The 56,216-nt window shown below is 67.9% G+C and carries 58 protein-coding genes, 1 pseudogene and 1 riboswitch (2 of these 60 only partly in view); of the genes and pseudogenes, 38 read left to right on the forward strand and 21 right to left on the reverse strand.

The annotated features are described in order from the left end of the window. From lpxB to rpsB, 14 genes are all read right to left on the reverse strand, one after another. Positions 1–197, reverse strand: partial view of a lipid-A-disaccharide synthase gene (lpxB, locus tag THSYN_RS21975; protein WP_100921007.1) — the 5' end (the start) only. 967 nt of this gene lie to the left of the window's left edge; only the first 197 of its 1,164 coding nucleotides appear in the window; the start codon lies at positions 195–197; its stop codon lies off the left edge, out of view. Further along, positions 197–967, reverse strand: coding sequence for an acyl-ACP--UDP-N-acetylglucosamine O-acyltransferase (gene lpxA, locus THSYN_RS21980; RefSeq protein WP_100921008.1), 771 nt, complete (start codon positions 965–967; stop codon positions 197–199). Before lpxA ends, lpxB begins: the two co-directional genes overlap by 1 nt. Then, a complete protein-coding gene (gene fabZ, locus THSYN_RS21985) occupies positions 964–1,491 on the reverse strand; it encodes a 3-hydroxyacyl-ACP dehydratase FabZ (protein ID WP_100921009.1) in 528 nt (175 codons plus the stop codon). The genes lpxA and fabZ overlap by 4 nt, the downstream gene beginning before the upstream one ends. Next, a complete protein-coding gene (gene lpxD / locus THSYN_RS21990) occupies positions 1,491–2,588 on the reverse strand; it encodes a UDP-3-O-(3-hydroxymyristoyl)glucosamine N-acyltransferase (RefSeq protein ID WP_100921010.1) in 1,098 nt (365 codons plus the stop codon). The genes fabZ and lpxD overlap by 1 nt, the downstream gene beginning before the upstream one ends. Beyond that, the gene (locus tag THSYN_RS21995) at positions 2,585–3,073 is read right to left on the reverse strand and encodes an OmpH/Skp family outer membrane protein (protein ID WP_172965385.1); all 489 of its coding nucleotides are present in this window, start codon (positions 3,071–3,073) and stop codon (positions 2,585–2,587) included. Before THSYN_RS21995 ends, lpxD begins: the two co-directional genes overlap by 4 nt. A 202-nt stretch (positions 3,074–3,275) precedes the next feature. Beyond that, positions 3,276–5,630 carry an outer membrane protein assembly factor BamA gene (bamA, locus tag THSYN_RS22000; RefSeq protein WP_418219892.1) on the reverse strand — a complete coding sequence of 785 codons (2,355 nt, stop codon included), beginning with the start codon at positions 5,628–5,630 and terminating at the stop codon, positions 3,276–3,278. 422 nt (positions 5,631–6,052) lie between these two features. After that, a complete protein-coding gene (rseP, locus tag THSYN_RS22005; RefSeq protein WP_100921011.1) occupies positions 6,053–7,399 on the reverse strand; it encodes an RIP metalloprotease RseP in 1,347 nt (448 codons plus the stop codon). 6 nt (positions 7,400–7,405) lie between these two features. Next, complete coding sequence (ispC, locus tag THSYN_RS22010) at positions 7,406–8,593, reverse strand: 1-deoxy-D-xylulose-5-phosphate reductoisomerase (RefSeq protein ID WP_100921012.1); 1,188 nt, start codon at positions 8,591–8,593, stop codon at positions 7,406–7,408. Next, positions 8,590–9,480, reverse strand: coding sequence for a phosphatidate cytidylyltransferase (locus THSYN_RS22015; RefSeq protein ID WP_100921013.1), 891 nt, complete (start codon positions 9,478–9,480; stop codon positions 8,590–8,592). Before THSYN_RS22015 ends, ispC begins: the two co-directional genes overlap by 4 nt. After that, on the reverse strand, positions 9,467–10,183 hold the full coding sequence (uppS, locus tag THSYN_RS22020) for a polyprenyl diphosphate synthase (RefSeq protein WP_100921014.1): 717 nt from the start codon (positions 10,181–10,183) through the stop codon (positions 9,467–9,469). The genes THSYN_RS22015 and uppS overlap by 14 nt, the downstream gene beginning before the upstream one ends. Before the next feature lie 101 nt (positions 10,184–10,284). Then, on the reverse strand, positions 10,285–10,842 hold the full coding sequence (gene frr / locus THSYN_RS22025; RefSeq protein WP_100921015.1) for a ribosome recycling factor: 558 nt from the start codon (positions 10,840–10,842) through the stop codon (positions 10,285–10,287). A gap of 2 nt (positions 10,843–10,844) precedes the next feature. Next, positions 10,845–11,567 (reverse strand): UMP kinase, encoded by a 723-nt coding sequence (gene pyrH / locus THSYN_RS22030; RefSeq protein ID WP_100921016.1) that lies wholly within the window; start codon positions 11,565–11,567, stop codon positions 10,845–10,847. 111 nt (positions 11,568–11,678) lie between these two features. Continuing rightward, positions 11,679–12,563: a translation elongation factor Ts gene (tsf, locus tag THSYN_RS22035; protein WP_100921017.1), complete on the reverse strand. Its 885-nt coding sequence runs from the start codon at positions 12,561–12,563 to the stop codon at positions 11,679–11,681. 175 nt (positions 12,564–12,738) lie between these two features. After that, positions 12,739–13,479 carry a 30S ribosomal protein S2 gene (gene rpsB / locus THSYN_RS22040; RefSeq protein ID WP_172965386.1) on the reverse strand — a complete coding sequence of 247 codons (741 nt, stop codon included), beginning with the start codon at positions 13,477–13,479 and terminating at the stop codon, positions 12,739–12,741. A 484-nt stretch (positions 13,480–13,963) separates the two neighbouring features. On the opposite strand from rpsB, the gene map reads away from it, so the two are divergent. The 4 genes and pseudogenes from map (at position 13,964) to THSYN_RS35475 (ending at position 19,020) form a co-directional block, all read left to right on the forward strand. After that, complete coding sequence (gene map / locus THSYN_RS22045) at positions 13,964–14,746, forward strand: type I methionyl aminopeptidase (RefSeq protein ID WP_100921019.1); 783 nt, start codon at positions 13,964–13,966, stop codon at positions 14,744–14,746. Continuing rightward, complete coding sequence (glnD, locus tag THSYN_RS22050; RefSeq protein WP_100921020.1) at positions 14,743–17,412, forward strand: [protein-PII] uridylyltransferase; 2,670 nt, start codon at positions 14,743–14,745, stop codon at positions 17,410–17,412. Before map ends, glnD begins: the two co-directional genes overlap by 4 nt. Positions 17,413–17,483: 71 nt before the next feature. Further along, on the forward strand, positions 17,484–17,987 hold the full coding sequence (locus THSYN_RS22055; RefSeq protein ID WP_157817852.1) for a hypothetical protein: 504 nt from the start codon (positions 17,484–17,486) through the stop codon (positions 17,985–17,987). Positions 17,988–18,013: 26 nt separating this feature from the next. Continuing rightward, positions 18,014–19,020, forward strand: a pseudogene (locus THSYN_RS35475) (AAA family ATPase). Positions 19,021–19,036: 16 nt separating this feature from the next. Here THSYN_RS35475 and THSYN_RS22070 read toward each other — a convergent pair. From THSYN_RS22070 to lapB, 4 genes are all read right to left on the reverse strand, one after another. Beyond that, positions 19,037–19,648: a Uma2 family endonuclease gene (locus THSYN_RS22070; RefSeq protein ID WP_100921023.1), complete on the reverse strand. Its 612-nt coding sequence runs from the start codon at positions 19,646–19,648 to the stop codon at positions 19,037–19,039. A gap of 205 nt (positions 19,649–19,853) precedes the next feature. Beyond that, positions 19,854–20,726 (reverse strand): UTP--glucose-1-phosphate uridylyltransferase GalU, encoded by an 873-nt coding sequence (gene galU, locus THSYN_RS22075; protein WP_100921024.1) that lies wholly within the window; start codon positions 20,724–20,726, stop codon positions 19,854–19,856. Positions 20,727–20,776: 50 nt separating this feature from the next. After that, a complete protein-coding gene (gene pyrF, locus THSYN_RS22080) occupies positions 20,777–21,496 on the reverse strand; it encodes an orotidine-5'-phosphate decarboxylase (protein WP_100921025.1) in 720 nt (239 codons plus the stop codon). Next, on the reverse strand, positions 21,493–22,704 hold the full coding sequence (lapB, locus tag THSYN_RS22085; RefSeq protein ID WP_236848647.1) for a lipopolysaccharide assembly protein LapB: 1,212 nt from the start codon (positions 22,702–22,704) through the stop codon (positions 21,493–21,495). The genes pyrF and lapB overlap by 4 nt, the downstream gene beginning before the upstream one ends. A gap of 458 nt (positions 22,705–23,162) precedes the next feature. Between lapB and THSYN_RS22090 the strand changes: the two genes are divergently transcribed. The 10 genes from THSYN_RS22090 (at position 23,163) to ureG (ending at position 31,834) form a co-directional block, all read left to right on the forward strand. Beyond that, on the forward strand, positions 23,163–23,609 hold the full coding sequence (locus THSYN_RS22090; RefSeq protein ID WP_100921027.1) for a hypothetical protein: 447 nt from the start codon (positions 23,163–23,165) through the stop codon (positions 23,607–23,609). 17 nt (positions 23,610–23,626) lie between these two features. Continuing rightward, positions 23,627–25,300 carry a tetratricopeptide repeat protein gene (locus THSYN_RS22095; protein ID WP_100921028.1) on the forward strand — a complete coding sequence of 558 codons (1,674 nt, stop codon included), beginning with the start codon at positions 23,627–23,629 and terminating at the stop codon, positions 25,298–25,300. Beyond that, positions 25,267–25,779 carry a tetratricopeptide repeat protein gene (locus THSYN_RS22100; protein ID WP_236848971.1) on the forward strand — a complete coding sequence of 171 codons (513 nt, stop codon included), beginning with the start codon at positions 25,267–25,269 and terminating at the stop codon, positions 25,777–25,779. Before THSYN_RS22095 ends, THSYN_RS22100 begins: the two co-directional genes overlap by 34 nt. Before the next feature lie 751 nt (positions 25,780–26,530). Beyond that, a complete protein-coding gene (gene hldE, locus THSYN_RS22105; protein WP_100921030.1) occupies positions 26,531–27,967 on the forward strand; it encodes a bifunctional D-glycero-beta-D-manno-heptose-7-phosphate kinase/D-glycero-beta-D-manno-heptose 1-phosphate adenylyltransferase HldE in 1,437 nt (478 codons plus the stop codon). Beyond that, the gene (gene mntA, locus THSYN_RS22110; protein ID WP_100921031.1) at positions 27,964–28,392 is read left to right on the forward strand and encodes a type VII toxin-antitoxin system MntA family adenylyltransferase antitoxin; all 429 of its coding nucleotides are present in this window, start codon (positions 27,964–27,966) and stop codon (positions 28,390–28,392) included. Before hldE ends, mntA begins: the two co-directional genes overlap by 4 nt. A gap of 123 nt (positions 28,393–28,515) precedes the next feature. After that, positions 28,516–28,929, forward strand: coding sequence for a type VII toxin-antitoxin system HepT family RNase toxin (hepT, locus tag THSYN_RS22115; RefSeq protein ID WP_100922543.1), 414 nt, complete (start codon positions 28,516–28,518; stop codon positions 28,927–28,929). Continuing rightward, positions 28,926–29,381 carry an urease accessory protein UreE gene (gene ureE / locus THSYN_RS22120; protein WP_100921032.1) on the forward strand — a complete coding sequence of 152 codons (456 nt, stop codon included), beginning with the start codon at positions 28,926–28,928 and terminating at the stop codon, positions 29,379–29,381. Before hepT ends, ureE begins: the two co-directional genes overlap by 4 nt. A 106-nt stretch (positions 29,382–29,487) precedes the next feature. Continuing rightward, positions 29,488–30,162, forward strand: coding sequence for an urease accessory protein UreF (locus THSYN_RS22125; RefSeq protein WP_100921033.1), 675 nt, complete (start codon positions 29,488–29,490; stop codon positions 30,160–30,162). Between the two features lie 141 nt (positions 30,163–30,303). Beyond that, entirely contained in the window at positions 30,304–30,972 is a 669-nt protein-coding gene (locus THSYN_RS22130; RefSeq protein ID WP_100921034.1) for an NAD(P)H-dependent oxidoreductase, read from the forward strand. Between the two features lie 244 nt (positions 30,973–31,216). Continuing rightward, positions 31,217–31,834: an urease accessory protein UreG gene (gene ureG / locus THSYN_RS22135; protein WP_100921035.1), complete on the forward strand. Its 618-nt coding sequence runs from the start codon at positions 31,217–31,219 to the stop codon at positions 31,832–31,834. 165 nt (positions 31,835–31,999) lie between these two features. Here ureG and THSYN_RS22140 read toward each other — a convergent pair whose 3' ends face one another. Next, complete coding sequence (locus THSYN_RS22140; RefSeq protein ID WP_100922544.1) at positions 32,000–32,482, reverse strand: DUF2939 domain-containing protein; 483 nt, start codon at positions 32,480–32,482, stop codon at positions 32,000–32,002. Between the two features lie 294 nt (positions 32,483–32,776). Here THSYN_RS22140 and THSYN_RS22145 point away from each other — a divergent pair, with 294 nt between their 5' ends. The 18 genes from THSYN_RS22145 to THSYN_RS22225 all read left to right on the forward strand — a co-directional run bounded on the left by THSYN_RS22145 (position 32,777) and on the right by THSYN_RS22225 (position 48,605). Continuing rightward, the gene (locus THSYN_RS22145; protein ID WP_100921036.1) at positions 32,777–33,496 is read left to right on the forward strand and encodes a DUF4126 domain-containing protein; all 720 of its coding nucleotides are present in this window, start codon (positions 32,777–32,779) and stop codon (positions 33,494–33,496) included. A gap of 5 nt (positions 33,497–33,501) precedes the next feature. Beyond that, positions 33,502–34,788, forward strand: coding sequence for a multifunctional CCA addition/repair protein (locus THSYN_RS22150; protein ID WP_100921037.1), 1,287 nt, complete (start codon positions 33,502–33,504; stop codon positions 34,786–34,788). Beyond that, on the forward strand, positions 34,785–35,585 hold the full coding sequence (gene blaOXA, locus THSYN_RS22155; protein ID WP_100921038.1) for a class D beta-lactamase: 801 nt from the start codon (positions 34,785–34,787) through the stop codon (positions 35,583–35,585). The genes THSYN_RS22150 and blaOXA overlap by 4 nt, the downstream gene beginning before the upstream one ends. Continuing rightward, entirely contained in the window at positions 35,578–35,898 is a 321-nt protein-coding gene (locus THSYN_RS22160) for a nucleotidyltransferase domain-containing protein (protein ID WP_236848648.1), read from the forward strand. The genes blaOXA and THSYN_RS22160 overlap by 8 nt, the downstream gene beginning before the upstream one ends. A gap of 332 nt (positions 35,899–36,230) precedes the next feature. Beyond that, complete coding sequence (locus THSYN_RS22165) at positions 36,231–37,409, forward strand: TIR domain-containing protein (RefSeq protein WP_100921040.1); 1,179 nt, start codon at positions 36,231–36,233, stop codon at positions 37,407–37,409. A 6-nt stretch (positions 37,410–37,415) separates the two neighbouring features. Next, on the forward strand, positions 37,416–39,206 hold the full coding sequence (locus tag THSYN_RS22170; RefSeq protein WP_100921041.1) for a tetratricopeptide repeat protein: 1,791 nt from the start codon (positions 37,416–37,418) through the stop codon (positions 39,204–39,206). A 22-nt stretch (positions 39,207–39,228) separates the two neighbouring features. After that, positions 39,229–39,471: a hypothetical protein gene (locus THSYN_RS34230; protein WP_157817853.1), complete on the forward strand. Its 243-nt coding sequence runs from the start codon at positions 39,229–39,231 to the stop codon at positions 39,469–39,471. Further along, positions 39,471–39,710 (forward strand): hypothetical protein, encoded by a 240-nt coding sequence (locus THSYN_RS22175; protein ID WP_236848649.1) that lies wholly within the window; start codon positions 39,471–39,473, stop codon positions 39,708–39,710. The genes THSYN_RS34230 and THSYN_RS22175 overlap by 1 nt, the downstream gene beginning before the upstream one ends. A 348-nt stretch (positions 39,711–40,058) precedes the next feature. Continuing rightward, on the forward strand, positions 40,059–40,496 hold the full coding sequence (locus THSYN_RS22180; protein WP_100921043.1) for an HIT family protein: 438 nt from the start codon (positions 40,059–40,061) through the stop codon (positions 40,494–40,496). Then, the gene (locus THSYN_RS22185) at positions 40,493–40,768 is read left to right on the forward strand and encodes a hypothetical protein (protein ID WP_100921044.1); all 276 of its coding nucleotides are present in this window, start codon (positions 40,493–40,495) and stop codon (positions 40,766–40,768) included. The genes THSYN_RS22180 and THSYN_RS22185 overlap by 4 nt, the downstream gene beginning before the upstream one ends. 299 nt (positions 40,769–41,067) lie before the next feature. Then, positions 41,068–41,625, forward strand: coding sequence for a zinc ribbon-containing protein (locus tag THSYN_RS22190; RefSeq protein WP_100921045.1), 558 nt, complete (start codon positions 41,068–41,070; stop codon positions 41,623–41,625). Further along, positions 41,616–42,119, forward strand: coding sequence for a hypothetical protein (locus THSYN_RS22195; RefSeq protein WP_100921046.1), 504 nt, complete (start codon positions 41,616–41,618; stop codon positions 42,117–42,119). The genes THSYN_RS22190 and THSYN_RS22195 overlap by 10 nt, the downstream gene beginning before the upstream one ends. A gap of 113 nt (positions 42,120–42,232) precedes the next feature. Then, positions 42,233–42,324, forward strand: a riboswitch (glycine riboswitch). A 212-nt stretch (positions 42,325–42,536) separates the two neighbouring features. Next, complete coding sequence (gcvT, locus tag THSYN_RS22200) at positions 42,537–43,628, forward strand: glycine cleavage system aminomethyltransferase GcvT (RefSeq protein WP_100921047.1); 1,092 nt, start codon at positions 42,537–42,539, stop codon at positions 43,626–43,628. A gap of 331 nt (positions 43,629–43,959) precedes the next feature. Continuing rightward, positions 43,960–44,352: a glycine cleavage system protein GcvH gene (gcvH, locus tag THSYN_RS22205; protein WP_100921048.1), complete on the forward strand. Its 393-nt coding sequence runs from the start codon at positions 43,960–43,962 to the stop codon at positions 44,350–44,352. A 6-nt stretch (positions 44,353–44,358) separates the two neighbouring features. After that, positions 44,359–45,738 (forward strand): aminomethyl-transferring glycine dehydrogenase subunit GcvPA, encoded by a 1,380-nt coding sequence (gene gcvPA, locus THSYN_RS22210; protein ID WP_100921049.1) that lies wholly within the window; start codon positions 44,359–44,361, stop codon positions 45,736–45,738. A gap of 141 nt (positions 45,739–45,879) precedes the next feature. After that, entirely contained in the window at positions 45,880–46,380 is a 501-nt protein-coding gene (gene tpx / locus THSYN_RS22215) for a thiol peroxidase (RefSeq protein WP_100921050.1), read from the forward strand. 389 nt (positions 46,381–46,769) lie between these two features. Further along, positions 46,770–48,230, forward strand: coding sequence for an aminomethyl-transferring glycine dehydrogenase subunit GcvPB (gene gcvPB, locus THSYN_RS22220; protein WP_100921051.1), 1,461 nt, complete (start codon positions 46,770–46,772; stop codon positions 48,228–48,230). Positions 48,231–48,233: 3 nt separating this feature from the next. Next, on the forward strand, positions 48,234–48,605 hold the full coding sequence (locus THSYN_RS22225) for a diacylglycerol kinase (RefSeq protein WP_100921052.1): 372 nt from the start codon (positions 48,234–48,236) through the stop codon (positions 48,603–48,605). 2 nt (positions 48,606–48,607) lie between these two features. On the opposite strand, the gene THSYN_RS34235 is transcribed toward THSYN_RS22225, so the two are convergent. Then, positions 48,608–48,805 (reverse strand): hypothetical protein, encoded by a 198-nt coding sequence (locus THSYN_RS34235; RefSeq protein ID WP_157817854.1) that lies wholly within the window; start codon positions 48,803–48,805, stop codon positions 48,608–48,610. A 40-nt stretch (positions 48,806–48,845) separates the two neighbouring features. Here THSYN_RS34235 and moaB point away from each other — a divergent pair, with 40 nt between their 5' ends. The 6 genes from moaB to THSYN_RS22255 all read left to right on the forward strand — a co-directional run bounded on the left by moaB (position 48,846) and on the right by THSYN_RS22255 (position 54,989). Beyond that, on the forward strand, positions 48,846–49,376 hold the full coding sequence (moaB, locus tag THSYN_RS22230) for a molybdenum cofactor biosynthesis protein B (protein ID WP_100921053.1): 531 nt from the start codon (positions 48,846–48,848) through the stop codon (positions 49,374–49,376). A gap of 183 nt (positions 49,377–49,559) precedes the next feature. Continuing rightward, positions 49,560–50,828, forward strand: coding sequence for a molybdopterin molybdotransferase MoeA (locus THSYN_RS22235; protein WP_100921054.1), 1,269 nt, complete (start codon positions 49,560–49,562; stop codon positions 50,826–50,828). Between the two features lie 166 nt (positions 50,829–50,994). After that, positions 50,995–51,249 (forward strand): molybdopterin converting factor subunit 1, encoded by a 255-nt coding sequence (gene moaD / locus THSYN_RS22240; protein WP_100921055.1) that lies wholly within the window; start codon positions 50,995–50,997, stop codon positions 51,247–51,249. Between the two features lie 79 nt (positions 51,250–51,328). Further along, positions 51,329–52,135 carry a hypothetical protein gene (locus THSYN_RS22245; protein ID WP_100921056.1) on the forward strand — a complete coding sequence of 269 codons (807 nt, stop codon included), beginning with the start codon at positions 51,329–51,331 and terminating at the stop codon, positions 52,133–52,135. 194 nt (positions 52,136–52,329) lie between these two features. Beyond that, positions 52,330–53,814, forward strand: coding sequence for a formylglycine-generating enzyme family protein (locus THSYN_RS22250; protein WP_100921057.1), 1,485 nt, complete (start codon positions 52,330–52,332; stop codon positions 53,812–53,814). A 221-nt stretch (positions 53,815–54,035) separates the two neighbouring features. Then, positions 54,036–54,989, forward strand: a complete 954-nt coding sequence (locus tag THSYN_RS22255) for a PfkB family carbohydrate kinase (RefSeq protein WP_236848650.1) — start codon at positions 54,036–54,038, stop codon at positions 54,987–54,989. A gap of 114 nt (positions 54,990–55,103) precedes the next feature. Here THSYN_RS22255 and THSYN_RS22260 read toward each other — a convergent pair whose 3' ends face one another. Further along, positions 55,104–56,216 carry the end of a tetratricopeptide repeat protein gene (locus THSYN_RS22260; protein ID WP_157817855.1) on the reverse strand. The gene runs 1,995 nt beyond the window's last position, so the window shows 1,113 of its 3,108 coding nt (coding positions 1,996–3,108); the start codon falls outside the window, past its right edge — the gene reads right to left on this strand; it ends in the stop codon at positions 55,104–55,106.

The following is a 56,216-nucleotide window of genomic DNA, read 5'->3' on the forward strand; positions in this document are numbered from 1 at the left end:
TCGGTCAGCCCCATCACCGAGAGGCGCTCCAGCGGGAACAGGGTCTCGCAACCGGCCGCCATCATCCGGGGCCCGGCCACCCCGACGCAGTGCACGCTCGGGACCAACCGTGTGAGCTCCGCGACAATGGCGGCTCCCAGGAGGTCGCCCGAGGCCTCGTTGGCGACGATGCCGACGCGCAACCCGGCGTCGGCCATCAGCGTACGATGCCGCGACCGCGCTCGGCCACGAAGGCGGCCAGCGCGGCGACCTCTGGGACCTCCGCGGCCAGGCCGCCGATACGCTCCAGGGCCTCGTCCAGCTTGAGCCCGGCCAGGTAGAGCGCGCGGTAGGCGCGCTTGATGGCGGCGATGGCCGCCGGACTGAAGCCGCGGCGGCGCAGCCCCTCGCTGTTGATGCCGTGGGGAGCCGCGGGTTGGCCGCCGACCGTGACATAGGGCGGCACGTCCTTGCTCAAGGCCGAGCCCATGGCACAGAAGCTATGGGCACCGAGCCGGCAAAACTGGTGGACGATGGTGAAGCCGCCGAGGATTGCCCAGTCCTGAATCTCCACATGACCCCCGAGAGAGGCGGCGTTGGCCATGATGACGTGATTGCCGATCCGGCAGTCATGGGCCACATGGGTATAGGCCATGAAGAGGTTATCGTCGCCGACGCGGGTGACGCCCTGGTCTTGGACAGTCCCGCGGTGCAGGGTGGCGCATTCGCGAATCTGGTTGCGGTCGCCGATCTCCAGGCGGGTCTCCTCTCCGCCGTATTTCATGTCCTGGGGGTCCTCGCCCACCGAGGCGAACTGGAAGATGCGATTGTCCCGCCCGATGCGGGTAGGTCCGCGAATCACCGTATGGGGTCCAACCCGGGTGCCCTCACCGATCTCCACCCCCGGACCGATCACCGCGAAGGGGCCGACGTCCACTCCGGCGGCAAGCCGCGCGCCCGGGTCGATGACGGCAGAGGGGTGAATCAAGCGTTGAAGTCCCGGGCGGTGCACATGATCTCGGCGCTCGCCACCAGGCGGTCATCCACCCGCGCCTCCCCGTTGAATTTCCAGATACCACGGCGCACGGCCAACAGCTCGACCGTCATGATCAACTGATCACCGGGCTCCACCGGGCGCTTGAAGCGCGCCTTGTCGATACCGACGAAGTAATAGAGCGCCTTCTCGCCCACCTCCTCGGGGCGCGACGCCATGGCCAGGATGCCGGTCGCCTGGGCCATCGCCTCAATGATCAGGACCCCGGGCATCACCGGGCGCACCGGGAAGTGCCCGACGAAATAGGGCTCGTTATAGCTCACATTCTTGAGTGCGACCAACCGCTGGTCACGCTTGAATTCCAACACCCGATCGATCAGCAGAAAGGGATAACGGTGCGGCAACAGACTCAGCACCTTGTGGATATCCATGGTGATGAGGTCCGAATCCACCCGCGCGCCCGGCGTGGCCGGCTCCCCGCAGTTCGGGTCCACCGGGTAAGGCTGAGATGCCTGCATCAATCGTCCTCCTGCGCCGGCGCGACGTCTAAGTCTGCGATGCGCGCCTCGAGTTGTTTGAGTCGGCGCGACAGCTCGTCGAGCTGTCGAAAGCGCGCCACGTTGCGCCGCCAGTCCGCGCTGGGCATGGCTGGTATTCCGCTGCTGTAGGAGCCCGCCTGCGGAAAGGACCGGGTCACCATCGCCTGCCCGGTGAAGTGGACACCATCGGCGATCGTCAGGTGTCCGGCCATCCCCACGGCCCCGGAGATGGTGCAGTTGCGCCCGATCCGGGTGGAACCGGAGATTCCGGTCATGGCGGCCATGGCGGTATTCTCACCGACCTGCACGTTATGGCCGATCTGAATGTGATTGTCGAGCTTGACCCCGTCGCCGATGAGGGTGTCGCCGATGGCGCCGCGGTCGATCGTGGTGTTGGCACCGATCTCCACATCATCACCCAGGACCGCCCGCCCCACTTGGGGGATGCGCACCCAGCGCTCCCCATCCTTCGCAAAGCCGAAGCCGGAGCGTCCGATCACCGCACCTGGATGCAGCAGCGCCCGCTTACCGATCAGGGTTCCGCGGCACAGGGTCACCCGCGCCACCAGGCGGCTGTCCTCACCGATCGTCACCCCTTCCCCGATGATGCACCCCGGACCGACGAAGACCCGCGGCCCGATCCAGGCCCCGGCCTCGACGACGGCGGTCGGCCCGATCCAGGCGCTGGCATCGACCACCGCCGTTGGCGCGACGACCGCCGCGGGATGCACGCCACCAACGACCGGCGGGGATGGATAGAGAAAACGGGCGGCCCGCGCGAAGCTGAGGTAGGGGTTGACGCTGATCACCACCGGCACCGGCGCCGCGTCCGCGTCGGAGGCGCGCAGGATCACGACCCCGGCGCGCGTCTGGGCCAGACCGGCACGGTATTTGCGGTCCCCCAGGAAGCTCAGACAATCCGGCTGCGCGGCGCGCAGCTCAGCGACCCGTGACACCCGGATGTGCGGGTCGCCGCGATAGGGCTCACCCAGCAAGGCAGCCAGTTGTCCGAGACCAAGGCCCCCGCTCGCGGCACCCGCATCTGCATTCGCCGCGCCCCGCCCGTAACTGCTCATTTGGTAGCCGAGTCCCGCTTCAGCCGCTCGATCACCAGGTCCGAGATATCGACGCGGGGGCTGTAATAGACCAGGCCCTCGGAAATGACCAAATCGATGCCGAGTTCCTTCGCCAGTTCGATCACCACTTCCTGCACCTGTTTTCCCAGCTTGGTCCGCAGCTCGTTTTGACGCAGGGCAAAGTCCTCCTGGAACTCGTCCTGCGCATACTTGAGTTTGCGGGTGCGGCTGCGGATGTCGTTTTGCAGCCGCTGCATCTCGCTCTCGCTCATCAGGGCCGCGTCACGCTCGAGCTTGCTCTGCAACACCGTGATCTGCTCCTGCTGTTGGCGCAGATTGCGTTCACGCTCCTCCACCTCGACCCGTAGCGCCTTGCCCGCCGCCTCGTACTGCGGGGAGCGCTCCACCACCCGGTTGGGATCGACCACGCCGATCTTATAATTCTCCGCGCCGACGCCCGGCGCGAGCAGGAGTGTCGCGGCGATGAAGCCGACGGCCGCCGGCTGCCGGTTCGCAGCCGCCCCCCAAGCAGCGAGTGCGGCCGCGACTGAACGTGAAAAAACGCTGATAACACTGTTGCTTGGCGATACCCTGGGGCGCCCCCGGCAAGTGCCTGGACAGCGCTCGCCAGCCTCATGATCAGTTGCGTCCGGTTGCGTCATTTGCGGCTTATCCGTTCTTTCCGGACTAAAAGGTCTGGCCGACCCCGAACTGGAAGACCTGGGTCTCATCGCCCGGCTTCTCGTTCAGCGGGAAGCCCAGACTGAGGGACAGGGCACCGATCGGCGACAGCCAACTGGCGGACAGGCCGGCGGAGAAGCGCATCTCGTCGAGATTAAATCCGGTTGGGTATATCAGGGGGTTGTCTTGCGTGACCCAGACATTGCCCCCGTCGAGAAAGAGCCCGAAGCGCAGGGTCTTCTCCAGATCGCCGCCGACCGGCGGTGACACCAACAGTTCGATACTGCCGACGATCTTGGTGTTACCGCCCGTGGGGTTATAGTTGATGGAGAGTTCGCGCGGCCCCAGGGTGTTGGCCTGGTACCCGCGCACCGAGCGCGGCCCGCCCGCGTAATAATTAAAGAAAAACGGCAGCGCGGTCAGGTCGCCGTACCCGGCCCCGTAGCCCAACTCCGTGGACAGGGAGAGCACGAAGCGCTTGGTCAGGGGGATGTAGCGGGTGCCCTCATAGCCGACCCGGTAGTAGGTCAGACTGCTCCCCGGGATCGCGAGTTCACCGTGCAGCGAGTGCAAATAGCCCTTGGTCGCGAATACCGCCTTGTCGCGCGTGTCGTCGGTATAGCTCGCGCTCATGATGAAATCGTTGAAAGTCTGGCCGTTCTGCTCCACGAAGGCGTAAACCTGCGGCGCGTAGAAAAAAGCGGTCAGTGGATTGTACTGGATATTGGTGTATTGGTAGCGCAGCGCAAAACCGGCGCGGCTGGTCTTTGAAATCGGCAACCCGAAATTCATCCCGGCGATGCCGGTATCCGTCGTGTAGGTCGCGTAACTCGTATCGGTCAACTGACTGAAATCCGTCGCCCGATACGACAGCTCGAAACCGCGGCTGATACCGTCGGCAGTATAATAGGGATTTTGGTAGCTGAGCGAATAGAGGGTGCTCGCCTGGCTGGTATTGAACGCCAGGGAGACGCGTTTGCCGGTGCCGAGAAAATTGTTCTGATTGATGCTCGCGTTCAACAGCACGCCCTGGGACTGGGAGTAGCCGATGCCGGCCATCAGATTGCCCGCGGGCTTCTCCCGGACCGTGACATTGACGTCCACCTGATCGGCGGAGCCGGCCACCGCCGGTGTTTCGGTGGTGACATCGTCAAAATAGCCCAGACGATTGAGCCGCTCGCGCGACTCCTTGACCAGGGCCGCGGAGAACCAGGCGCTCTCCAGTTGGCGCATCTCGCGTCGCAACACCTCGTCACGGGTGCGCGTATTCCCCTTCATGTTGACGCGCCGGACATAGACCCGCTTGCCCGGGTCCACGAAGAAGGTGACCGTCACCTGCTTGGCCGTATCGTTGACCTCGGGGACCGCATTGACATTGGCGAAGGCATAGCCCTCGTCGCCGAGCAGGCTGGAGATGCGCTCGGAGCTCTCGGTCGTCAGCTTGCGCGAGAACGGCTCACCACGGCGCAATTGGATCAGGGGAAAAACCTTGGTCACCGGCACCGCCGCCTCGCCCGCCAACTTGATGTCGCTGATCGTATAGGGGCTGCCCTCGTCGAGCACCACCGTCACGTAGATCTCTTTCTTGTCGGGACTGATCGAGACCTGGGTCGATTTGATGTCGAACTTGATGTAGCCGCGGTCGAGATAGAATGAGCGCAGACGCTCCAGGTCGCCCGCGAGCTTCTGCTTCGAGTATTGATCGTTCTTGGAATAGAAGGAATGCCAGGTGGTGGCACCCAACTCAAACTGCTTGAGCAGTTGCGGGGTGGCAAAGGCCTTGTTCCCGATGAGATTGATCTGCTTGATACGGGCAGTGAGGCCCTCGGTCACGTCGATGCGGATCGCCACCCGGTTACGCTCCTGCGGAGAGACCGTGGAGACGACCAGGACGCCGTACTTGCCGCGCGAATAATACTGGCGCTCCAACTCCTGCTCGATGCGATCCAACACCGAGCGGTTGAACACCCGCCCCTCCTTCAGGCCGATCTCGTCCATCGCCTTACGCAGCGTCGCCTCGTCGATATCCTGGTTGCCGACAAACTCGATCTTGGCGATCGAGGGACGCTCCTGTACCGTCAGGACCAGGACATTACCCTCCCGCTCGACCCGGACATCATCGAAAAAGCCGGTCTGATAGAGAGCGCGAATGATATTGCCGGTAACATCATCCCCCACGGTGTCGCCGACCTGCACCGGCAAATAATTGAAGACGGTGCCGGGCGCAATGCGCTGCAGACCTTCGACCCGGATATCGGCAATCTGAAACTGCTGCGCCGACACCGCGGCGCAGAACAGGAGCAGGAAGGCAACGAGGGGCAGACGCCGACCGCCGCCGATGTCAGCAAATGCTAGGTGCAAGGAGTACTCCCCCAGGGTCGAGACGCCGCCCGGATCGGGGCCGCGACTAAGGAACGGTTCACCAATAAGTTAAACAAGTCGATCAGCGAATGCCTTTAGCGTCGTTGTCGTTGTCGTTGTCGTAATCGAGGTTATCGTAGCGCCGCAGATGCTCTCGCACCCCGAATTGCATCGCTTCTCCGATTACGACAACGACAACGACAACGATGGTGTTTAACTTGTTCTTAACTCGTTACTAAAGGGCACCGCGAACATCACGGCACCCACGTGGGACCGGCTGGCCCCGCCATTGTTAGTTGCCCGAAAATGGGACCGACCGGAATCTGCCCGCGCTCGGGCAGGTTCGTTGCGTGACGTGAAGAATCGCCGCGTGGGGGATTTTTCAGGTCGCCAAGGGCGCTAGTATACGGGATCGGCAACTGCTAACCAAAGAGCCGCGACAGGTCCACGAAGAAGGCCAGACCCATGAGGGCGGCGATCAGGACGATCCCGACCTTCTGACCCTGCAACTGGGCATACTCCGACAGCGGACTGCCCTTGACCCATTCGATGAAAAAGAACAGCAGGTGGCCGCCGTCCAGGACCGGGATCGGCAGCAGGTTCAAGACCCCCAGGCTGATGCTGACCACGGCCAGGAATTTGACAAACGCGTCCCACCCGGCGTTGGCGGTCTGTCCCGCGACCTTCGCCATGGTGATCGGACCACTGAGATTCTCCACCGAGGCCCGACCGACCAGCATCCGCGCGATCACCCGCACGGTGAGCAGGCTCATGTCCAGGGTCTTGTGGGACGCGGCCGCCAGCGCGGCGAGCGGCCCGTAACGGATCTCGACGCGATCCAGCAGCACCCCGGCCCCGATGCGCCCGACCGACTTGCCGTCCTTCTCGACGGCGCGCGGGGTCAACCGCAGGGTCACGGGCGCCCCGGCACGCTCAATCGCGACCACGATCTCTTTGCCCGGCCGGGCCTGGACCATCTCCACCCAGTGCGCCCAGTCCCGCACCGGCTCACCGTCCGCCACCAGGATGCGATCCCCCGGTTGGAGGCCGGCGCGCTGCGCCGGCTCACCCGGGACCAGGTCCCCGACCACCGCGGGTAGCCGCGGCGGTCGCGGGTTCAGTCCAAGGCCCGCGATGAGGCTGGCGTCTTCGGGCAGCGCGGCCATCCGTTGGCCGTCGACCAGGCGGTCCTGCTCGCGCCCCTCGGCGTCGCGAACCGTGACGCGGAGGTCATCGCCGGAGCCCGCCTCGGCCATGAAGGCGAACACCGCATGATCCCAGATGGTCGCCTCACGGTTGCCCACCCGCAACAACCGGTCCCCCGCCTGGAACCCGCCCTGGGCCGCGATCGAGTCCGGCTCCACCGACGCCACCACCGCCCGCACACCGCTCTCGCCGGCCATGAAGATGACCCAATACGCGAGGACGGCGAACAGCAGATTCGCTGCCGGCCCCGCCGCGACGATCGCCACGCGCCGCCACAGGGGCTGACGATTGAAGGCCAGGTGGAGTCGCGCCGGGGGCACCTCGTCCTCGCGCTCATCGACCATCTTCACATAGCCGCCCAGCGGGATGGCCGCCAGCACATACTCGGTCGTATCCGCACAGCGCTGCCAGCGCAGCAAGGGCCGCCCGAAACCGACCGAGAAGCGGATGACCCCGACGCCGAGCAGCCGCGCGACCGCAAAATGCCCTAACTCATGAACGGTAATCAAGATCGCCAGGGCGACCAGGAAATAGCCGACTTCCTGCAATAAGGTGGCTGACATGGCGCGCTAGACCGACCCGGTGGCGATCAGCTGTTCGGCCGTGGCGCGGGCGCGCCGGTCCAGATCGATGAGGAAGGCCAGGTCCTGACCGACCACCGCCTGCGCCGGCGACGACGCAAGCGTCTCCTCCACCACCCGGGCGATGCCGGGGAAGCCCACCCGACCCTCCAGAAAGGCGGCCACGGCGACCTCGTTGGACGCATTCAACACCAAGGGGGCGGAATCGCCCGCCCGCGCGGCCTCGAAGGCAAGCCGCAGGCAGGGGAAGCGCCCCGGGTCCGGGGCCTGAAAGTCCAGTCGGCCCAGCGCCACCAGGTCCAGCGGTGCGACCCCGGAGTCGAACCGCTCCGGCCAGGCCAGGGCGTGAGCGATAGGTGTGCGCATGTCCGGATTGCCCATCTCGGCCAGGACCGATCCGTCCTTGTATTGGACCAGGGAATGCACGGTGCTCTGCGGGTGGACCACCACAGTGACCCGCTCCGGTCCGGTACCGAAGAGCCAGCAGGCCTCGATCACCTCCAGCCCCTTGTTCATCAGGGTGGCCGAATCGACCGAGATCTTGCGCCCCATACTCCAGACCGGATGAGCACAGGCTTGCTCCGGGGTCACCGCGGCAATCTGCTCCACGGACCAATCGCGGAACGGACCACCGGAGGCGGTAAGCAGAATCTGCGCCACGCCGACCTGCGCCAGACCGGCGCGAAACCCTGTCGGCAGGCACTGGAAGATGGCGTTGTGTTCGCTGTCGATCGGCAACAGTTCGGCACCACTCTCCGCCACCGCGTCCATGAACAGCGCCCCCGCCATCACCAGGGCCTCCTTGTTCGCCAGCAGGACGCGCTTGCCGGCCCGGGCCGCCGCCAGGCTCGGGCGCAGCCCCGCGGCACCGACGATGGCGGCCATCACATAGGGCGCCTGCGGCAGGGCCGCGACCTGCTCCAGCCCTTCGATCCCGGCCAGGACCTCGGGCGCCCCGGACATCCCCGCGAGCAGGGATTGGAGCCGCCGGGCGGCCGCGGGATCGGCCATGGCCGCAACGGCCGGCCGATAGCATCGACACTGCTCCGCCAGCAGCTCCGCGTTGCGGTTCGCGGTCAGGGCCACGACCTGGAAGCGCTCCGGGTGACGCCCCAGCACGTCGAGCGTGCTGAGGCCAATGGAGCCGGTGGAACCGAGTACAGCAACGCCGATCATGGATTTACCACCGCGATAAGAGTGAGGCCGAGCAGGAACAGCGGCGCTGCCGCGGTCAAACTGTCGATACGGTCCAGGAGGCCGCCGTGTCCGGGCAGCAATTGCCCCGAGTCTTTGACGCCGCGCCGACGCTTGAGCAGGCTTTCATAGAGGTCGCCGACGACTGACATGAGCACCGTCACGGCACACACCAGGACCGCCGACCAGGTGCCGCCGCTCCCCGGGGCCAGCAGATAGCCCAGGGCCAGGCCGCCGACCCCGGCCAGCGCCAAGGCCCCGTAGACACCGGCGCGGGTCTTGCCGGGACTCAAGACCGGGGCCAGTTTGGTCCCGCCCCAGCGCCGGCCGGCGAAATAGGCCGCCGAGTCGGCAAACCAGATCAGCAACAACAGAAACAGGACCAGGGCCGGCCCCGCGGCGACGAAACCGTGCAGCGCGACCAGGGCCGCCCCCGCGGGATCGAAGGCGTGCAGTTCGACCAGGGCCGCCCAAGCGACGCAGAGTACCAGGAGTCCGGACAGCGCACCCGCACCGTCCAACCCCAAGCGAGGATCAATGCGCCGCACGCGCGCCAGGAGTACGCTCTGGATGGCCCACCAGGCGCCACCGACGACGACCAGCCCGAAACGCCACTGGGGCGCAAACCAAAGCCCCGCCAGACCCCCGGCAACCAGGATGACGTAGGCCGCCCGCCCGGCCCGGGCCGCGATGCCGGTAAGCCCGCTCCATTCCCAGGCACCGACCAGAATCACCAGGGCGATGAAGACGGCGAATCCCGGTGCCGGCAACCACAGAACCGCGGCCATCACCAGGGGCCCCAGGGTGAAGGCCGTCGCGGTGCGCACACGCAGCGCGCCGGCGGCCGTCACGACGTTACCGCCGCTCATAATCATCCACCCCGGAACGGTTCGCCACCTGTTCCCCGGTCAGGCCGAAACGACGCTGGCGCTGGGCGAAGTCGTCCAGGGCCAGGCCGTAGGCGGCGGCACCGAACTCGGGCCAGAGGAGATCGGTGAAATACAGTTCGGCGTAGGCCGACTGCCACAGGATGAAGTTGCTCAGACGCTTCTCACCCCCGGTACGGATAAAGAGATCCGGGTCGGGCAGGTCCGCAAAGGACAGCCGCGCGGCGATGGCCTTTTCATCCACCGCGGCGGGGTCGAGTCGATTGGCCGCCACGTCGGACAAGACCCGCCGGGTCGCCTGCGTGATATCCCAGCGCCCGCCATAGTTGGCCGCCACCTGGAGGTTGAGGGACCTGTTATTAGCGGTCACGTCCTCCGCCTCGGCGATGCGGCGCTGCAGCTTCTCGCTGAAGGCGCCGCGCTCCCCGATCACGCGCAGACGCACGCCGTTGTCGTTGAGCCGCCGCACCTCGCCGCGCAGCGTGCTCATGAAGAGATCCATGAGGATACTGACCTCAGCCGGCGGGCGGCGCCAGTTCTCGCTGCTGAAGGCGAACAGGGTAAGGGTCCCGACCCCGCGACGCACCGATTCCTCCACCACCGCGCGCACACTCTTCACGCCCTCGCGGTGCCCCCAGGTGCGGGCGCGATTGCGCTGATTGGCCCAGCGACCGTTGCCGTCCATGATGATGGCAACATGCTGAGGGACGCGCCGCTGATCATCGTGTGCCCCGCTGTCGGGGGATACCGTGTCCACGTGTTGTTGCGTCGGCTGCGGGGCGCGCCTCAGATGGACATCAGGTCGGTTTCCTTGGCGGCGAGCGCATCGTCCACCTCCTTGACGTACTGATCGGTCAGCTTCTGCACGATGTCCTGGCCGCGGCGTTCGTCGTCCTCGGAGATCATCTTTTCCTTCACCATGTCCTTCAGTTCGGCATTGGCGTCGCGACGGATGTTGCGAAGCGCGACCCGCGCCTGTTCGGTCTCGTGGCGCGCCACCTTGATCAGGTCGCGGCGCCGCTCCTCGGTCAGCGGCGGCATGGGGACCCGGATCACGGTGCCCGCGGTGTTCGGATTGAGGCCGAGATCGGACTGCATGATCGCCTTTTCGACCGCCTGCACCATCCCCTTTTCCCAGGGTGTCACGGCGAGCGTCCGCGCGTCCTCGGCGATGACGTTGGCGACCTGCCGGATCGGCATCTCCGAGCCGTAGTAGGACACCATGACGTGGTCCAGCAGCGCCGGGTGCGCCCGCCCGGTGCGGATCTTGGCCAATTCGTGCGCCAGTGCCTCCACGCTCTTGGCCATCCGGGTCGCCGCGTCTTTCTTGATGTCATTGATCATCTTCAGTCACCACTTACCACCAGGGAGCCCACGTCGTCGCCGCGCAGCAGGCGCAGCAGGGCCCCCGGCTCGTTGATATTCATCACGCGCAGCGCCATGCCGTGGTCGCGGCACAGCACGATGGCCGTGGTGTCCATGACCTGCAAGCCCTCACGCAGGGCGCGATCGTAACTGATTCGGGGATAGAAGGTCGCGTCCGCGACGCGCAGGGGGTCGGCGGAATAGATGCCGTCCACCTTGGTCGCCTTGATCAGCAGGTCCGCGCCGATCTCGATGGCCCGCAGACTCGCCGCCGAATCCGTCGTGAAAAAGGGGTTTCCGGTGCCGGCGGCAAAGATCACCACCCGCCTCTGCGCCAGATGCCGCAGCGCCCGCCGCGGGCTGTGGTCCTCGCACACGCTGGCGACCGACAGTGCCGACATGACCCGCGTGGGCACCCCGCGGCGCTCCAGGGCATCCTGCATGGCAAGCGCATTCACCAGGGTCGCCAGCATACCAATCTGATCGCCGGTCACCCGGTCCATCCCCCGGGCGGCCAAACCGGCACCGCGGAAGATGTTGCCGCCGCCGATCACCAGGGCCACCTGAATCCCTTCGCCCACCAAGTCCCGCACGTCGCCGGCGAGGCCTTCGAGGACGTCCGGATCGATACTCTCGCGGCCGCCGCCCGCCAAGGCCTCGCCGCTGAGCTTCAACAGAATCCGTCGGTAGATCGGGGCGGTCATAAGGTCTTCTCGTCACTCAGGGTGAATCTGGCCATGGCCGCCGGACGCGGGTCCGCGACGACCGCCCGGGTGCCGGGCGGCCGGAACCGCCCCGCCCGGCACACGCGATCTTCAATCCTTTTGCAGGGCCGCGACCTCGTCGGCGAAGTTCTCATTACGCTTCTCGAGGCCCTCGCCGACCTCGACCCGGGCGAAGCGCCGCACCCCGGCACCGGCCTGCTTCAAGAGCTTCTCGACGGTCTGCTCCGGGTCCTTGACGAAGGCCTGACCCAGCAGCGTCACCTCCTCCATGAACTTGCGCACCCGGCCCTCGATCATCTTGTCGACGATGGCGGCCGGCTTGCCGCTGTCCAAGGCCTGGGCACGGAAGATCTCGCGCTCCTTCTCCAGCGTTGCCGGCGGGACCTCGTCCGCGCTCACACACACGGGATTGCTCGCCGCCACATGCATGGCCAGATCACGCCCCAGGGTCTCGTCCCCGCCGATCACCTCCACAACAACGCCGATGCGCACACCGTGGCGGTAGCTGTAGAGGGTCCCCTCGACGCCATCGAAGCGCACCAGACGCCGCACCTGGACGTTTTCCCCGATCTTGGTGATCAGGGCCTCGCGGGCCGCGTTGACCGTGGTCGCAGGGTCATCGACGAGCGGCAGTTCCAGGAGGGCGGCGGCGTCTACCGCGTCGCAGGCCAGGGCGGTCTTGGCGACGCTGGCCGCAAAGCCCTGGAAGTTGGCGTCCTTGGCGACGAAATCGGTCTCGCAGTTGATCTCGACCATGACGCCGCGCTTGCCGTCGGCGGCCAGTTCGATGACCACCATCCCCTCGGCCGCGATGCGCCCGGACTTCTTGGCCGCCTTGGCCTGGCCGGACTTGCGCATGGCGTCGATGGCCGCCTCGATGTCGCCGGCCGCCTCCACCAGGGCCTTCTTGCACTCCATCATGCCCGCGCCGGTGCGCTCGCGGAGTTCTTTAACGGTCGCCGCTGCAATTGACATGGCTGACTTCCTCATACTGCTGGCGCGCCCGGCCGGAGGCCAGGCGCGGCGAAAATGGGTGTTGCCCGCTCGGCGGGCGACGGTCCCGAAGACTGAGGCGGACCGGTCTTGGACCAGTCGCCGAGGCGTCGGCGGCCAGGCCGCCGACTACCCGCTGCAGGGAACTCCCGCGGACCTACGAAGCGGCCTGATCCCGACCCGCCGGGGCGTCGCGGAACTCGGTTTCACGGCCCGACACCATCCCGGCGGCCGTATCACGCCCCTCAAGGACCGCATCGGCGGTGCCGGCGATGTAGAGACGCACGGCGCGGATGGCGTCGTCGTTACCGGGGATCACGTAATCGACCTTGCTCGGGTCGTTGTTGGTGTCGACCACGCCGACCACCGGGATGCCCAGCTTGTTGGCCTCGGTCACGGCGTTCTTTTCGTGACCCACGTCGATGACGAACATGGCGTCCGGCAGGCCATCCATGTCCTTGATACCGCCCAGGCTCTGCTCCAGCTTGTCGCGCTCGCGCGACAGATCCAGCGCCTCCTTCTTGTTGAAGCGCTCGATGCCCCCACTCTCGAACATTACCTCCAGGTCCTTCAACCGCTTGATGGATTGGCGGATGGTCTTGAAATTGGTCAACATGCCGCCCAGCCAGCGGTGGTTGACGAAGGGCATGCCGCAGCGCAGGGCCTCCTCGCGCACCGCATCGCGGGCCGCCCGCTTGGTGCCGACAAACAGCACCTTGCCGCCGTTGGCAGACAGGGTACTCATGAAATTCAAGGCGTCCTGGAAGAGCGGGACCGTCTTCTCCAGGTTAATGATATGGATCTTGTTGCGGTGCCCGAAGATGAAGGGACCCATCTTGGGGTTCCAGTAACGGGTCTGGTGGCCGAAATGGACTCCGGCCTCCAGCATCTGGCGCATGGATACTTGACTCACGATCGTTTCCTCGATGTTCTGGGTTAGGCCTCCACGCGTCCCATGCAGCAACCCCCCAGGCAGCGATCCCGGCGGGCACCCGGCAACATGTGACGACGCGTGTGTGGTTGAATATCCGACCGCAACAGCGGCTGGTGCTCGTAATATCAGGCCCGGGAGTGGAGGACCGCACGTCTTTCGGCCGGCCCCAAAAATAAAGCGAAAAACTATGGTTTTTCGCTTGGATAGGCGATCCTCTGCCCTGATCTCCGAACCCGCGGCGCACGCGCAGCCTGCCGCGTGAACGCTTCCGGGGAAACCCTGGGGCCGAGCGCACCGGAGTATCATCCCAGGCACCGGTCAGCGTCCGTTTGCGACGACGCGCCGCGTTTTATACCATAGTCAGCTTCGCCCGAGCAACGGCGGCGCGAACCAAACACTCTTTTTTCCTTAATAATCCGGGTACCAGGTGGACGCATTCAAAGGCCCTATGAGCGTGCAAATCAAGACCCCCGAGGCGATCGAGCGGATGCGCCTCGCCGGGCGCCTGGCCGCAGACGTCCTCGACATGATCGCCGAACACGTCCAGCCCGGCGTCACCACCGACGAGTTGGATCGCCGCTGCCACGAGTACATGGTGCAGGTCCAGGACACTGTGCCCGCCCCCCTGAACTACCGCGGCTTCCCCCGCTCGATCTGCACCTCGGTCAACCATGTGGTGTGCCACGGCATCCCCGCCAACAAGCGGCTGAAGCGGGGCGATATCATCAATCTCGACATCACCGTGATCAAGGACGGCTACCACGGCGATACCAGCATGATGTTCTTCGTCGGCGAGCCCTCGGTGCTGGCCAGACGCCTGGTCGGGGTCACCCGGGCGGCCCTGTTGCGCGGCATCGCGGCGGTGCGCCCCGGCGCCACCCTGGGCGACGTGGGTCACGCCATCCAGCAGTTCGTGGAGGCCCACGGCTACTCGGTGGTGCGCGAGTATTGCGGGCACGGGATCGGACGCGAGTTCCACGAGGACCCCCAGGTCCTGCACTACGGCAAGCCCGGGGAGGGGCTCACCCTGCGCCCGGGGATGTGTTTCACGATCGAACCCATGGTCAACGCGGGCAAGCGCTTCATCAAGCTGCTCCCGGACGGGTGGACCGTGGTGACCAAGGACCACAGCCTCTCGGCCCAGTGGGAACACACGCTCCTGGTCACTGAGGAGGGCCATGAGGTCCTGACCCTGCGGGCCGACGAGCGCGCCCCGGCCCCCGCCCCATGAGCGCCGTCCCCGCCCCGGTCCCGGCCGACGACGCCGCGGCGGCGCCGAACCTGCGTGACCTGATTCCGCTCTACCGCCGCCAACTGCGTGACGGCCGCGAGGCCCTGTTCAAGGAGTTCGACCAAGGGGTGCCGGTCACCACGCTGGTGCTGTCACTGAGCGAACTCACCGACCAGGTCCTGCGCGAGGTCTGGGTCCGGCATGTCGGCACCCCCGCGGGCCTGGCCCTGGCCGCGGTCGGCGGTTACGGCCGCCAGGAGTTGCACCCGGCCTCGGATCTCGACATCCTGATCCTGGCCGAGCCCGCGGTCGAGGCGGCGCTCCAGGAACCGTTGGAACAGTTGGTGACCTTCCTGTGGGACATCGGCCTGCAGGTCGGGCACAGCGTGCGCAGCGTCGCCGAATGTGTCAGCGAGGCGGCGGGCGACGTCACCGTGATGACCAACCTGATGGAGGCACGCCTGCTGGCCGGCGACGCGGCCCTCTTCGAGCGCATGCGCGGCGCCACCGGCCCGGATCGGGTCTGGGACAGTCAGGCCTTCTTCACCGCCAAGACCGAAGAACAGCAGGCACGCTGGCACAAATACGGCGACACCGCCTACAACCTGGAACCCAACATCAAGGAAAACCCCGGGGGCCTGCGCGACATCCAGATGATCGGCTGGGTCGCCAAGCGGCACTTCGCCGCCGCCACCCTGCACGAACTGGTGACCCAGGGTTTCCTCATCGAGCCCGAGTACCAGGCCCTGATCGAGGGGCAAAACCACCTGTGGCGCATCCGTTTCGCGCTGCATCGGCTCACCGGGCGGCGCGAGGATCGGTTGCTGTTTGATTATCAGCGCACCATGGCCCGCCAGTTCGGCTTCAGCGACGGGGAGAACAACCTCGCGGTCGAGCAGTTCATGCAGCAATACTACCGGACCGTGCAGGAACTCAACCGCCTGAACGAGATGCTGCTGCAGCTCTTCCGCGAGGCCATCCTGCTGCACGACGACATCGGCCCCCCGGTCCCGATCAACAAGCGCTTCCAGTCGCGCAGCGGCTATCTGGAGATCAGTTGTCCGACGGTGTTCCGGCGCTATCCGGTCGCCCTGCTCGAGGTCTTCTACCTCCTCCAGACCCACCCCGAGTTGTCGGGCGTGCGCGCCAGCACCATCCGCTCCATCCGCGAGAACCGCCACCGCATCGACGACGCCTTTCGCGCCGACATCCGCGCCCGCAGTCTCTTCATGGAGTGCCTGCGCGCACCCCAGGGCATCACCCACTCGCTGCGACGCATGAACCGCTACGGGGTGCTCGCCGCCTATATCCCGCCCTTCGCCAACATCGTCGGGCGCATGCAATACGACCTGTTCCACGTCTACACGGTCGACGAGCACACGCTCGCCCTGCTGCGCAACCTGCGCCGTTTCACCGTCCCCGAGCACGCCGAGGAATTCCCCCTGTGCAGCGCGGTGAGCCTGCGCATCCCGAAACTGGAGGTCCTGTACCTGGCGGGGCTCTTCCACGACATCGCCAAGGGCCGCGGTGGCGATCACTCCCAACTGGGCGCCCGCGACGCCTGGGACTTCTGCCGCCTGCACGGACTCTCGGAGTTCGACAGCCGCCTGGTCGCCTGGCTGGTGGAGAAACACCTGCTGATGTCCATGACCGCCCAGCGCAAGGACATCAGCGACCCGGAGGTGATCCAAGCCTTCGCCGAGATGGTCGGAGAGCAGACCCGGCTCGACTATCTCTACCTGCTCACCGTGGCGGATTCGCGCGCCACCAACCCGGAGCGCTGGAACAGTTGGATCGACGCGCTGCTGCGCGAGCTCTACCACGCCACCCGGCGGGCCCTGCTGCGCGGGCTGGAGCACCCCCAGGCCCAGGAGGAACTGATCGCGCAGAAACAGGACGAGGCCAAACGCCTGGTCCAGCGCTATGGCGGCGACCCCGACGCCTGCACCCGACTGTGGCGGCGCTTCAGCCTGGACTTCTTCCTGCACAACTCCCCGGACGAGATCGCCTGGCAGACCCGCCTCATCCTGGACACGCCGCCCGGCGCCCTGCCGCTCGTGATGATCCGCCCGGTCACCGCCCGCGGCGGCACCGAGATCTTCATCTACACCAGCGACCGCGCCAACCTGTTCGCCCGCACCACCGCGCTCCTGGACCAGTTGGGGCTGAGCATCATGGACGCCCGCGTCATGACCACCGACGACCACATGGCCGTCAACACCTATCAGGTGCTGGATCTCGACGGCCACCCGGTCAACGACTCAGACCGCATGGAGGAGATCCGCGGCGCCCTCACCGCGGACCTGCGCGCCCATGCCAGCGGCGGTATCGCGGTGGCGCGCAGCCTGCCGCGGCGCCACCGTCACTTTCCGATCGAGACCCGGGTCAGCTTCGCGGTCGACGAGGCCAACCGCCGCACCGTCATGCGGCTCAACACGCTCGACCGGCCCGGGCTGCTCGCCGAGGTCGGCGAGGTCTTCCAGACCTGCAACATCCGGCTGCAGAACGCCAAGATCGCCACCGTCGGCGCCGAGGTGGACGACGTCTTCTTCATTACCGCCGCGGACGAGTCACCCATCCTGTGCGAGACCGCCATCGCCTGCCTGAGCCGGGAGGTCTACGCCCGGCTCGATCCCGACAAGGGCGCCGTCAAGGGTGCGGGTTGATGGCGGATCTCGCGCGGGGCGCCCTTTTCGGGACTGATCAAGCGTCAATCATCCGCCGTGCGGACGCCGCTTTGCATCCCGCCGTGGGACTTGCGTCGCGGCGGCACCGGGGTGCACCCGCACTCCTGGTGTCGGCACTCCTCGCCCTGACGCCGGCCGCCCGCGCCGACGAGGCCCCCGCGGCCGACCCCCCGGCGCCGCCAACCGCCGCGCCGTCGGCGCCGCGGGACACCCCGCCCACCGACTCGGCGGCATCGGACACCCCCTGGCTGGCGGAGGTGCGCGCCCAGCGCCAGGCGGCCGAGGCGCGCCATCAGGCCAACCGCGCCGCCTTCGCCGCCCGCCGCCGCGCCCTGGACCCCTGGGGTGCCGCCCAGCACGAGGCCCGGGAAGAGGCATTCGAGCGCCGCCGCGAGGCGCGCCGCGGACAACGCGAGCAGGCCCGCGGGCCGTTGCCCGCCCCCGGGACGCCCCCGGGAACGCCGGACACAAGCACGGCGCGCGCCAACCCAGACCCGGGCCGCGGCACCCCGCCCCAAGACTGGAACAACCTCTGGTATTTCCGCGGCTATTGAGCCTCGCCGGTTCAAAGGCCAAAACGCTGTCACAAAATTACTATGTCGACAAGACGGACTTCGCCTGGCGGCTGATCGCGCAGGGCAGCCATTATTTTCTCTCCCGGCCGCGGCGCTTCGGCAAGTCGCTGTTCCTCGATACCCTGGGCGAACTCTTTGTCGGCAACGAGCCGCTGTTTCGAGGCCTCGCCATCCATAACCGCTGGGACTGGTCGCGGCGCGCCCCGGTCATCCGGCTGAGCTTCGGCGCTGGCTTCGCGCAGACCAGGGCCGAACTGGACCGGCGGATTCTGGCCCTGTTGCGCGTCAATGCCCGGGCCCTGGGGCAGACCTGCGTCGACCCCACCGACATCCCCGGCAGTTTCGCGGAACTGATTGCAGCGGCACACGCGGGCGCCGGCGAGCGCGTCGTGGTGCTGGTGGACGAATATGACAAACCCATCCTCGACAACATCACCGACCACCCGACCGCGCGCGCCATGCGCGACGGCTTGCGCAATCTCTACTCGGTCATCAAGGACTCCGATGCCCATATCCGCTTCAGAGCCTCAACAGCACCTTGCTGCGTGCCTGGAGCCCGGACCCGCAGGCCGGGGTCCAGCACCGCACGGCACTGTATCGCCTTATGCTTGCCAATGATTTCGCCGGTCTTGAGACCCTGTTCACCGCCTTCTTCGCAAGCATCCCGCCCGACTGGTATCGCAACAACCCGATCGCCCGTTACGAGGGCTATTCAGCCTGCGTCTTCTACGCCTGGTTCGCCTCGCTGGGCCTCGACATCACCCCGGAAGACAGTTCCAACCAGGGGCGGCTCGACATGGCGGTACGGTTCAACGGCCAGGTCTATCTGTTCGAGTTCAAGGTGGTGGAATTGGAGCCGGAAGGGCGGGCCTTGCAACAGATCAAGGAACGCAGCTACGCCGACAAATACCGGGCCTGCGGTCAGCCGATCCACCTCATCGGGGTGGAGTTCAGCCGTAAACGACGCACCCTGGTGGGCTTCGAGGTCGAGACGCTCTATGGAATTGCTTAACTGGGCGCCGGCACCCTCAGCGCCCCGCCGCGAGCTGCCCGAGCAACACCCGGGCGGCGTCCCGCTCGGGAAACTTCTGTGCCGACAGTCCCTCCAGCAGGGTGCGGGCCCGCTCGCGCGCCCCGGTGGCGGCCAGGTGGTAGGTGAGGCTCGGATTGGCGGTGTCGGTATCCGGCGCCTGCGGTCGCAGCGGCAGTTCGACGCGCTCATAGAGTTGCGCCAATGGCACGGTGCAGCCAATGGACGGCAACACTAAAGCAGCCGCCAGCCCCGCCACTTCCGAGTACAGCCAAAATCCGCCGGGCCGACGCAGGAACAACCCGACCGTCGGGTAACGGGAGGACACCAGCACAAAGTCCTCCAGCGATTCCAAATGAGCTCGGTAACGCTGGAATTTTTCGCCCCGGTCGAACGACTCTGTTCCCGGCGACAGCACACGGCAGGACCGCCCGTGCAGTTGACCATGGAGTATCCCGATCAGGTTCGCGCTGATCGTACTGTGCTCCAGACTCTCCCCCGCCATGGCGTAAATCAGGCCGTCCAAATACTCATGGCGCGTCTCGTCCGCCCGCTCGAAGGAGAGGTAGTCGCCGACGCTCAAAAGCGGCGTGCATTGCGGCAGGCCCATGTCATTTCGCCTCGTTGATCAGGTACCCGGGCGGCACGCTACGGCCATTATGTTGAGGCGCACTCGCCGACTGCGTCGCCTCCGCCTGGAGTCCAAGGCTTCAGCCTTGGCCCGCTCCAAGGCTGGAGCCTTGGACTCCAGGCGCTTGGGCTGTGGCGGTTGATTTGACGGCAGTGAGGCGGCACGCGGGGACGGGCACGAGGCCTCAGTCCCGAAAGGCCCGCAGGTAGGCGGAGAACCGCTCCCCCAACTCCGGATGGGCCAGGCCATACTCGACCGTCGCCTCCAGGTAGCCAAGCTTACTGCCGCAATCGTAGCGCTTGCCCTGGAAGGGGTAGGCGATCACCGGCTCGTGCTCGAGCAGGGCGGCAATCCCGTCGGTCAGTTGGATCTCGCCCCCGGCCCCCTCACCGGTCTCCTCCAACATCTCGAAGACCTTGGGGGTGAGCAGATAGCGGCCCACCACCGCCAGGTTCGACGGGGCCTGGGCGGGCGCGGGTTTCTCCACGATCGAGACGACCCGCATCTCACCGTCGGGACCCGTCTCCACCTTGACGATGCCGTATTGCTTGGTGTCCTCGCGCGGGACCTCCTGGACGGCCAGCACGCTGCATCCGTAGCGGGCATAGACCTCCGCCATCTGCGCCACCACACTCTGGCCCGTGCCGCGGATCAGGTCATCGGCCAGGAGGACGAAGAAGGGCTCATCGCCCACCACCGGCTTGGCGCAGAGCACGGCGTGGCCCAGGCCGCGGGCCTCGGCCTGACGCAGATAAATGCAACTCGCCGTGGCGGGCAGGATCTTCTGGACGATCTTGAGCAGATCCTTCTTGCCCGCGCTCGCCAACTCGGCCTCCAGTTCGTAGGCCTTGTCGAAATGGTCCTCGATGGAGCGCTTGCTGCGCCCGGTGATGAAGATGAAGTGATCGACCCCGGCCGACTGCGCCTCCTCGGCTGCATACTGAATCAGCGGCTTGTCCACCACCGGCAGCATCTCCTTCGGGCTCGCCTTGGTGGCGGGCAGGAAGCGTGTGCCCAGGCCGGCGACGGGAAATACGGCCTTACGGATCTTGTTCATGGGTCATAAGTCTCCAACGGATGGGAACCTGATCACCGGCGGGGTGGCAATCACGCCGGGGCCACAGTCAATTCCTGCTCGATCGCGGCCAGGGCCGCCGCCGGATCGGGCGCGCCGGTGATCGGGCGCCCGATCACCAGATAATCGGCACCGGCCGCAATGGCCTGAGCCGGCGTCATGACCCGCTTCTGGTCGCCCACCGCGGCCCCCGCGGGCCTCACCCCCGGGGTCACCAGGAGGAATCCGGGGCCGAGCGCGCGACGCACCAGTGCCGCCTCCTGGGGCGAGCAGACCACGCCATCGAGACCGGCGCGCCGGCCCAGCTCGGCGAGCCGCAGCACCCGCTCGCGCGGCTCGCCGGGGCAGCCGACGGCCGCCAGATCGTCCGCGTCCAGGCTGGTGAGCACGGTCACCCCAATCAGCCGGGGCACCGGCCGGCGCGCCCCGCCCACCTGGTCCAGGCGCGCGCGGGCGGCGGCGATCATGGCCGCACCGCCGGTACAGTGTACATTGAGCATCCACACGCCCAGGTCGGCCGCCGCCGCGCAGGCGGCCGCCACGGTGTTGGGGATATCGTGGAATTTGAGATCCAGGAAGACCTCGAAGCCGCGCTTGTGCAGGGTCCGCACGATGGACGGACCCAGCCGGGTGAAGAGTTCATTGCCGACCTTGAGCCGACAGCGGGTCGGGTCGAGCCGTTCTACCAGGGCCAGGGCGGGCGCCTTGGCCGCGACGTCCAGGGCGACGATAATGGGTTTGGGATCGGTCATGCCAGCCGCCGCTCGCGCAGGACTTCATCCCCTGGGATGCGCTCCGGCTGCACCGGCTGGACCGTACCCCAGCGCTTGCAACTCGGGCACTGCCAGTGCAGGGCCCGGGCAGAGAAGCCGCAATGATCGCACTGATAGACGGGCTGGCGCGTCAGCAGGTGCCGCACCACCCCATGCACCACCCCGGCGCGGTAGGCCGCCTCGGCGCCCAGGGCGGCGGCCGTGCCCGCCTGCAGGTCCAGCAGCCGCTCCAGTGCGGCCAGGTCCACGTTGCGGGCGAGATACCCGGTCAGGGTCGCCTTCGCCGCCGCCGCGCCGGATTCCTGCAACTGCGCCTCGCTCAAGGCCAGGATCACGGGCCCGGACGACTCGCGCGCCGCCAGACCCGCGAGCACGGCGATGAGATCAGTGCGCCCCAGTTCCTCCAGGGCCTGCATCAGCCCGGGCAGGACCTCCGGCACATAGCGCGCACCCTGGTCCGCGACCCGCAGGAACAGCGCCAGGGCCGCCTCCCGGTCGCCGTCCGCCAAGGCCATCTGGCCCTCGATGATGGTGGCGCGCACACACTGGGGGTCCACGTCCTGGGCGCGCGCCAGGGCGCGCCTGGCCGCGTCGGGATCGGCGCGGCGCCGCGCCTCCTCCGCCAACTCGCACTGATACTGGGCGATCTCGGCCGCCAGCGGTCGCTCGCTGAAGGGCTTGAGGCGCTCCGCCACCTCCAGGCACTGCCCCCAGTCGCGCTCCTGTTGATAGATGTCGAGCAGACCGCGCAGGGCGCGCTCGCGTTGCAGACCGATCTCCGCCAACTCCTGGAACAGGATCTCCGCCCGGTCGAGCAGGCCGGCGCGCATATAGTCCTGTCCCAACTCGAACAGTGCATAGCCGCGCTGTTCGGCGCTCAGGTTGTCCCGCGCGATGAGATTCTGGTGGATCCGGATGGCCCGATCCGCCTCGCCCCGGCGCCGGAACAGGCTCCCGAGCGCCAGGTGCGTCTCCACCGTCTCCCCGTCGACCGCCGCGAGCTTCAGGAAGACATCGATCGCCTTGTCCGGCTGTTCATCCAGCAAATAATTGATCCCTCGGAAAAAGTCAGGGTCGGCCCCAGGTGCGGTCCGGGCCCTGGGGCCCGGGTCCCGCCGCGCGAGCCACCACCCGGAGGCAGCCGCCACCGGCAGCAGCAGAAACAGCAGCAACAGCGCGCCGCTCACGGCCGCCCCCCGCCCGCCCGCACGCACCCGCGACCCCTGCCCCCGAGGGGGACGGGCCGACCGCGACGGACGCTGGGTACAAAAGTATTCACGCCCCCATGATACAGGCATCCCCGCGCCCCCGCATGGGCCGCAGTGCCCGGGAACGCCGTCCTGGTCGTTGTCGTTGTCGTTGCCGTTAGTCGTGGTCGTGGTCGTGGTCGTGGTCGGATTGTTCGATTACGACAACGACAACGACGCCCGGCCCATGAGAAGGTCCGGTTGCTGTAGGGTACGCGTTGCGTACTACGGGATCGGCGTCAACACATTGGTTCTGATCGCACCCGGTGCCCGGAATACCGCGCCGCTTGATCCGCCGCCGCGACCCGGTGCAGGATGCGACCCGCGGGGACCCCTGAGGTCCACCCGTCCCCTGCCGCGTGACCATCCATAGACTATCCAGATAAGGAGCCAGCCCCATGCCAGCCTGCAACGCCAGGACCCTCAGCGAAGGCGCGCGGCGGACCCGGCTGCTCCTCACCCTGCCCCTCCTGGGCGCGCTCGCCGCCGTACCCGCCGTCACCCCCGATCCGACCGCGGAGACCCGCGCGATCCTGGTCGACGCGGTCGAGGCCGCCGCCGCCCTGGACTTCTACAACGCGCGCTGCCGCAGCGACGACTCCGGGCGCCACAGCGACAACCTCAACAAACAATTGGTCAGCAAACTGCGCCTGACCATCGTCACGGTCCAGGACGAATGGTTCCCGGAGCGCGGCTATCGCGCCGTGCAGAAGCGCCTGGTCGAGCAGTCCGCCGAACTGCTGCGCCAGGCCGGCGGCTGCAAGGCGGCCAAGGAGGCGGGGCTGCCGGAGCGGCTCAATGAGCGCTACCGCAAGGGGGTGGCGGCGATCGAGGCGCTGCCTTAGGCGCGCGGGCCTGTACCATGGACTACGACGCCTTCCTCTCCCACCACAGCGCCGACAAGCCGCTGATCCGGGAACTGCGCCGCCGCCTCCTGGCGCAGGACCTGCGCGTCTGGCTCGACGAGGAGGACCTGCGCCCCGGGCAGCGTTGGCAGGACGGGCTCGAGGCCGGCATCCGCGCCTCGGCCTCGGTGCTGGTCTGTATCGGCGGCTCAGGCATCGGCCCCTGGGAGGACGAGGAGATGCAGGCCGCCCTGGACCTGGCCGCCCATGAGAAAAGGCCCGTCATCCCGGTCCTGCTCCCCGGCGCCCCGGAGCGCCCCGCCATCTCCATCTTCCTCAAGAGCCGCACCTGGGTGGACCTGCGCGAGGGCATCGACACCGCGGGCATCGGCCGTCTGGTCTGGGGCATCACCGGCGAGCGCCCGGACGCGGGCGCCCGCGCCGCCCCCGACCGCCGCCGCCAACTCCCCGCGGACCTCTCCGACTTCACCGGCCGCACCGCGGAGCGCGACTGGCTGGAGGCGCATCTGACCGCTGGCCGCTCGGTCGCCATCTGCGCCCTGGCCGGTCAGGGCGGCCTGGGCAAGACCGCGCTTGCGGTGCATGTGGCGCATCGCATCGGGGAGCGCTTCCCGGACGGCCAGATCCTGATCCCGCTCGGCGGTGCCGGTGAAAAGCCGATGTCCGCGCTGGACGCCATGGCCTGGGTGATCCGCGCCTTCGAGCCCGAATGGCGCCTGCCGGACGATGAGGCTCAGATTCAGGCGCTCTATCGCGGGGTCCTGAACGGCCGGCGGGTGCTGATCCTGGCCGACGACGCGGCCGGCACCGCGCAGGTCGCGCCGCTCACACCCAGTCCGCCGGCCGCACTGATCGTCACATCCCGGCGGCGCATCGCGCTGGGGGAGCGGCGCGACCTGGACTTGCTGGAGCCCGCCGCGGCGCGCACCCTCCTGGCCGGCATCCTGGGTGAGGGCCGCGCCCTGCGCGATGCGGATCTGGACCGACTCGCCGCCGCCTGCGACCGGCTGCCGCTGGCCCTGCGGGTCGCGGGCGCGCACCTGGCGCTGCACCCCGAGGTGCCGCTGCCCGAGTATCTCGCCGCGATCGAGGACGAGGCGACGCGGCTCCAGGCGCTCGACAGCGAGGCGATCGAGGGCGGTCATGTCGGTGCCGTGCTGGCCTTTTCGGTCGAGCAGTTGCTCGTCGCGGACCCGGGGCTCGCCGTCAGTTGGCAGGCGCTCGCCTGTTTCCCGGCCCCCTTCGACCGGGCAGCGGCGGCGGCCGTCTGGGGTCTCGCCGTGGAGCGGGAGGCACAGCCGGGGCTCTCCAAGCTGATCGACCGCAGCCTGCTGCGCTGGGACGCCGGCACCGGGCGCTATCGGCTGCATGACCTGCTCCGGCCCATCGCCGCGGCGCCCTGGCGCTGGTGTCGGACCCGGGTCCCGGACGGACCCAGTCCGGAGAACCTCGCGCTGGCGCGGGGGCGGCACAGTGCCCATTTCCTCGCGGTCCTGCGGGCGGCCAATGCGCGCTACCTGGAGGGTCACGACGGGGTCGGCGCCGGCCTCGCCGCCTATGACGCCGAGGCCGCCCGATCGCCGCCGGTGAGATGTGGGCGGCGGCCGGGGCGGATGAGGACGCCGCCCGGTTGGCGATGGACTACCCGGACGCCGGTGCCTATGTGCTGAGTCTCCGCCTGCACCCGCGCGAACGGGTCCGCTGGCTCGAGTCCGGGCTCGCCGCCGCCCGCCGGCTCGGCGAGCGGGGGGCGGAGGGCGCCCACCTCGGCAATCTCGGCCTCGCCTGTAAGGACCTCGGCGAGCCCCACAAGGCCATCGGCTTCTACGAGCAGGTCCTTGCCGTCTTCCGCGAAATCGGCGACCGCCGCGGCGAGGGCAACGCGCTCGGCAACCTCGGCAACGCCTGGAACGACCTCGGCGAGCCGCACAAGGCCATCGCCTTCTACGAGCAGCAGCTTGTCATCGTCCGCACGATCGGCGACCGCCGCGGCGAGGCGATCGCCTTATTCAACCTCGGCGAGGCATTGGAGTCGCTGGGCGACCCCGCGACCGCCCGCGGCCACATGCAGCAGGCCCTGGCACTCTTCGAGTCGCTGGAGAGCCCCCACGCCGAGACCGCCCGCGACTGGCTCGCCCGGCACCCCTGAGCACCCGGCACCGGCCGCGTTCAGCACCCCGGCCGGCGGGGCGGGCGCGGGATCGGCGGTCCGCACAGCGGACCCTACGCGCTCCTGGAGTCCAAGGCTTCAGCCTTGGAGGGGCGCCAAGGCTGAAGCCTTGGACTCCAGCCGCAGGATGGGCAGAGCGGGAACGATGCCCATCTTTCTCCCCCGTGGGAGCGGCTTCAGCCGCGACGAGGCCCGGGCCGCTTGCGTGATCGCCGGGCACCGATTGGTTCGCCCCGCGATGCTGGTACACCAGCGAGCGCGACGAGGGTAACCTCTGCTGCCAGGGCATTGGCGCGGAAGATTGGGCTGATGTTCCGCAGGCCGGAAATGTGAAAGGCGCGGACCATCCCGCGCCCTCCCCGACTGGCTCCTGTTCACACCGATGGCGGCTCGGCGACCAATCGTTACAAGGTGAAAGGTAAGGCATCGTCACCACGGATTCAACCTTGGGAGAGGGGCGGCAAGACGATATCCCGCGGGCCTTCCAGCAGGCGACCGCGGCGTTGCGTGCCGGCAAAATACGCGCATGGATCGATGTTCTCACGCAGAGACGCGCAGACGCAGAGAGTCCTTCCTTAGTCTTGCTCGCACCCCTGACCGCCCCCGGGCGCGGGCCGGACCGCCGCACCGCCTTGAGCACCGCCGGTCGAGTGCGTAGCATGGGCGGCCATGCCTGGGCTTGGCGGCCATGCCCCCCAGGCCCCATCCGACTGACGACCAGGGCGCGCCCATGAGGACCACTATCCCCCCCTTCCACCAGGCCCGGGTGCTCGTGATCGGCGATGTCATGCTGGACCGTTACTGGACGGGGGCGGCCACCCGCATCTCCCCCGAGGCCCCGGTGCCGGTGGTGCATGTGACGGCGGTCGAGGAGCGGCCGGGCGGGGCGGCCAATGTCGCGCTCAATATCAAGACACTGGGCGGCCAGGTCGATCTGCTGGGCGTCGTGGGCCGGGACGAGGCGGGCGCGGCCCTGGAGGCCCTGCTGCGCGGGCGCGGCATCGACTGTCACCTCCAGCGCCACCCGAGCGCCTGCACCTCGACCAAGCTGCGCATCCTCTCCCGGCACCAGCAATTGCTGCGCGCCGACTTTGAAGGGGGCCTGTCGGGCCTGGACCCGGACGAACTGCGGGCCGAATACGCACAGCTGGCCCCGCGGGCCGCGGTCGTGGTCCTATCGGATTACGGCAAGGGCACCCTGGCGTCACCGCGCCCACTCATCGACCAGGCCCGGGCGCTCGGAAAGTGTGTGATCGTGGACCCCAAGGGCACCGACTTTTCCCGCTATCAGGACGCCACCCTCCTCACACCCAACCGCGCCGAGTTCGAGGCCGTGGCCGGGGCTTGCGAGAATGACGCCGAACTGGTGGAGCGGGGCGAGCGGATGCGCCTGGACCTGGGCTGGCAGGGGCTGCTCATCACCCGCGGTGAGCAGGGGATGACCCTGCTGTGGGCCGGACAGCCGCCGCTGCACCTGCCGACCCGCGCCCGGGAGGTCTACGACGTGACCGGCGCCGGTGACACCGTGGTGGCGACGCTCGCGCTGGCCCTGGCCGCGGGGGCGCCGCCGCAGCAGGCGGTGCGGCTGGCCAACGCGGCGGCCGGGATCGTGGTCGGCAAGCTCGGCACAGCCGCCGTCACGGTGGCGGAACTCGGCCGGGCGCTGCATGAACCGGCGGCCGGCGGCTTCGGTCTGGTCAGCGAGGACGAACTGGAGGCGGGGATGCGCCAGGCGCGCGCCCGCGGTGAGACCTTGGTCATGACCAACGGCTGCTTCGACCTGCTGCACGCCGGGCATGTCACCTATCTGGAGCAGGCCCGCGCCCTCGGTGACCGCCTCATCGTGGCGGTCAATGCGGACGCCTCGGTCGCCGCACTGAAGGGTCCCGGGCGGCCGGTGAACCGCCTGGAACACCGCATGCGCGTGCTGGCGGCCTTGAGGAGCGTCGATTGGGTGGTCCCCTTCAGCGAGGAGACGCCGGAGCGTCTCTACTGCCGGCTGCTGCCCGATATCATCGTCAAGGGCGGCGACTATGCCCCCGCGGACATCGCCGGCGGCCCCTGCGTCACGGCCAACGGCGGGCGGGTGGTGGTGCTGGATTTCCTGGGCGGGGTCTCGACCACCGGTCTGATCGAGCGGATGCGCGAGGGCCGCGACGAGCCATGACGGGCCGCCCACCCGTACCGGATCAGGTGCCGACCGGCAGTGCGCTGCTGGAGCCGCTGCGCCAGGCACTCGGGCGCGCCGACGGCGGGCTGGTCTGCGCCTATCTGTTCGGCAGCACTGCCCGGGGTGAGGCGCGCGTCGGGAGTGACCTCGACCTCGCCGTCCTGTTCGCGACCGACCCGCCGTCGACCCTGGCCGGGCTGCATCTGGACCTCGCCGATGACCTGAGCGCCGCGACCGGGCGGCCGGTCGACCTGGTGGTGCTCAATCGGGCGCCGGTGGACCTGGTGCACCGGGTGTTGCGCGACGGGATCCTTATCCTGGACCGGGACCCATCCGCGCGCATCCGCTTCGAGGTCCGCGCCCGCAATGAATATTTCGACCTGCTGCCGCATTTGCGGCGCTATCGGCGGATGCAGCCATAGGCATTGAGCATGTTCTGGCCATGCACGCGGTCTTTACGGAGGAATCGGTCCGCACAGCGGACCGACGCCCCCGCCGCGCACGAGATGACCGGGACTATGATCGAGGCCAAACCGGAACACCCTATGACCGACCTTGAACTGGCCGCAAAAAAACTCGCCTTCATCGAGACCTGCGTGCGGGAACTGAGGGACCTGGCCCGCCCGGAGTTGATCGCCACCGACCTGCGGGAGGAGCGCTTCGTGGTCCATACGCTCCAGATCGCCATCCAGGCCGCCCAGGACCTGGCCTCCCATATCGTCTCGGACGAGCGCCTGGGGGAGCCCGAGAACCACCGCCAGCTCTTCGAGTTGCTGGTCAGCAACGGCTGGGTGCCGGAGCGGCTGGCCGGCGGCCTGCGGGCGATGGCGGGCTTTCGCAACATCCTGGTCCACGGCTACCAGACGGTGAACAAGGCGCTGGTGCGCGAGGTGGTGGAGCATCGGCTCGATGACCTGCTGGACTTTGTCGCCGCGCTTCGGAGTCGTCTGACGCCATGATCGAACTCATTCGCAAGACCAGCACCCCGCCGCCGACGGATCTCAGTGTCACGCTGACCCTGGACCAGCGCCTGCGCAGCCGCCTCAAGGTCGTCCTGGACGACGGGCGTGAGGCCGGCATCCGGCTGCCCCGGGGCACGACCCTGCGCGACGGTGACGGGCTGCTGACCGAGGAGGGGCTGGCGGTGCTGGTGCGCGCCGGGCCCGAGCGACTGTCGCGGGTGACGGTGACGGACGCGGTGGGACTGGCGCGGGCCTGCTACCACCTGGGCAATCGGCATGTGGCGGTGCAGATCGAGCCGCAGAGGCTTTCGTACCTGCACGACCCGGTGCTCGATGACCTGGTGCGGGGGCTGGGGCTTGCGGTGCTGGTGGAGACCGGCCCTTTCGAGCCGGAGGCGGGGGCCTATGGGGGTCACGGGCAGGATCATTCACACCAAGCCGAGCCCTGACATGGACGCGATACGCACCGACGCTCCGCAACGTAGGGTCCGCTGTGCGGACCGATGACCGCGCAACGCACGCGATGGCAGACGTTATGATAAGACCCTCCCCCCCGTGAACGCCGACCTGCCCCTGCTGCGCCTCCTGCAACTGGTAAGCCCGACACTGCCGGTCGGCGGCTTCACCTATTCCCAGGGGCTCGAATGGGCGGTGGAGGCGGGCTGGGTGCGCACGGCGGCGGACCTGGAGGCCTGGGTCGCCGATCAGCTCGGGCAGGGACTCACGCGGGTGGACGTGCCGCTCCTGGCGCGCCTGCAGGCGGCGGCGGGGGCGCGCGACACGCAGGCCTGCGCCGGCTGGGTCGACCAATTGCTGGCCGCCCGGGAGACGGCGGAACTGCGCCTGGAGGAGGCCAACCGCGGTCGCGCCCTGGCGGATCTGCTGATCGCCTGGGACCTCGCCGGGGCGCGCGACTGGCGCCCGGTGCTGGCCCGCGCCCAGTTGGCCGGTCTGGCCTTCGCCGCGGCGGCCTGGGGCCTAGCGCCGCGGCAGGCGGCGGCGGGCTATGCCTGGTCCTGGACCGAGAACCTGGTGCTGGCGGGGGTCAAGTGCGTCCCCCTGGGTCAGACCCAGGGCCAGCAGGTCCTGGCCCGGCTCGCGGCCCTGATCCCGCCCGCACTGGAGACGGCGTTGGCCCTGCCGGACGAGGAGATCGGTGCCTGCTGTGCCGCGCTCGCCATCGCCGGCAGCGCCCATGAGACCCAATACACGCGCCTCTTCCGATCCTGAAACCGGCCTCGATCATACCTCCGGCCACCTCGAGGGTGACACCCGGCGCGGCCCCCAGGCCGCGACGGGTTGCCGCAAGGGCGCGTGGCCGGAGTGACGATCGAGGCCCCGAACCCGATCCACGACCGGAGACTTCAACCAATGAACTGCTTCATCGTTTACTGGCACCCGGAACCCCGGAGCTTCAACGGCGCCCTGCTCGCGACCACTCGCGACACCCTGACCCAGGCGGGGCACCAGGTCCGCGTCTCGGACCTGCACGCCATGGGCTTCGACCCGGTGTCGGGCCGCCACAACTTCACCACGGTCAAGGACCCGGACTTCTTCAAGCAGCAGTTTGAAGAACTGCACGCGAGCGAGCACGACGGCTTCGCCCCCGCGATCGAGACCGAATTAAAGAACCTGGAGTGGTGCGACCTCTTGATCCTCCAATTCCCCCTCTGGTGGTTCGGGCTGCCGGCCGTGATGAAGGGCTGGGTCGACCGGGTGTTTGCCATGGGCCGCACCTACGGCGGCGGGCACTTCTATGAGAACGGCGTCTTCCAGGGCAAGCGGGCCATGCTCTCACTCACCACCGGCGGCCCGCGCGAGGCCTATGAGCCCGGCGGCTTCAACGGCGACATGGCCGGTGTCCTGAGACCGATCAACCGCGGCATCCTGCGCTTCGTCGGCTTCGAGGTCCTGGCCCCCCAGATCTGCTACGGACCGGCCCACCTGAGCGAGGAAGAGCGCGCCCAGGCGCTCGCGGACCATGCACAGCGGCTGCGCGGGCTGCACCTGGAGTCCCCGATCGAGGTCGGCGTTTATTAATTTCGGAACGGTTCACTAATAGGTTGAACACGTCCATCAGGCAAGTCCAATAGGGAATGCCCTCAGCGCCATGGTCGTTGTCGTTGTCGTTGTCGTTGTCGAGGTTATCGTAGAGCCCTGGATTCGCTCGCAACCAAAATTTCATCGCTTCTCCGATTACGACAACGACAACGACAACGACAACGACGATCATGTTTCTGTTTAACTTGTTCTTGGCTCGTTACTTGGACAATAGGAGGCCTCAATGACTGATTCATCCCCCCTGCGCGTCGGTGTCGGCGGCCCCGTGGGGTCCGGCAAGACGGCGCTCCTGGACGCGCTGTGCAAGCGCCTGCGCGACCGCTACCAGATCGCGGTGGTGACCAATGACATCTATACCCGGGAGGACGCCGAGTTCCTGATCCGCTCCCAGGCCCTGCCCACGGAGCGGATTATCGGGGTGGAGACCGGCGGCTGCCCCCACACCGCCATCCGCGAGGACGCCAGCATGAACCTGGCGGCGGTGGAGGACCTGCAGGCGCGCCTGCCGGGGCTCGACCTGATCTTCATCGAGAGCGGCGGGGACAACCTGGCCGCGACCTTCAGCCCGGAACTGGCGGACCTGACGCTCTATGTCATCGACGTGGCCGGAGGCGAGAAGATCCCGCGCAAGGGCGGACCCGGTATCACCCGCTCGGATCTCCTGGTGATCAACAAGATCGACCTGGCCCCCCATGTCGGCGCCTCACTGGCAGTCATGGAGCGCGACGCCCGGCGCATGCGCGGCGAGCGGCCCTTCGTCTTCAGCAACCTGCGTGAGGGCCTGGGGGTTGCGGAGATCGCCGCGTTCATCTGCCGGGAGGGCATGCTGCAGCCCTGCTGATCCTAAGAAGAGTGTTTAGCCGCAAATGAACGCAAATAAGCGCAAATAAGAGCAGCTACTCAGAGCAGCACTGCGCCACGCCCGCCGGGGAGCCGGGGAACAACTGGAACGACTTGATTATTTGCGTCCTTTTGCGTTCATTTGCGGCTCAATCCTCTTTGTCCCCTAGCGGATAATGTCCGTAATCTTCCACTCGGTCCCTTCCAGCGTGAGCCGCACATGGGTCGGATTGCGCCCCAGGTCGCCGATGCGGATCAGGAAGCGGTTGTAGGACTCGAAAAAGGCGAAGTCGATGCCGCTCAACAGGAAGGGCGGGCTCTGGTGGGTCGCCTCGGAGACCGCTTGGCGCAGAGTTTCACGCACCCAGGGCAGGGTGATCGCCTGGTCGAGGGCCGAGTCACCCAGCCGCTCCAGGTTCTGGCGAATCCACCCCATGGTACTCTTGGGGTCGGCGACCGGCAGCAACTGGTCGGCACCGGCCGTGACGCGCGCCTTGAAGTGAGCGCGGATCGCGGGCAGATCGACCATGGTGGCGAGTTCGGTGGTGTCCTCCTTACTCAGGGCGCCGTCCAGCCGGAAAATCGTGTAGTAAGGCCAGATGCCGAAGAGGAGCAGGACAAACAGGAGCAGGTAGAGGAGGTAGCGCATGACGGGGCCGCTTGAGTAGGGTTGGAAGGGGCTGCATTCTAACGCCCCAGCGCCGCGGGCGGCCTTGATCATCGTTCCGGCCGCTCCGGGCTGGAGTCCAAGGCTTCAGCCTTGGAGGTACAAGACCAAGGCTGAAGCCTTGGACTCCGGAAGGCGGCCGTCGGCTGGAACGATGATCAAAGCCGAAACCCCGGCGGCCGGCGTCGGCGCGCCGACAAGAAGCAGCGGTGCGCAGCCCGCGGCCGGGCCTATAATCAAGCAACGATCCCCAATCCCAATCCGCACGAGGTCGCCATGGATACCCTGACCCAAACCCTTGCCCTGACCCTCGGTGCCAGTTGGGCGAGCGGCATCAATCTCTACGCCGCCATGCTGGTGCTCGGCCTGGCCGGCGCCACGGGCTCCGTGGACCTGCCCCCGGGCCTGGATATCCTGGCCGATCCCAGGGTGTTGCTCGCGGCCGGCGCCATGTTCGTCGTCGAGTTCTTCGCCGACAAGGTCCCCGGGTTCGACAGCATCTGGGACGGCCTGCACACCTTCATCCGCATCCCGGCCGGCGCCCTGATGGCCGTGGGTGCGGCGGGCGACGTGGGGCCTTTGGGGGATATGCTGGTCGGCCTCCTGGGCGGCGGTGTGGCGGCGGCCAGCCACGCCACCAAGGCCGGCACCAGGATCATGCTCAACACCTCCCCTGAGCCATTCACCAACTGGATCGCCTCGGTCACCGAGGACGTGGGCGTCATCGGCGGGCTCCTGCTGGCACTGACCCACCCCGGCATTTTCCTTATCTCGCTGGCGCTGTTCTTCCTGCTCCTGATCTGGCTGCTGCCGATGCTGTGGCACGGTATCAAGCGCGTGCTGGGGGCACTGCGTCGGCACTTCAGCGGCTTGCGCGGCGGCGCGGCGCCGCCGCCCCCGCCACCGGTGCAGGCTTTGGGCGGGCCCACGACGACCGGTCACCTCGGCAACGACGGGGTCCCGCTGCGGATCGACACCAAGGTCCCCCGGAGCTGACGCCGATGTCCGCCCTCCCCCGCCCCCCGGTGGCGGACCCCGCCGCCGGTTTGCAGGTCTACCTGGTCGGCGGGGCCGTGCGCGACCCCTTGCTGGGCCGGGTCCCGGTCGAATGGGACTATGTGGTGGTCGGCGCCGATCCGGACACGCTGCTGCGCCGCGGCTTCACCCAGGTCGGCCGGGACTTCCCGGTCTTCCTGCACCCCCAGACCAAGGCCGAATACGCCCTGGCCCGGACCGAGCGCAAGACCGCCCCCGGGTACCGCGGCTTCGTCGTTCAGGCCGACCCCGCGGTGACACTGGAGGAGGACCTGCGGCGGCGCGATCTCACCATCAACGCCCTGGCGCAGGCCCCGGACGGCACCCTCATCGACCCCTTCGGCGGACTCGTGGACCTGAAGGCGCGGGTCCTGCGCCACTGCTCCCCGGCCTTCAGCGAGGACCCGGTGCGCATCCTGCGGGTCGCCCGCTTCGCCGCCCGCTTCGCCCACCTGGGCTTCGCGGTCGCCCCCGAAACCCTGGACCTGATGCGCGCCATGGTCGCCGCCGGGGAGGTGGACGCACTGGTCCCGGAACGGGTCTGGCAGGAATTGGCCAAGGCCCTGGGGGAGGAGCACCCTTCGCGCTTCTTCGAGGTCCTGCGCGACTGCGGGGCCCTGGCCCGCCTGCTGCCGGAACTCGACCGCCTCTGGGGCGTACCCCAGCCCGCGAAGTGGCATCCGGAGATCGACACCGGCGTGCACGTCATGCTGGTGGTGGACATGGCCGCGCGCCTCTCCCCGGACCTTGAGGTCCGCTTCGCCGCCCTCTGTCACGACCTGGGCAAGGGCACCACCCCGGCGGAGATCCTGCCGCGCCACCACGGCCATGAAGAACGCAGCGTCGCGCTGCTGGAAGGCGTCTGCGACCGCTTTCGCGTCCCCAACCACTTCCGTGCCCTGGCCCGCATCACCGCCCGCGACCACGGACTGGTCCATACCGTCAACGAACTGCGCCACGCCACCATCCTGGATCTGCTGGAGCGCAGCGACGCCTTCCGCCGCCCCGCGCGCTTCCACCAGATGCTCACCGCCTGCGAGGCGGACTTCCGCGGGCGCACCGGCTCCGCCGAGCGCCCCTACCCCCAGGCCGCGACCCTGCGCCGACTGCGCGACGCCGCCGCCGCCGTCGATGTCCAGACCATCGCCGCCGCCGCGGGCGCCCCGCCGCTCATCCCCGCGGCCATCCGCAAGGCGCGCATCGCCGCCATCCGGTGGGCGCGGGCGGAACTACCCGAGCCGGGCGGCGCATGAAGACCCTGCGAGGGGCGCTGCTCGCCCTCCTTGCGATTGTTCTCACTCCGCCCACGGTCGCGGATGACCAGGCAATCGCCGGGCTCTTCGCCCGGGCTGGCCGCGACGGGACCATGGTGATTTCGCCGTTGGCCGAGGGACCGACCTTCATTTACAACGCCCCGCGCGCGCAGCACCGATTCTCGCCGGCATCCACCTTCAAGATACTCAATTCCCTGATCGCACTCGAGGAACGGGCGATAGCCGGAAAGGATGAGGTGCTCAAGTGGGATGGGCACAGCTACGATTACCCGGACTGGAATCGCGATCAGACGCTGGCCAGCGCCTTTCGGGTGTCCTGCGTCTGGTGTTATCAGGAATTGGCACGCCGCATCGGCGCACCGCGGTATCGCGATTATCTCCATCGCGCGGCCTATGGTGAGCTGCGCGAGCCCTTCAATGAAACCACCTTCTGGCTCGACGGCTCACTGACCGTCAACGCGCTGGAGCAAATTGAATTCCTCAAGCAGGTCTATCGGCGCAGCCTCCCCTTCAGCGCCGCATCCTACGACACCCTGCGCGACATCATGCTGGTCGAGACCACCCCGACCTACCGCATTCGGGCCAAGACCGGCTGGACCGGCAGGGCGCAGCCGTCAATCGGGTGGTATGTCGGCTATGTCGAAAGGGGCGATGCGGTATGGTTCTTCGCCACCAACCTGGACCTCCCCGACAAGCAGGACCTGCCCCTGCGCCAGGGCCTGACGCGCGAGGCCTTGCGGCTCAAGGGAATCATCGACGGTGAGTCGCGTGAATAGCCTCGGTTCCGAATTGCTCGACGAGGCCGTGCGCCGTATCGTCGCGGCGGTCCATCCGGAACAGATCCTGTTGTTCGGGTCCCAGGCTTGGGGCCAGCCGACCGAGGACAGCGATATCGATCTCCTGGTCATCGTCGGCGCCTCCGACCAGCCCGGCTATCGCCGTGCGCGGGAGGTCTATCGCAGTCTGCACGGGCTGCGGCTACCGATTGAAGTCGTCGTGCGCACCCGCGCCGAGGTCACCCGGGCCGCGCAGGTCGCGGCCTCGCTGGAGCGGCAGGCGCTGGAGCGTGGGCGTGTCGTGCATGGATAAGGAAAGGGCACGCGGGACTTCGACGATCACTCCGGCTACTGGGAGCGCCGCACCCCAGTGCGGCGCGTCCTATCTGCAGAACGCGGCGCCACAGGTGGGCGCGAGGCCGTGCCGCACTGGGGTGCGGCGCTCCCAGCGTCCAACCCGTGCTCCCAGGCCGGACGGGGCATTCGCCCCGTCCGAAACGTTTGAGACGCCGAGGATAACTGAGCGGGCGGCATGGGCCGACGCGCCCGGATTAGTCGACACCGGCTTGCAAGCCCCATCCCATTTGACATAGTTTGCAAGTTTGCAACCATCCCAACCCCCGGACCCTCAAGCCAAGCCGCCGAATGCGCAACCAGGTCTTCATCAGCTACCGCCAGGAGGGCCCCGAGCACGCCCGGGAGGTACGTCGGCTGGGCGAACTGCTGCGCCAGTCGGGGCTGCCGGTGATGCTTGATCAGTTCCTGGTCGAAGACCGGCCCGGCGGTCCGGACGAGGGCTGGCCCAAGTGGTGCGAGGACTGCGCCAACGAGTCGGACTGCGTGCTGGTCATCGGCTCCGCGGGGTGGTTCGCCGCCCACGACAAGAGTGCCCCGCGCGGGATGGGCCTGGGTGCGGCGGTGGAGGCGAGTCTGTTCCAGCAATACCTCTACGACGAGGCGAGCGACAACCCGCGCATCCGCCTGGCCTTGCTCGGCGAGGTCGCCCCGGACCTGATCCCGGTGCGGCTGCGCGCCTGGCACCGCTTCCGGCCCTTCGCGACGGACGCGGAACTGAATCAGCTTATCCAGTGGATTGCGCAACGCCTGGGCCTCACGGGCATCGAGCCGCCCACCGTCCGCTGGCCTGAACCCGTCGCCTTCGTCCCCGACCTCGCCGACCGCACCCTGCAGGAATGGCCCTCGCTCGTGGACCTGCTGGCCGGCCGCTCGCGCGAGCGCATCCTGCTCTACGAGGGCGGCTCCGGGCTCGGCAAGAGCCTGCTGGTCCGGCAGGCGGTCGCCTATGCCCGGCGGCTCGGCATCCCGGTGGTCCAGGTCGACTTCAAGGGCGGCGGACAGGACGTCGAGGCCGTACTCGGCCAGTTCCACCTGGACCTCGGCGACCAGCACCTGCCCACCTTTTGCCGTGCCGGTGCCTGCAAGACGCATCTGCTGCGCAAGGACCTGAGGGAACTGCGGCGCCCGGTCCTCGCCATCTTCGACACCTATGAACTGGCGGTCAACAACCAGCCGGTGGCGGACTGGCTGGGCCAGCAGTTGCTTCGCGAGGTGGAGACGGCCTTGGGGCTCGCCGTCATCGTCGCCGGGCAACAGGTCCCGAGCCGTACCGCCGCCCCCTGGCGCGACCTGGCCCAGCACATCCCTTTGCAGCCCATCACCGAGGTCGCGCACTGGGTGCCCTGGATCGAGCGGCGCTACCCGAATCTGGCGCATGAAAAGCACCTCGACACCATATTGCTCTATACGGGCGGCAACCCGGCCGCGGTCTCCAGCTTCTGTGACACCATCGCGGCCAAGTGCTGAGCGACCATGGACATCGAAGACACACTCATCGAGCGGCTGACGGCGACACAGGGCGATGTGCAGGCCCAGGCGGCGATCATGGCCGAGTTCCGGCTCTCCGTTTACCCGGAGCCGGAGCGGCGCGCCTTGCGGGAGGCACTGGACGCCGCCGCCGTACTCCATTGGTTCGATGCCGGGCTCTTGGCGCAGGTGCTGGCGATCCCGGCGATCGAGGCCCGAGGCCGATTCGAGCGACCCCAGGGCTTAAGCTTCGTCGAGCATTACGGCCGTCCGGACCGGGGTCTATTCAATGTCCATGAGGCCACCCGCTTGGGCTGGCGCAGACGGCTGGCGGCGCAGGACCCGGGGCGCTTGCGCGAACTGTCCGACCGGGCGGCGGCCTGCTTTGCCGGGGACCAGACAACGGCCGGACGGATCGAGTGGGTCTATCACCTGCTCTGCGCCGATGCGGACGCCGGGGCCGGAGCCCTGGAGTCGATGAACCGGGACTGGGTTGGCGGCGCCCGGCCGGAGGATTTCGCCGCGTTGGCCCGAGCGCTCCGTGAACTCGATAGCACCGGACTGGTCGCGGGACGGGCCAGGGCATGGACCCTGCTCATCGGCGCCTGGTCTCGTCATCTGCGTGGTGAGACCGCGCAACTTGCCGAGACTGCGGCGGAGGCTCTCCAACTTGCGAGAGACGCGGCGGACAGGCCGGCCGAGAGCGATGCCCAGTCGTTGCTCGGTTGCGTTTGGGAGCCCCGGGGCCAATTGACGGCGGCCCAGGCGGCGTTCGGGGAGTCTCTGGCAATCATCCGGCGCCTGGCCGAGCGGGACCCGAGCAACGCTGGCTGGCAGCGGGAGCTGGCGGTGGCGCACAGCAACGTCGGCGATGTCTTGCAGGCCCAGGGCCAGTTGGCAGCGGCCCAGGCGGCGTTCGGCGAGACTCTTGGGATCATCCGGCGCCGGGCCGAGCAGGACCCGGGCAACACCGGCTGGCAGCGGGACCTGGCGGTGGCGCACTGTCGCGTCGGCGGTGTCTTGCAGGCTCAGGGGGAATTGGCAGCGGCCCAGGCGGCGTTCGGCGAGTACCTGGCAATCAGCCGGCGCCTGGCCGAGCGGGACCCGGGCAACGCCGGCTGGCAGCGAGAACTGGCGGTGGCGCACAGTCGCGTCGGCGATGTCTTGCAGGCCCAGGGCCAGTCGGCAGCGGCCCAGGCGGCGTTTGGGGAGTATCTGGCGATCAGCCGGCGCCTGGCCGAGCAGGACCCGGGCAACGCCGGCTGGCAGCGGGACCTGGCGGTGGCGCATGGTCGCGTCGGCGATGTCTTGCAGGCCCAGGGCCAGTTGGCAGCGGCCCAGGCGGCATTCGGCGAGACCCTGGCGATCAGCCGACGCCTGGCCGAGCAGGACCCGGGCAATGCCGGCTGGCAGTTGGACCTGGCGGTGGCGCACAGTCGCGTCGGCGGTGTCTTGCAGGCCCAGGGCCAGTTGCCGGCGGCCCAGGCGGCGTTCGGGGAGTCTCTGGCGATCAGCCGGCGCCTGGCCGAGCAGGACCCGAGCAACGCCGACTGGCAGCGGGACTTGGCGGTGAGTTGCGTCGACCTCGCACGCATCGAAGCGGCGATCGGGAAATCGAAGGAAGCCCTGCGGCTCTTTGAGGAGTCCGCGCGCATCTATGCCGCCGTGGTCAGAGACGCGCCTGACGTCCGGCAATGGGCAGACGAAAGGGCGGCAGCGCAGTCTGAATTTGCCTCCTATCGGTCCAAGCTTCGACGGCCTCGATCCAAGGACCGGCCGCGCAAGCGCCCCCGTTGATCCAATACCACCAGGCACGATCATGCAACCTATCCGCCGCATCGTCGTCGAGAACGCCCCTGATTCGGTTCCCATTCCGGAAGAACTGCGTCACCCGCGCAAGCCGATGATCTGCCCCCTTGACGAAGAGCCCCGAGAGTCACTGCCGGGGCGTCCGCGGTTCAACATCGCACGGGTCGATCACATCGACGTACCCTCGCGGGAAGAACGCAATGCCCGATTGCGGCGATCAGATCCCGTGCCGCACGACCCGGATACACCATGATGCCAACCCTTGCCGACCTGATCTGCGAGGAAACCAAGACCCTCGCGGAGGCCCAAGCGCTGGAGGTCCAGGATTTCATCGGCCATTTGAAGCACAAGACCGGCGCGGCCAAGCCGTCCGACGCTTCGGCGGAAACCGCCGAAGCGGACGGCGACTGGGCAGAGTTTGAAACGCTGGCCGGCACCTGGTCCGGGAAATTCACTCGGGACGCGTGTTATGACCGCCCGATGCTTCCCTGACACCGAGGGCCTATTGACCGAGCGAAACCCATTCGCAATGAGCGCGGCGACCGGTTCCCTCGGTCAGCCGCTTCGACCCTGTGAAGGCTGTTCACGCCGCGCAAAGGGCGCTGGTGACACCGCTCAAGCGGTGTCACCCATGTGTTGGCCGCTGTGCGGCCTGGGCTGACCGGCGCCCGCCTCGGTCGCGGCCGGGCACTTCGACCTCGCGGCGCAGAGCGCCTGACACATGGGTGACACCGCTGGAGCGGTGTCACCAGCGACGCGGCGGGAGCGCTGCCGTCGGCACGGCAGCGGTGCCACGGGCGCGAGCGCGGCGTGAAGGCCCGCCTATCAAGGAATCCGACCATGACCGAATTCACCATCCACCCCCAACTCCTGACCGACTGCCACCGCCTGGGCCGCTTGCCCGCCACCCACTTGCTGCTGCACAGGAACGCCGCGGTGCCCTGGTTCATCCTGGTGCCGGAGACCACGCTTGCGAACCTGCTGGACCTGCCGACCGGGCAGCGCGAGGCGGTGCTGGCGGATTGCAAGCGGGTTTCGGACTTCCTGACCGGGACGCTCGCGTGCCCCAGGGTCAATGTGGCCTGGATCGGCAATCTGGTGCCGCAGTTGCATGTGCACGTGGTCGGGCGCGACCCGGGGGACGCCTGCTGGCCGCGGCCGGTGTGGGGGCACCTGGAGAGGGTGCGGGACTATAGGCCGGGGGAGGTCACAGCGATCAGCGCGGGGGTGCTCGGTACGCCGGCCTGGCGCAGCCGGGCGGAGATGCCCGGGCCATGAGCCGCACCGGACCCGTAGGGTGCGCCGCGCGCACCGCTGCGTTGACCAAGACTCACGCCATTTCGTTCATCCGCGGCCTCGGAAGGTGCGCGCGGCGCACCCTACGCCAAGGGTCCGAGCAGTTGCGCCTGGTGGCGGACCTGGCGGGGGCTTTGCGGCGGCGGGACCTGGATTGCGCTGCGCTCCACCCAGGCGACGACCTGCGCGCCATCCAGGCGACGACGGCGCGCGATGCGCGACACCGCACAGAGCTTGGGCGGGTATTTCCGTAGGATTTATAGCGGAGCCAGCGCCGTCTGAGGGGCCGCTCGCGGCGGGACGCCGCTCCCACGGGGTCCGCGGGTTGGCTCGGGGCCTCCGCCAATGGCACGCCCTTAATATTGATCTTATTTGCGTTCATTTGCGTTCATTTGCGGACAATCCTCTTCTGCAAGGTCCCGACCGCCCCGCCGCGCCCTGGCGGTCGAGCGACCCTTGCCGGTTGCCAAATCCACCACTTCAGGCAAACTTGCGCCAGACCCGTGCCCCCGGGGCGCGGCGACCGATTCACCCGCCAGACGGAGACCCCCAGATGACCGATCCGGACACCAAGCACCCAGGCGAGACGCCAGTCGATAAGATGGTGGAGGCCTACGAGGAACTGCTCAAACGCACCCGCGATACCCTGGAGGGCGCCTCGCAGGAGACGGTGCCCCACGTCCGGGAGTTGCTGGACAGGGCGCGCGACAATATGGTGGAACTGGGCGAACTGACCCGGGAGGAGGCCAACAAGGTCACGGACTATCTGCGCCGGGACGTGGAGGACGCGGCGACCTATATCGCCGAGACCGGCCAGGACATCCGCGACTGGTGGCGCTTCGACCTGGAGCTGATCGAGCAGCGGATGATGGATATGTTCACCCAGGTGGCCGACCAGACCAGCCTGCAGCTCGCCCAGTGGGCGGAGACCGCCCGCCAACTGACCCTCTATCAGGCGGGCGAGGTGACGGGGCCGGGCACGCTCGTGTGCGACCGCTGCGGGGCCAAGACCCACTTCGTCAAGGCCGGGCGCATCCCGCTGTGCGCCGACTGCGCCGGTCACACCTTCAAGCGGCAGGACAGCGCCGCGGAGAACGACAAATGCGCTTGACGACCTTCCTTACCGCGGGCGCCCTCGCGGCGCTGCTCGCAGGCCCGGTCGCGGGCGCCGGGGATGAATTCGCCCTGCTGCACTCGGAACGCATCGGCGACCTGCGTGACGGTCTGCCGGAGTCCGCGCTCAAGGGCAAGATCGACTGCCAGCCGACCCGCGGACCCGAGGAACTCTGGGGCGCGGACGGGGCCTGGCACCAGGACTGGGTTTACAAGGATTGCGGGATCGTGCTCGGGATGGCGTCCGAAAAGAAGGGCGGGCGCAAGTCGATCGAATCGATTTCGGTGTCCGCGCCGAGCACGCTGAGCACGAAACAGGGGATCAAGATCGGCAGCACCGAGGCCGAGGTCAGAAAAGCCTACCAACGCGATTGGAACAAGGACGAAAGCGGGGCGGACGACTTCGTGGCCGGCTCGCTTTACGGCGGTTTGATCTTCAAGTTCGAGGGGGGCAAGGTCACCTCGATCTTCCTGGGCGCGTCAGCCGAGTGAGTCACGAGGGTCCGGACGCGCCGGTTGGCCCGGTTGGCGGGCCGGCGAGCGGGACCGCCGCCGCGCCCCGGGCTGGAAATCCCGCCCGGGCGCCCGTATAGTCGCCCTTCGTGTCATGCCCCCTGGGAGAGACCGGCCGTTGCGCCGGCGCCGAAGGCGCAACACCGCCCGGAATCGCTCAGGCACACCGGACCACGGGGCTTAAGACCGACTCTGGAGAGCGGTTGCCGTCTGTTGGCTCAGACCGCAACCCACCGACGGGGCAGCCGGCCGGGCCGCAAGCGCCTGGCCCGCAAACTCTCAGGTCCAGGACAGAGGGGCGATGCCGGGGGCTCGATAGCAAGATCGGGCGCCGCGGCCGTACCCTATTGTTCAGACCACTGCCGGCACTGCCCCGGCCGGAGCGAGGAGAGTCGAATGGGATTGCGTACCCCCCTGTTTGCCGAGCACGAGCGCCTGGGCGCCCGCATCGTCCCCTTCGGCGGTTGGGACATGCCGCTGCACTATGGTTCCCAGTTGGAGGAGCACCACGCGGTGCGCCGCCACGCCGGGGTCTTCGATGTCTCTCACATGCAGCCCGTGGACCTCGCAGGCCCCGGCGCCCGCGACTTCCTGCGTTACCTGCTCGCCAACGACGTGGCCAAGCTCAAGGTCCCGGGCAAGGCGCTCTACTCCTGTATGTGCAACGACCAGGGCGGGGTGGTGGACGACCTGATCGTCTACTACCGCGGCCCTGAGCGCTATCGGCTGGTGGTCAATGCCGGGACCGCGGACAAGGATCTGGACTGGATGCAGGCACACGCCGCGGGCTTCGACCTCGCGATCGACCGCCGCCGCGATTTGGCCATGATCGCCGTCCAGGGGCCCGAGGCCCGGGCCCTGACCGCCCCCCTGCTGCCCGCCGACTGTCGTGAGGCGGCACTCGCACTCAAGCCCTTTTTCGCCGCCGACGGTGAGCACTGGTTCGTGGGCTGCACCGGCTACACGGGCGAGGACGGTTTCGAGGTCATGCTCCCCGCCGCCGACGCCCCCGGACTCTGGCGCGGGCTGATCAGTGCCGGGGTTCAACCCTGCGGCCTGGGCGCCCGCGACACCCTGCGGCTGGAGGCCGGCATGAACCTCTATGGCCAGGACATGGACGAGACGGTCGGCCCGCTGGAGGCCGGTCTCGGCTGGACCATCGCCTGGGAGCCCACGGAGCGCGACTTCGTCGGCCGGGCGGCGCTGACCGCCGTGCGCGACGACCCCGCTCACCGGGTCTTCGTCGGCCTGCTCCTGACCGGTCGCGGGGTGCTGCGCGGACACCAGAAAGTCTTCAGCGACGGGCGCGAGGTGGGTGAGATCAGCTCCGGCGGCTTCTCCCCGACCCTGGAGCGTTCCATCGCCTTCGCGCGGATAGTGCCCGGCATCGGTGCCGACTGCACCGTGGACATCCGCGGCAAGCAGGTCCCGGCGCGCGTGGTCAAGACCACCTTTGTACGCAACGGCAGCGCGGTCCAGGCACTCTGAGCATTGGTCCGCACAGCGGACCCTCCGGCCCTAACGCGTCGTTGTCGTTGTCGTTGTCGTTGTCGAGATTATCGTGGCACCCCGGATGCTCTCCCACCGCAACTTGCATCGCTTCTCCGATTACGACAACGACAACGACAACGACAACGACAACGACTGGTTTGTGTTTGACTTGTTATCGACTCGTTACTAACGACGCCGCAATTCGCGCAATGCCCGCAACCACGATCACGACCGACCAATACGAAATCCACCGGCGCCGTCCGCACAGGCGATGCCACTGCAACTTCACAGCGATCGGCCGGCCCGCCGGCCCCACCGGGAGAGAACCATGAGCCTAGTCCCTGCTGACCTGCGTTACACCAAGAGCCACGAGTGGGTGAAGGACAACGGCGACGGTACCGTCACCGTCGGCATCACCGACCATGCCCAGGAGGCCCTGGGCGACATCGTCTTCGTCGAGACCCCCGAGGTCGGCACCGAGGTGGAGGCCGGGCAGGCCTGCGCCGTGGTCGAGTCGGTCAAGGCCGCCTCCGACATCTACGCCCCCTTGAGCGGGGAGGTGCTGGAGGCCAATACGGCCCTGGCCGACACCCCGGAGGCGATCAATCAGGGCGCCTATGATGCGGGCTGGATCTTTACCCTGCGGCTCGCCACGCCGGGCGCCTTCGGCGGCCTGCTGGACGCCGCCGGCTACCAGGCGGTGGTCGACGCGGAGGCCTGACCTGACATGCCCTTCGTACCCCATACCGACGCGGACATCGCCGCCATGCTCGGCACCATCGGCGTCGGCGCCATCGACGACCTGTTCGACGAGATTCCGGCGGAGCTTCGCATCGGCGAACTCGCCGCCATCCCTACCGGGCTCGCGGAGATGGACATCGCCCGCCTGATGCAAGGTCGCGCCCGTGCCGATGGCGAGGCCGCGTGCTTCATCGGCGCCGGGGCCTATGACCACCACATCCCGGCGGCGGTGTGGCAGATCGCCGCCCGTGGCGAGTTTTACAGCGCCTACACCCCCTACCAGGCGGAGGCGAGCCAGGGCACCCTGCAACTGCTCTACGAGTTCCAGTCCATGATGACGGCCCTGACCGCCATGGAGGTCTCCAACGCCTCGCTCTACGACGGGGCCTCGGCCCTGGCGGAGGCGGTGCTGATGGCAGTGCGCGCCAACCGCAAGGCCAAGTCCAGCCGGGTGCTGGTGCCGCGCGCCCTGCACCCGGCCTATCGGCGGGCACTGCGTGGTATCGTGGAACCGCAGGGGATCGAGCTCGTCGAGGCCCCCTTCGACCGGCGCGGCGGGCACACCCCGGCGGCGACGCTCGACGGTCTGGTCGGGAATGCGGGCTTCGCGGCCGTGGTGATCAACCAGCCCAACTTCTTCGGGATCATCGAGGATGCCGATGACCTTACCGACTGGGCCCAGGCCCATGGCGCGCTGGTCATCGGCGTGGTCAACCCCACCGCGCTGGCACTCCTCAAGCCGCCGGGCGAGTGGGGCGGCACCGGCGCGGACATTGCCTGCGGGGAGGTCCAGCCCTTGGGGATACCCCTGTCCTCCGGCGGACCCTACGCGGGTTTCCTGTGCTGCAAGAAGGACCTGGTACGCCAGATGCCCGGCCGCATCATCGGGCGCACCCTGGATCTCGACGGCAAGCCCGGCTTCACCCTCACCCTGCAAGCGCGCGAGCAGCACATCCGCCGCGGCAAGGCGACCTCCAACATCTGCACCAACCAAGGCCTGCTGGTCACCGCCGCCACCATCCATCTGGCGATCCTGGGCGCGGCGGGGCTGGAGCGGGTGGCCGCCGCCTGTCACGCCAATACCAGGCAGCTCGCGGCGCTGCTCTGTGCCGTCCCGGGGATCGAACCGCTGTTCGACCGCCCGGTGTTCCACGAACAGGCCCTGCGCCTGCCGGCCCCGGCCGCGGATGTGCTAAGGTCGCTTGCCGCCGAAGACATCCTGGGCGGCTTCGACCTGGGCCAGGACTACCCGGAACTGGGGTCGGCGCTGCTGGTCTGTGCCACCGAGGTGCGCACCGCGCAGGAGATGGAGCGGTACGCGGCCCGGTTGGCGCAGATCGTTGCCGCGGGGGCCCGGCCGTCATAGTGCCGGCGGTCCGCGCAGCGGACCCTACGCGGACCAGCGACCTCGCGGTACGCCGGGTGACCGCGACCCTGACCGAACGCCCAAGCACGCACCGACCCGCAGCAAACGACGATTGACCAACACCACTGGAGACCCAAGACAATGGCCAAGACCGCCCTGCAAGGTAACCCCGTCAGCCTGTCCGGCGACCTGCCCGCCGTCGGCAGCCCGGCACCGGCTTTCACGCTGGTCGCCAAGGATCTCAGCGACAAGTCGCTCGCCGACTTCGCCGGCAAGAAGAAGCTCCTGAACATAGTCCCGAGTCTGGACACCGGCGTCTGCGCCGCCTCCACCAAGCGCTTCAATGAGGCCATGGCCGGCAAGGCCGACGCGGTCGCCCTGATCGTCTCCGCCGACCTGCCCTTCGCCATGGACCGCTTTTGCAGCGCCGAGGGGCTGACCAATGTGGTCAGCCTGTCCATGATGCGCTCGCGCAACTTCGCCAAGGACTACGGCGTGCTGATCACTGACGGACCGCTCGCCGGCATCACCGCCCGCGCCGTGATCGTGCTGGATGCGCACGACCGGGTGGTCTATACGCAGTTGGTTCCGGAGATCACGCAGGAGCCGGATTATGACGCGGCGCTGGCGGCGTTAGGCTGATCCCCGCGCGCCGGGCACGGCAGATGATTCCTTGATCATCGCTCCGGCCGACGTCGTTGGTCCGCACAGCGGACCCTCTGCCGTAGGGTCCGCTGCGCGGACCGATGACGCCGCCGCAGTTCGCGGAATGGCCGTGACAGTGATCAAGGCCGCCGGGATGAACTGATCCCTTTCGTCGCGCGATCAGTCATCCCAAAAAGAGTATTTGGCCGCAAATGAACGCAAATAAGCGCAAACAAATCTGCTGGTTAGCATCGTCGCGGGCATCACCCGGGCGGGGAACATGCAGTAAAGTCTAAGTCTCTGATTATTAGAGTTAATTTGCGGCTAAACTGCTTTTTCTGGGCTCACCGGCCTTCGTTACACTGCATCCAAGACGCTCAAACCCCATGCTGATCCACGAACAATCCCAACCCGGCCGCCGCGCCACCGCCCAGGCCCCACTCCAACTGGCGGACTGCGCCGACCTTCCCGCCGCCCAGCGCCGCGCCTCCCGGCCGCTGTTGCCGGAGGTCTCGGAACTCCAGGCGGTGCGTCACTACACCCGGCTGTCGCAGAAGAACTTCTCCATCGACACCCATTTCTATCCGCTGGGCTCCTGTACCATGAAGTACAACCCGCGCGCCTGTCATACGCTCGCCTCGCTGCCGGGCTTCCTCGGCCGGCACCCGGCGGCCCCGGAAAGCCACGGCCAGGGGGTGCTCGCCTGTCTCTTCGAGCTTCAGGAGATGCTCAAAGAGGTCACCGGGATGCACGCGGTGTCGCTGGCGCCCTCCGCGGGTGCCCAGGGCGAATTCGCCGGCGTGGCGATGATCCGCGCCTATCACCTGGCCCGCAATGACGCGGCCCGCACCGAGATCCTGGTGCCGGACGCCGCCCACGGGACCAATCCGGCCTCCGCCGTCATGTGCGGCTTCGTGGCACGCGAGGTTCCGACCGGTCCGGACGGGGACGTGGACATCGCCGCGCTGCGGGCGGCGGTGGGTCCCCAGACCGCCGGTATCATGCTGACCAACCCGAGCACTGTCGGGGTCTTCGACCGCAATATCCAGGAGATCGCCGGCATCGTGCACGCGGCCGGCGGACTCCTGTATTACGACGGCGCCAATCTCAATGCCATCCTGGGCAAGGTCCGCCCCGGTGACATGGGCTTCGACGTCATCCACATGAACCTGCACAAGACCTTCTCCACCCCCCACGGCGGCGGCGGTCCCGGGGCCGGTCCGGTGGGCGTATCCAAGCGGCTGGAGCCCTTCCTCCCGGTGCCGCTGGTGGCCCGGGACGCCGACGGCTATCGCTGGCTCGTCGAGCACGACCGGCCCCAGTCCATCGGGCGGCTCACCGCCTTCGGCGGCAATATGGGCATCCTGCTGCGCGCCTATGTCTATGCGCGGATGCTCGGGCGCGAGGGCATGAAGCGGGTCTCCGAATTCTCCACCCTGAACGCCAATTACCTCATGGCCAGACTCAGGGAGGCCGGCTTCGAGGCCGCCTATCCGCGGCGGCGGGCGAGCCATGAGTTCATCATCACCGTCAAACGCGAGGCCAAGGAATTCGGCGTCAATGCCATGGACTTCGCCAAGCGCCTGCTCGATTACGGCTACCACGCCCCCACCACCTATTTCCCCTTGCTGGTGCCCGAATGCCTGCTGATCGAGCCCACCGAGACCGAGAGTAAAGAGGAATTGGACGGTTTCGTCGCCGCGCTGGTCGCCATCCGCGAGGAGGCGCGGACCAACCCGGAACTGGTGAAGGGCGCCCCGCACACCATGCCGGTACGCCGCCTCGACGACGTGCGCGCGGCACGCCAGTTGGACCTGGCCTGGCGGCCTGCGTCGACCTCGGCATAGCCCATGGCCAATCACAATGAACGGGGCTGGAAGCGGGTCATCTACGCCTTCGGCTTTTCCATGCAGGGATTCAAGGCGTGCTTTCAGGCGGAGGAGGCCTTTCGCCAGGAACTGTTCCTGCTCCTGTTTCTCGTGCCCCTGGGACTCTGGCTGGGGGCGACCCCGGTGGAGCGGGCGCTACTGATCGGCTGCCTGCTGATGGTCCTGGTCGTGGAGTTGTTGAACTCCGCCATTGAGGCCAATGTCGATCGCGTCGGCCTGGAGCGTCACGACCTGTCCGCCCGCGCCAAGGACATCGCCTCCGCCGCGGTCTTCATGAGCATGACCCTCACCGTGGTCACCTGGGGGCTGATCCTGATTCCCAAGTGGCTCTGACGTCAGCCTACCGCAAATGAAGAAATACGGAATTTTGCCGCAAATGAACGCAAATGAACGCAAATTGATTCAATGCGGACATTGCCTGCGGCGCGTTGCATCGCCGCGTTTCCGCTCAGGCGCCGTTGGGATGATCGGGGCACCGCGCGCAGCATGCGAACCGGCTCGGTTCTTTCTTTTTTGCGTTCATTAGCGTTCATTTGCGGCTAAATTCTTCCTCCAAACCGACGCGAGGCATTGATGAGCACTCACTTCACCGACCAAGGCTTCGTGCCGCTTGCCGTCGCCGTCCTGACGGTCTCCGACACCCGCACCGCGGCCGAGGACAGCTCCGGGGACCTGCTCCAGGCCAAGGCGCAGGAGGCCGGACACCGGGTGGTCGCCCGCGAGCTTGTGCGCGACGATGTCTACCAGTTGCGAGCGGTCTTTTCGCGCTGGATTGCCGACCCCCAGGTCCAGGTGGTTTTGAGCACCGGCGGCACCGGACTGACCGGCCGCGACAGCACCCCGGAGGCGGTGGCACCCCTGCTCGACAAACAGATCGAGGGCTTCGGGGAGCTGTTCCGGGCCCTGTCGTTCGTCGAGATCGGGGCCTCCACGGTCCAGTCCCGGGCCTTGGCGGGGCTCGCCAACGGCACCTTCATCTTCTGCCTGCCGGGCTCCACCGGGGCCTGCCGGACCGCCTGGGAGCAGATCCTCCTGGCCCAACTCGATGTCCGTACCCCCCCATGCAACTTCGCCCAATTGATCCCGCGGCTGCGCGAGCGCTGAAACTGGTAAAGAGTAGTTATCCACAGATGGACACAGATGAACACAGATTATTCATTGACTTACGCTTGGCCGGGGCTCACCTTGCCCGTGATTGTGACATCAGCGATAAACGTATGACAATTTTAAGAAAATCTGTGCCCATCTGTGTTCATCTGTGGATTTTAGGCTGAGCGGGCCCGCGCGATGACCACGAACCAGCACCCCCACCGGGACGGCTGCCCGGACCCCGCCGGGCGGCCCCTGCTGACCAAGCAGGAGGCCCTGGACCTGCTGCTCGCGCACGCAACGGCGCCCGCCGCGCAGGAGTGCGTCCCCACCGACCAGGCGCTGGGCCGGGTCCTCGCCCGACCGCTCGTCAGCGCCATCGACATGCCGGGCTGGGACAACAGCGCCATGGACGGTTATGCACTGTGCTGCGCCGATCTTCAGGCGGCGGAACCCACCCGGCTGCGGGTCGCCCAGCGCATCCCGGCCGGCGCGCCCGGTCGCCCCCTGGAACCCGGCACCGCGGCGCGGATCTTTACCGGTGCGCCCGTCCCCCCGGGGGCGGATACAGTGGTGATCCAGGAGCGCTGCACGCGCGACGGGGACTGGGTCGAGGTCCCGGCGGGTCTCACCCCCGACGCCAACATCCGGCGCGCCGGCGAGGACATCCGCGCGGGCACCGCGGTGCTGGCGGCGGGGACGCGGCTGCGACCCCAGCACCTGGGGCTCGCCGCCGGCGTGGGCGCGACTGAGCTGGCGGTCTACCGCCGGCTGCGGGTGGCCATGTTCGTCACCGGCGATGAACTGGTGAGGCCCGGCGAGACCCTGGGGCCGGGGCAAATCTACAACTCCAACCGCTTTACCATGAAGGGCTTGCTGGAGGGCCTGGGCTGCGAGGTCAGCGATCTGGGGCTGGTCCCGGACACCCTGGAGGCGACCATGGACACCCTGAACCGGGGGGCGGACAGCGCGGACCTGATCCTGGCCAGCGGCGGGGTCTCGGTGGGGGAGGAAGACCATGTGAAGCCGGCCATCGAACGGCTCGGCACCCTGGACCTGTGGCAGATTGCGGTACGCCCGGGCAAGCCACTGGCCTTCGGTCATATCCGCGGCACCCCCTTCCTCGGCAGCCCGGGTAACCCGGTTTCGCTGTTCGTCAGCCTGCTGCTGTTCGCCCGGCCGCTGCTGCTGCGGATGCAGGGAGTCACCGGGGACCTGGAGCCGCCCGGCATCAAGGTACCCGCCGGCTTCGACTGGCCCCGCCCGGACCGTCGGCGGGAGTTCGTCCAGGCGCGACTGATCCGCGGCGCGGCCGGCGACTGGGAGGCCGTCACGCACCAGTCCCGTTCGGCCGCCGCGCTGTCCGCCGCCGCCTGGGCCGAGGGCCTGGTCGAGATCGCGCCGCAGCAGACCATCGCCCGCGGCGACCCCGTGGTCTACCTCCCCTTCGCGGGGCTCCTGTCCTGAGTCGGCCCGACATTGCCTATTGGCTCGTGATGCGTGTTCATGCGCTTTTTTCGCGCACCATCGCGCGTTCCGCGATGGCGGCGCTTGCGGTCTTGCCCCGCCGGTCTTAGTCTGGACCCGCTTGGTCGCATCCCCCCTGCAATCTGCCCGAAGGCCGCCCACATCAATGATCCGGATACGCTACTTTGCCCACCTGCGCGAGACCCTGGGCACCGCTGACGAGCAACTCGCCCCGGTGCCCGAGATCGCCACCGTGGCGGACCTGGTCGCCTACCTGCGCGCGCGCGGCGGCGTCTGGGCCCAGGCCCTGGTCCCGGGTGAACGGCTGATGGTCGCCGTCAATCAGGAGTTGGCGCGCCCCGAGACCAGGGTCCGGGATACCGACGAGGTGGCCCTGTTCCCGCCGGTAACCGGCGGTTGAGGCCCATTGCCCCTTTCCACGGCGCCGGCGGCCAGCGCGGGATAGCATCCGTCGGCGACCGCGACCGGAGGTGCTTCCCGTGACCTATGCCGATCTCCCACGTCTGTTGACCATGACCCTCGTCTGGCTGCTGCTGTTGACCTGGCAGCTCAACGCCTATCGCAGCAACTGTGTGGCGACCCTCGCCCTGGTGATCCTGGTCACCCTGCTCCTGTTCGTCTCGGGCGCCGAGCTGGCACTGTACCGGCGACGCGTCTTCCTCAACGAGTGCATGGAGCACAAGAGCTCATTGTTTCGGTGGCTACGGCGCCGCTACGTCCTGCTCGGCCTCGAACTCCTGAAGTCCGCCGGACTGGCCGTCTTGCTCCTGGTCAGCGTGCTCAGCTTCTCCCCCCGCCATTGGTCGCTGCTGTTTGCGGACGTCCTGCTGGTCGGTCTGCTGTTGCCGCGCTTCTACGGGGCGCTGAAGGGCCAACTGCGTGAGGAGTACCGCTTCACCACCGCCCGCCGCTCGGCCATGTGGGTCAGCACCCTGTTCTTGTGGCTGGAATCCATGCTGGTGCTGGTGTTCACGGTGGCACAGGATTACGACGGGCTGCGGTGGCAGGAGGTCATCACCTACGGCGCCACCGACCCCGACGTCCTGTGCCGCCCCCTCGCGTCACTCGCCGCGCTCGCCGCCGCCGTGGACGCACTGGGACAATGGTCGATCCAGAATCTGGCGCGCAGCCTGACAGACCTGCCCCAGGCCTTGATGGCGTCCATCAGCCTCCTGGTCGGCGTCGGCCTGTCGCTGCTGCTCTCCTACGCCTACAGCCGCGCCCTGATCGGCGCGGTCGCCCGCCCCTGGACCATGTGGCGACTGAACTCACGCACGGATGACTGAATTTTAAATCCACAGATGAACCCAGATGAACACAGATTTTCTGCGAATTGTCATACGCTTATCGCTGATATCACAAGCGTCGGGAAGCTGACTCCCCGGCCGCACGTAAGTCAATGAATAATCTGTGATAATCTGTGTTCATCTGTGGATAACTGCTCTTTCCAGGTTGCACCAGATCGACCGGCGGCGCGCACATGACCGAACCACTCGACCTGAGGGACCCCGCGACCGGCACCGGCGATGCCGAGGGGCTGCGCACGACGCTCGAGCAGATGCGGCGGCAGACCGAGCACGAGATCGCCCGCCTGAATCGCAAGCTCGCGGAACGCGAGTACGCCATGGAGCAGACCGTGTCCTCCGCGACCGAGCGGCAGGCCATGCAGCAGGAGCTCGGCACACTGCGCCATTCACTGGGCGATCGGGAAAAGACCCTCGACCGGATCACCCAGGAGTGCCGCCGACTGGAAAACGACCTGGAGGACCGTCATGTCCAAGTCGACAACCTCCAGCAGGAGGTCCAGCGCAAGGAGGTGTCACTGAAGGCGGCGCAGGATCAGGTCGCCCGACTGAAACGCCAACTGGCCGAGATCCAGGAGCAGTCGGTCGAGATCTCCGCCATGATCGACCCGCTGGAGTCGCCCAACCGGCTGCCGCTGCCGCCGGTGCAGCCGGATATACCGGCCGGCCCGGCGCCCCAGGTGATCAGCTTCTCCGCCGGGCTGGTCTCGGGCCTGGCCGTGATCGCCGTCGCCGTGGTGGTCTTCTGGGGCCGGATCGAACTGCCCCAACTGTGGAGTCCCTCCCCGAGCGTGCCGAGCGCACCGACCACCCCGCCCGAGGAGCCGGACGCCGTGACCGCGGTCCCGGCCACGGCACCGACCGACACCCCCGCGGACGCCCCAGTCGTTCCGCTGCCGCCGACCGCGCCCCCCGCCGCGCCCCCCGCCGCGCCCCCGCCAACCCTGCGTGACCGGCTGCGCGACGGCAGTCTGGGACCGACCATGGTGGTACTGGCCGGCGGCAGCTTCCGGATGGGTCAGAACAGCATGGGGGGCAGCGACAGCGGACCCGAACACGAGGTGCTGTTGGCGCCCTTCCTGATCGGGGCCTACGAGGTGACCTTTCAACAGTACGACCGCTTCGTGCGCGCCACCGGCCGCCGCTTCCCCGATGACTTCGGCTGGGGACGCGGCGAGCGCCCGGTGGTCGGCGTCTCCTGGTCCGATGCCCAGAGCTATGCGGACTGGCTGACCCGCCAGAGCGGCAAGCGTTACCGTCTGCCGAGCGAAGCGGAGTGGGAGTTCGCGGCGCAGGCCGGGATGCGCAGCGCCTATCCCTGGGGTTTCGGCATGGAACCCGGGCGCGCCCTGTGCTTCGACTGCGGCAGTCAGTGGGACAATCGCTCCACCGCCCCGGTCGGCAGCTTCGCACCCAACGCCTTCGGGCTCTACGACACGGCCGGCAACGCCCTGGAGTGGGTGGCGGATTGCTACGTGAGCGGCTACGACGGCGCCCCGACCGATGGCCGCCCGCGCGGCGACGGGAACTGCGCCAACCGCGTCGCCCGGGGCGGCGCCTACAACAAACCGGCACCCTCACTCAAGACGATTGCGCGGGCCAAGTTCGTACCCGAGACCCGATTGAACAGCCTGGGGTTCCGGGTGGCGCGCGAGCCTTGAGCCGGGGCAGACCTTCGTTGTCGTTGTCGTTGTCGTTGTCGTTGTCGTTGTCGTTGTCGTTGTCGTTGTCGTTGTCGTTGTCGTTGTCGTAATCGTAATCGGAGAAGCGATGACCTTGGGGGTGCGAGAGCATCCGAGGCGCGACGATAAGCTCAATTTCGACAACGACAACGAAAGTGGCGCTCCGGCCAGTCCCTGAACGCGCGACCTGGGGCATGAAATTGAACCAATTACCTCCGATTGAGCCAGCCCCCAGCCCCGGGAATGAAACCCGGCGCCGCATCCTGGGTGTCGGCGTCGCCACCCTCGACCTGATCAATACAGTCGACGCCTACCCGGCCGAGGACGCCGAAGTCCGCGCCACCGGGCAGCGGCAGGCGCGCGGCGGCAACTGCGCCAACACCCTGACCCTGCTCGCCGACCTGGGCCACGCCTGCACCTGGGCCGGCACCCTGGCCGAGGACCCGGGCGCCGACCTCATCCACGCGGATCTCAGCGCCCACGGCATCGACTGCACCCACGCCGTCCGCGGCCCCGGCGGCACCAGCCCCAGTTCCTACATCACCCTGAGCCAGGCCACCGGCAGCCGCACCATCGTCCACTACCGCAACCTGCCGGATCTGAGCGCCGCCGCCTTCGCGCGCATCCCGCTCCGGCGCTTCGACTGGGTCCACTTCGAGGGCCGCAACCCCGACGAGACCCGCCGGATGCTGGAGCGCTGCCGCCGCGAGGCCCCAAAGCTCCCGATCTCACTGGAACTCGAGAAGCCCCGCCCCGGGATCGAGGCCCTGTTGCGCGGGCCCGACCTGCTCCTGATCGCCCGCGCCTTCGCCCCGGCCGATGGCGGACCGGGCACCGCCGCCGACCCCGGGGCCTGGCTCACCGCCCTACTCCCACGCACCGATGCCCGGGTCCTGGTGCTCGGCTGGGGCGCACAAGGCGCCTGGCTGCTGGAGCGCGGCGGCGTCCCGCGGTTGGTGCCGGCGCAACCGCCTGACCGGGTGGTCGACACCCTGGGCGCCGGGGACACCCTCAATGCCGGGATGATCGATGGGCTGGTGCGCGGACTCAAGGCCGCGGATGCCTTGGCGCAAGCCGTCGCCTTGGCGGGGCTCAAGTGCGGACGGACGGGTTTCGACGGATTAGCGGCAGCGGCACGGGCGCGGGGCCTGTAGGGTGCGCCGCGCGCACCCGGGCCGCATCGAGGCCCCGTCTCCAGGCGCGGTGCGCATCCGCGACCCGGTCGGCCGCCCGGGCGTCGGGTGCGCACGGCGCACCCTACGTCGGCCTCACCGCTTTGAACGCCCGCCCCGGTCCGCGCGCCCTTCCGGTTCCGCCGGAGCCCAGATGCGGCGAATCGCAATCGCCAGGTCGGGGTCGCAGCGTTGCAGGAAGGCGGCCTTGTCCGGCGCGGCGTGGTAGGCGGCGAAGGTGCGCAGGCGCGCGGCCTCCTCCGCGCTTTCCGGGCCGAAGACCGCGGGAATCAGGTCGGCGATGTCACCGAGGAGGCCCGGGTCGTCGCAGGCCCCAACCAGGCCGTCGAACAGATCGTGCCCGCGGATGGCTCCAGGATCGGATCCTGCTTCAAACCATAGCGACGGGATCGCCGCCATGACCTGTGCAATCGTCGGCAGGTCCCGGGCGACGGCGGCGAAGGCCGCGGCGCGGCCCTGTGCCTTGGCTTGCACAGCCCAGACTGGCCCGACTTGACCGAAGGCCCGCCAGACCCGGGCGTTCTTGAACTGTTCACGATGAGTTTCGATCAGCACCGCCAACTCGGGCCAGAGACGGGCCTGGGTCGTTGCGGCCATGATGTCACTTACGTGGGGGGACAACCACCGTGGGTCCCCCGCTGAGAGCGTCAGTGCCGCTGCCAGGTGTTTCACGAGGTCCGGGGCCGGGGTCTCGGCAGCGATCTTAAAGAAGACTCGACGCGACCGCTGTTGCTGGGTCGTATCCGCACTCTCGTCTGCCGTGCGGATTGCGGCGCGGGCACATTCGAGGGCGTCAGTATAGCGGGCCAGCTTCCACGTAGACCAAGCGTTGAGACAGAGGATCTCCGCTTGTCTACTGATATTGCCGGCCTGCTCGGCCAACGGAGCAGCCCGATTCAGGGTGGCAATGGCTTCCTCATGACGGCCAAGCAAGCCAAGGCTCCAGCCCGTCTGCATTTGTATAAGGGCCTGAACGTTAATATCGCCAGCCTGTTCGGCTAGCTTGGCTGCCTGTTCAAGTGTAGAAAGTGCTTCTTGATGTTGCCCTAGCCTCCCAAGTATCCAGCCCTTCAGACGTAGGGTCTCCCCCTGCCTCCGGACGTCACCGGATTCTTCAGCAAGCTGGAACGCCTGATCAAGGCCGAGAATAGCATCTTGGGGACGGCCAAGCTCCCGTAAGGCGTATGC

The sequence above is a fragment of the Candidatus Thiodictyon syntrophicum genome (genome assembly GCF_002813775.1).
Classification (GTDB): domain Bacteria; phylum Pseudomonadota; class Gammaproteobacteria; order Chromatiales; family Chromatiaceae; genus Thiodictyon; species Thiodictyon syntrophicum.

Coding starts and splice junctions, on each gene's coding strand:
- fabZ (WP_100921009.1), bottom strand. CDS start 1,491: ATGCAGGCATCTCAGCCTTACCCGGTGGACCCGAACTGCGGGGAGCCG.
- lpxD (WP_100921010.1), bottom strand. CDS start 2,588: ATGAGCAGTTACGGGCGGGGCGCGGCGAATGCAGATGCGGGTGCCGCG.
- rseP (WP_100921011.1), bottom strand. CDS start 7,399: ATGTCAGCCACCTTATTGCAGGAAGTCGGCTATTTCCTGGTCGCCCTG.
- ispC (WP_100921012.1), bottom strand. CDS start 8,593: ATGATCGGCGTTGCTGTACTCGGTTCCACCGGCTCCATTGGCCTCAGC.
- THSYN_RS22015 (WP_100921013.1), bottom strand. CDS start 9,480: ATGAGCGGCGGTAACGTCGTGACGGCCGCCGGCGCGCTGCGTGTGCGC.
- uppS (WP_100921014.1), bottom strand. CDS start 10,183: ATGGACGGCAACGGTCGCTGGGCCAATCAGCGCAATCGCGCCCGCACC.
- frr (WP_100921015.1), bottom strand. CDS start 10,842: ATGATCAATGACATCAAGAAAGACGCGGCGACCCGGATGGCCAAGAGC.
- pyrH (WP_100921016.1), bottom strand. CDS start 11,567: ATGACCGCCCCGATCTACCGACGGATTCTGTTGAAGCTCAGCGGCGAG.
- tsf (WP_100921017.1), bottom strand. CDS start 12,563: ATGTCAATTGCAGCGGCGACCGTTAAAGAACTCCGCGAGCGCACCGGC.
- rpsB (WP_172965386.1), bottom strand. CDS start 13,479: ATGCGCCAGATGCTGGAGGCCGGAGTCCATTTCGGCCACCAGACCCGT.
- map (WP_100921019.1), top strand. CDS start 13,964: ATGAGCGTGCAAATCAAGACCCCCGAGGCGATCGAGCGGATGCGCCTC.
- glnD (WP_100921020.1), top strand. CDS start 14,743: ATGAGCGCCGTCCCCGCCCCGGTCCCGGCCGACGACGCCGCGGCGGCG.
- THSYN_RS22070 (WP_100921023.1), bottom strand. CDS start 19,648: ATGGGCCTGCCGCAATGCACGCCGCTTTTGAGCGTCGGCGACTACCTC.
- galU (WP_100921024.1), bottom strand. CDS start 20,726: ATGAACAAGATCCGTAAGGCCGTATTTCCCGTCGCCGGCCTGGGCACA.
- pyrF (WP_100921025.1), bottom strand. CDS start 21,496: ATGACCGATCCCAAACCCATTATCGTCGCCCTGGACGTCGCGGCCAAG.
- THSYN_RS22090 (WP_100921027.1), top strand. CDS start 23,163: ATGCCAGCCTGCAACGCCAGGACCCTCAGCGAAGGCGCGCGGCGGACC.
- THSYN_RS22095 (WP_100921028.1), top strand. CDS start 23,627: ATGGACTACGACGCCTTCCTCTCCCACCACAGCGCCGACAAGCCGCTG.
- THSYN_RS22100 (WP_236848971.1), top strand. CDS start 25,267: ATGGACTACCCGGACGCCGGTGCCTATGTGCTGAGTCTCCGCCTGCAC.
- hldE (WP_100921030.1), top strand. CDS start 26,531: ATGAGGACCACTATCCCCCCCTTCCACCAGGCCCGGGTGCTCGTGATC.
- mntA (WP_100921031.1), top strand. CDS start 27,964: ATGACGGGCCGCCCACCCGTACCGGATCAGGTGCCGACCGGCAGTGCG.
- hepT (WP_100922543.1), top strand. CDS start 28,516: ATGACCGACCTTGAACTGGCCGCAAAAAAACTCGCCTTCATCGAGACC.
- ureE (WP_100921032.1), top strand. CDS start 28,926: ATGATCGAACTCATTCGCAAGACCAGCACCCCGCCGCCGACGGATCTC.
- THSYN_RS22130 (WP_100921034.1), top strand. CDS start 30,304: ATGAACTGCTTCATCGTTTACTGGCACCCGGAACCCCGGAGCTTCAAC.
- ureG (WP_100921035.1), top strand. CDS start 31,217: ATGACTGATTCATCCCCCCTGCGCGTCGGTGTCGGCGGCCCCGTGGGG.
- THSYN_RS22140 (WP_100922544.1), bottom strand. CDS start 32,482: ATGCGCTACCTCCTCTACCTGCTCCTGTTTGTCCTGCTCCTCTTCGGC.
- THSYN_RS22145 (WP_100921036.1), top strand. CDS start 32,777: ATGGATACCCTGACCCAAACCCTTGCCCTGACCCTCGGTGCCAGTTGG.
- THSYN_RS22150 (WP_100921037.1), top strand. CDS start 33,502: ATGTCCGCCCTCCCCCGCCCCCCGGTGGCGGACCCCGCCGCCGGTTTG.
- blaOXA (WP_100921038.1), top strand. CDS start 34,785: ATGAAGACCCTGCGAGGGGCGCTGCTCGCCCTCCTTGCGATTGTTCTC.
- THSYN_RS22165 (WP_100921040.1), top strand. CDS start 36,231: ATGCGCAACCAGGTCTTCATCAGCTACCGCCAGGAGGGCCCCGAGCAC.
- THSYN_RS22170 (WP_100921041.1), top strand. CDS start 37,416: ATGGACATCGAAGACACACTCATCGAGCGGCTGACGGCGACACAGGGC.
- THSYN_RS34230 (WP_157817853.1), top strand. CDS start 39,229: ATGCAACCTATCCGCCGCATCGTCGTCGAGAACGCCCCTGATTCGGTT.
- THSYN_RS22175 (WP_236848649.1), top strand. CDS start 39,471: ATGCCAACCCTTGCCGACCTGATCTGCGAGGAAACCAAGACCCTCGCG.
- THSYN_RS22180 (WP_100921043.1), top strand. CDS start 40,059: ATGACCGAATTCACCATCCACCCCCAACTCCTGACCGACTGCCACCGC.
- THSYN_RS22185 (WP_100921044.1), top strand. CDS start 40,493: ATGAGCCGCACCGGACCCGTAGGGTGCGCCGCGCGCACCGCTGCGTTG.
- THSYN_RS22190 (WP_100921045.1), top strand. CDS start 41,068: ATGACCGATCCGGACACCAAGCACCCAGGCGAGACGCCAGTCGATAAG.
- THSYN_RS22195 (WP_100921046.1), top strand. CDS start 41,616: ATGCGCTTGACGACCTTCCTTACCGCGGGCGCCCTCGCGGCGCTGCTC.
- gcvT (WP_100921047.1), top strand. CDS start 42,537: ATGGGATTGCGTACCCCCCTGTTTGCCGAGCACGAGCGCCTGGGCGCC.
- gcvH (WP_100921048.1), top strand. CDS start 43,960: ATGAGCCTAGTCCCTGCTGACCTGCGTTACACCAAGAGCCACGAGTGG.
- gcvPA (WP_100921049.1), top strand. CDS start 44,359: ATGCCCTTCGTACCCCATACCGACGCGGACATCGCCGCCATGCTCGGC.
- tpx (WP_100921050.1), top strand. CDS start 45,880: ATGGCCAAGACCGCCCTGCAAGGTAACCCCGTCAGCCTGTCCGGCGAC.
- gcvPB (WP_100921051.1), top strand. CDS start 46,770: ATGCTGATCCACGAACAATCCCAACCCGGCCGCCGCGCCACCGCCCAG.
- THSYN_RS22225 (WP_100921052.1), top strand. CDS start 48,234: ATGGCCAATCACAATGAACGGGGCTGGAAGCGGGTCATCTACGCCTTC.
- THSYN_RS34235 (WP_157817854.1), bottom strand. CDS start 48,805: ATGAACGCTAATGAACGCAAAAAAGAAAGAACCGAGCCGGTTCGCATG.
- moaB (WP_100921053.1), top strand. CDS start 48,846: ATGAGCACTCACTTCACCGACCAAGGCTTCGTGCCGCTTGCCGTCGCC.
- THSYN_RS22235 (WP_100921054.1), top strand. CDS start 49,560: ATGACCACGAACCAGCACCCCCACCGGGACGGCTGCCCGGACCCCGCC.
- moaD (WP_100921055.1), top strand. CDS start 50,995: ATGATCCGGATACGCTACTTTGCCCACCTGCGCGAGACCCTGGGCACC.
- THSYN_RS22250 (WP_100921057.1), top strand. CDS start 52,330: ATGACCGAACCACTCGACCTGAGGGACCCCGCGACCGGCACCGGCGAT.